Origin of the sequence: [Pantoea] beijingensis (assembly GCF_022647505.1) — a bacterium.
Taxonomy (GTDB): Bacteria; Pseudomonadota; Gammaproteobacteria; order Enterobacterales; family Enterobacteriaceae; genus Erwinia; species Erwinia beijingensis.
On sequence record NZ_CP071409.1, the window covers coordinates 1,956,730 to 2,014,400 of the forward strand.

Consider the following 57,671-nt stretch of genomic DNA (forward strand, 5'->3'; position numbering starts at 1 on the left):
TTCTATGCCGTAAACGTGAGCAGGCGTGCTGAAAGATATTTTACTGACGGCGCATCAACAGATTAGAGCGGTTTAAGGTAACCCGATAGATTCTCAGGCTGAGGTATTGCGGAAGTGCCAGCAAAGCGATGGAAGCGAGCGCAGGGATAATAATCAGCAGTAAAAGTGGGCGAGGCCATGTGAGCCCCGCCACAACGATTATTTCAGTTCCAGCTCGTTCATGGCTGCAATACTGAAACCGCCATCAACGTGCAGAACTTCACCCGTTACACCAGCGGATAGATCGGAACACAGGAAGGCGGCGGAGTTACCGACATCTTCAGTGGTCACGGTACGACGAATCGGCGTCACGGCTTCGCAATGCGACAGCATTTTGCGGAAATCTTTAATGCCGGATGCGGCGAGAGTACGGATTGGGCCTGCAGAGATCGCGTTGACACGAATGCTTTCCGGACCCATAGCGTTCGCCATATAGCGCACGTTCGCTTCGAGAGAAGCTTTTGCCAGACCCATGACATTATAGTTAGGGATGGCACGCTCGGCACCGAGGTAAGAGAGCGTCAGCAATGCGGAATTTGGATTCAGCATAGTGCGGCACGCTTTAGCCATCGCGACAAAGCTGTAGGCGCTGATGTCGTGCGCGATTTTAAAGCCTTCACGCGTCACTGCATTAACATAATCACCATCCAACTGGTCAGCCGGAGCGAAGCCGATGGAATGCACAAATCCATCAAATTTTGGCCAGGTTTTTGCCAGTTCAGTAAATAGCGCGGTGATGCTCTCATCTTCGGCGACGTCGCAAGGCAGGACAATATCGGAACCCAGTTCTTTGGCAAATTCCTCTACGCGACCTTTCAGTTTGTCGTTTTGGTAGGTGAATGCCAGTTCCGCGCCCTGTTTGTGCATCGCTTGCGCAATACCGTATGCGATAGAGAGTTTACTGGCAACGCCAGTTATCAGAATGCGCTTACCGGAAAGAAAACCCATAGCTGTAATCCTTATGGTCATTGTTGTTGGCGGCCGCTTCGTTTAAAAAGTGAGCGACCGACGTTAATCGACCCGGCGATTCTAGCACGAGTCGTGGGGAGGAGTAAGCAGACCTGTGATGTCAGCGGCCCGACGGCAAAAACACCGCGTTTGCCGAGGCGGAGTCAGAGGTCGCGCCGCCATGCATCTGCGGTTAATGCTTCACCAAAATGACTGGTGATAAGACGCCGGGTAAGCTCGTGTAGCGGAGATGCCAGCACATCGGCGGTACTGCCACGTTCGACCACTTCTCCCTGGTGCATCACCAGCACCTGATCGCTAATATGTTTCATCATGCCGAGATGCTGAGTCACATAAATATAGGCGATACCGTGTTTCTCCTGGAGTTCAAGCATCAGGTTAATCAATTGAGAGCGCATCGACATATCCAGCGAAGCAAGGGCTTCGTCAGCCACAATGACTTTGGGTTGCAGGATCAACGCTCGGGCAAGGCCAACACGCTGGAGCTGTCCCGGTGCCAGCATATGTGGATAGTGTGCTGCATGATCGCGTAACAAACCAACCTGGCGTAGCGTCGTGATAATTCGTTTCTCACGTGCTTTTGCATCAAGATCGGTATTGAGACGCAGCGGTAAATCAAGAATTTGGCTAATACGCTGACGTGGATTGAGTGAGGTAGAGGGATCCTGAAAAATCATGCGGATGCGTTGGCTGCGATAGCCATAGTCACCGTATTCCAGCGGATGATCGTCTATCATAATTTCACCGGCGGAAGGCGCGATCATACCGCTAAGCATTTTTGCCAGCGTCGATTTCCCCGAACCATTCTCGCCAATAATCGCCAGTGTCTGTTTTTCCCGCAGCGTAAAACTAATGGCCTTTACCGCTTCCACGTGCTGGCGGCGAAACAGACCGGTTCGGTAACGGTAGGTTTTGGTTAAATTTCGCACTTCAAGCAGCGTTTCGACCATCACTGACTCTCCATGTTAAGCGGGAAATGACAGGCAAAAAGGTGTGATTTTGTGCCAGATAATCGTGGCGTGTCGATACACTTCTTCTGGGCATAGGGGCAGCGCGGCCCCAGACGGCACCCAATAGGTAAATGTTCCAATGAAGGGATCGCGCCCGGTAAGGTATTCAGCCGGCTTTTATGCGGTAATGAACGCCCAAAATCCGGCATGGCGCGGATCAGCGCTTGGGTATAAGGGTGATGAGGCGCGGCAATCAGTTCCTCGCTTTCGGCGGTTTCTACCGTTTGTCCGCAATACATGACATTAATACGATCCGCCCATTGGCTCAGCATCTGCAAATCGTGGCTGATCAACAAAATCGTGGTGTTATTGTTCTGGTTAAGGCGCGACAGCAGACGGAATATCTGGGCTTGAGTCGTCGGTTCCATGGCGTTTGTCGGTTCGTCGGCGATCAGCAAACGCGGCTGATTGGCCAGCGCGATGGCGATCATGACTTTCTGGCACTCACCATCGGTTAATTCGTACGGAAAGCTGCGCATAATATCTTTATGGTCTTTGATGCCCACTCGATGTAACAACTCCATGGCGCGGCGTTGGCGCCAGCGAAAGCGCTGATACCAGCGTCCTTTATAGGTCCAGCCTGGGATAGCTTGTATAATCTGGCGGCCAATGCTTTCTGACGGGTCCAGACAAGACTGTGGCTCCTGAAAGATCATCGAGACGTTATGCCCAATAAGGCGACGTCGTTCACGTGGTGAAAGGTGCAACAAATCGATATCATCCAGCCGCATGCGGTCAGCCGTGATACGCCAGTTGTCTTTAGTCACACCACAAATCGCTTTGGCAATAAGGCTTTTGCCTGACCCCGATTCGCCGACCAGACCACGCACCTCTCCTGCGCTCAGGGTAATACTGATACGGTCAACGGCTTTGACCGGCCCGTCAGCGGTCATAAACTCAATCGTTAGATTGCGGATATCAAGTAACGGCATTATTCCACTCCCGCTTCAATGGCACGGCGGACACCATCGCCCAGCAGGTTAACAATCAACACGCTGACCATAATCGCCGCGCCGGGCAGCATCACCGTCCAGGGCGCAACATAAATTAATTCCAGTGAATCCCCTAACATCGCGCCCCATTCTGGTGAGGGGAGCTGGGCCCCTAAATCAAGGAATCCCAGTGCCGCAATATCGAGAATAGCCAGCGACAGCGCGCGGGTAAACTCGGTCACAAGTAACGACAAGATATTGGGGAGGATCGCGTGCCAGAGAATATTCAGGCTACTTGCCCCATCAAGTCGCACTGCCGTCACGTAATCTTTTTCCAATTCATCGTGTACCGCACCGTAAATAGCACGCACAAGGCGAGGGAGGATCGCCAGCCATACCGCCAGAAGAGCGTGTTCAAGACGTGGTCCAAGAAAGGCGACGACCACGATGGCCAGCAGCAGCGAAGGGATGGATAACAGCGTATCCAGGATGTGGTTCATTACTGCTGAACGCAGGCCGTGGGTGAGTCCGGCAAACACGCCCAACACCATCGCGCACAGTGCAGCAAAAATGGTGACCAGGATGGCTGAGCCGACGGTAGGTGCCGTGCCGCTGAGCAGACGGCTCAATACGTCCCGCCCGAGATCATCGGTCCCAAGGAAAAATGAGACATCTCCGTAACGTGACCATGAAGGCGGAAGTAATTGATAGCCAAGAAATTGTTGATCCAATCCATAAGGCGCAGCCAGGCCGCCAAAAATGCACAGTAACAGCAGCGCGGCAAAACCGTACAGGCCGATCATCGCCGTAGTATCGCGATAAAACAGCCGCCAGGTATGGCGAAACGGGCTGGGTAACCGCTTTTCAGCGTAAATGTTATCGGAGGGCATACCACTCCTTATGTTTCAGCGGATTCATGATGGCACCCAGGATATCAGACAGAACATTGACGGTGATCACCAGACCACCAACGAGCATGACACCCGCGGAGATAGCGGCATAATCCTGCTGGCGAATGGCATTAATCAACCAGCGGCCTAAACCTGGCCAGTTGAAAACCATTTCGGTAATCATCGCCAGCGTTAGCATGGTAGAGAACTGTAAGCCCAGACGTGGGATCACCGGCGGCAGGGCATTGTGTAAGACATGGCGACGAATAATCGTAAAACGGGAGAGGCCACGTGTCGCTGCCGCTTTAATATAGTTTTTATCGATCACATCACTGGTGCTCAGGCGTAGCAAACGAATCATTTCGGTAGTGGGTGCCACGGCCAACGCCGTAACAGGCAACACCATATGCGTCACTGCGCTCATCAGCATCTCATGGCGCCATGGCGAATCTGACAGCCAGGCATCAATCAGAGAAAATCCCGTGATGGTTTTCACCGGGTAAAGTAGATCGACACGACCGGAAACCGGCAGCCACCCGAGGTTTAACGAAAAAAATAGCGTCAGCAGTAGCGCCAGCCAGAAAATTGGCATTGAGAACCCCAGCAACGCGAATGCGCTAATGAGTTTGTCCTGCCATTTATTGCGCATCACACCCGCGATGATACCTAAAGGAATACCCGCTATAAGTGCCATGCTAAAGGCCAGAATACACAACTCCATGGTGGCGGGGAAAACCTCACGAAGTTGCAAATTAATCGACTGGCCGTTGATGCTTGAAACGCCAAAATCAAGTTGCAGAATCCCCTTAAACCAGAACAGCAAGGCATCCAACAGAGACGCCCCCTGTAGCGGGGCATGCGGGGTAAAATAACTCAGGCTAAAACCAACCAGCGTCAGCATAAAGAGTGTGATAATCAGTAACACCATTCGACGCAGCGTATAGATAATCATGGTTTCTCCTTTCCTGCATCGTTGCGATGCACGCCAGCAAAGGAGGCGTTACCGAACGGGCTGAGTACCAGACCCTGTATATCGTGGCGATAGGCCTGTAAACGTAGCGATGATGCCAGCGGCAACATAGGTAGTTCCTTCTCCAGAATGCGTTGCGCTTCGTTATAACGATCGATACGTGATGATAGCTGTGGCGTCAGCAACGCCTTGTGAAGGACCTCATCAAACGCCGGGTTGCACCAGTGCGCCAGGTTAGTCTGTGAATTAATTCCCGCACAGCTCAGCAGCGGGCGGAAGAAGCTGTCAGGATCGTTACTGTCAGTTGACCAGCCGCTTAGCGTCAGGTCATGGTTTGACTCCATCAACTGGGCTTCCTGAAACCGTCCTTCAACTTGCACAATGGTAACCTGCACGCCGATTTGCGCCATATCAGCCTGGATTAGCTCTGCTGTCTTCATTGGGCTTGGGTTCCAGGATTGCGAAGCAGAGGGCACCCATAGGTTAAAATGGAGCTCCCCAATGCCCAGTCTTTTTAACTCTTCCCTGGCCTTTTGCGGATTATAAGGTGTGACGTGCGCATTACTGTCATAGGCCCACGACGCACGTGGCAAAATGGATGCAGCGGTTTCTGCAGTACCATAATAAATCGATTCCATCAGACGTTCATTGTTGATCGCCAGCGCCAGCGCCTGGCGAACTTCAGCACGATCCAACGGTGGTTTGCGGGTATTAAAGGCGAGATAGGCGATATTCATGCCTGGACGTAGCGTTAAACGTAGGCGTGGGTCATCACGTAAAATGGAGAGCTGACTGGCTGCGGGGTAGGCCAGTACATCGCACTCACCGGTCAGCAGCTTGGATAAGCGGCCAATGCCACCCGCGCCCAGATCAATTACCACCTGGGGCATACCTGGCACGCCGCGCCAGTAGTCACCGTTACGGGCCAGCCGAATATATTGCCCGGAACGGTATTCGCTCAGCATAAAAGGGCCGGTGCCCACGGGTTGGCGATCTAACTCTTCCTGGCGATTAGTTTTACTGAGATTCGCGGCATATTCAGCAGACAGCACTGGCGCATAGTGAGTGGCAAGATGCCAAAGAAATGCGGCATCCGGACTGTTCAGGCGGATTTCTACCGTCGAGTTATCCAGTTTGGTCACGCTTTTGACCGAATCGGTAAATTGCAGACTATCGAAATAGGGATAGCTGCCGCCGTTGACGTTATGCCATGGATGATGACGATCGAACATGCGGGCAAAACTAAAGACTACATCGTCAGCGTTCATCGTACGTGTCGGCGTAAACCATTGAGTATGCTGGAAAGCGACATGACGCCGCAGATGGAAACGATAAGTTGCACCGTTGTCCAGTACTTCCCAACGCTCAGCCAGTTCAGGCATTAGGCGATAGGTATAAGGATCGACATCAAGCAGACGATCGTAAAGCTGAGCGGCAAGCGTATCGACCACCAGCCCACCACTTGCCAGTTGAGGATTAAAAGTGTTCATGAGGCCATTGACGCAATAAACAAAGCCGCTTTGGCGGATGTCTGTTGGTGCTGCGGACCACGCAGAAACACTTATCACGCTGAGTCCGAGGAGCAGAGTGGAGAATATTTTTCGCATTAGGCTACTGAGGTTCACGGGCAATGTGCTGAGTGTATCGTACTCTATGCGTTGCCCCAAAGTTTGATGAGATAACAGACGCGTTCCAGCTGATTTTATGCTCATTCTGATGATGACAACAGTTAGCAGGCAGAGAATAGTCCTGATAATATTGTGGAAATGAGAACTATTCTCAAAAAATGCTTTACAGATGATATTGAGAATGATTACTATTCATATGCGCTTCGACGGTGGCTCTACCGAAGAAGAGCACGACATTGCTCACATTGCTTCCAGTATTGTTTAGCCCGCCCTGCGCGGGCTTTTTTTTGCCTTCGGAGGGCTCATCGGGTACTGACCCGATTACCTCTCTTGCTGAGGTCGAACACCGTGTTTTTTCAACATGGCTCTGAACTGGTGGTAAGTGACCCCAAGAAGCTCGGCGGCACGGCGCTGGTTAAAGCGCGCTTGCTGCAGACTGTTCTCCAATAGTTTTTTTTCCTGTTGATTCTGCCAGTGACGTAAATCAATCGGCAGTTCGGGAGACGCGGGATCGCGCGATTCCGGCTCGGAGTACGGGGGGGGCCGGTGAAAAGGGTTAAGAATAATCGTATCCAGCGCTTCATCCGTGCTGCTGTGACGATATACCGAGCGCTCCACCACGTTTTTTAGTTCGCGCACATTACCAGGCCAGTGATAATCCAACAGCACCTGCTGTGCCGCAGGCGAGAAGCCAGGAAAAAGCGCCATGCCCAGTTCACGGCACATCTGAATCGCAAAATGCTCCGCCATCACTAAAATATCGCTACGCCGCTCGCGAAGCGGGGGAAGCTGGACCACATCAAACGCCAGCCTGTCGAGCAGATCTGCACGGAATCTTCCTCGGCGCGCAAGCTCAGGCAGATCATCATTTGTTGCGCACACCAGTCGAACACTGACCTGCAAAGGTTGGCTACCGCCAACACGCTCAAGCTGACCGTATTCAATGACACGCAGTAATTTCTCCTGCACCAGCATCGGTGCCGTTGCCAGTTCGTCAAGGAACAGCGTGCCGCCATCAGCGCGTTCAAAGCGCCCAAGATGGCGTTTTTGCGCGCCGGTAAAGGCGCCCGCTTCATGGCCGAAAAGTTCGGAGTCGAGCAAATTTTCATTCAGCGCTGCACAGTTGAGAGAAATAAAAGGACCCTGCCAGCGGTTGGATAGGTAGTGTAACCGGCTGGCAATCAGCTCCTTACCGGTACCGCGTTCGCCAGTGACCAGTACCGGTTTGTTAAGTGGAGCCAGGCGTGAAACTTGCTCAAGCACTTCAAGAAAGTTATTTGATTCACCTAAAAGGTTATCGCGGTGTTCTGACATGATGAATTTCACCAGGTGTTAGTGTTTAAAACTAAATTACGCGTTCAACAGCATCAAGTAAAGCTAATGAATGCTATAAAATCAATAAGATAAAAACTGGCACGCATTTTGTATTAAAAACAACAGCGCATGGCGCAACACAGACAATATGAATGAGGATGTTAATTATGGGTATTTTTTCTCGCTTTGCCGACATTGTGAACGCCAACATTAATTCGCTGTTGGAAAAAGCTGAAGATCCACAAAAGCTGGTACGCCTGATGATTCAGGAAATGGAAGACACGCTGGTTGAAGTGCGTTCAACCTCTGCACGTGCTTTGGCGGAAAAGAAACAGCTGGTTCGTCGTATTGAACAAGCGGAGGCCCAGCAGAACGAATGGCAGGAAAAAGCTGAGCTGGCTCTGCGTAAAGACAAAGATGATTTAGCACGCGCAGCACTGATTGAAAAACAGAAGCTGGCCGATTTGACAGGGTCACTGAAGCACGAAGTCGCGTTGGTGGAAGAGACGCTGGACCGTATGAAGGGTGAAATTGGTGAGTTAGAGAAAAAACTCTCTGAAACTCGTGCCCGTCAGCAGGCGCTGACGCTACGCCATCAGGCGGCATCCTCTTCACGCGATGTTCGTCGTCAGCTCGATACCGGTAAACTGGACCAGGCGATGGCGAGATTTGAATCTTTTGAACGACGTATCGATCACATGGAAGCGGAGGCAGAAAGCGTAGGTTTTGGCAAGCCTAAATCACTGGATCAGGAGTTTGCCGAACTGAAAGCTGACGATGCGATTAGCGAGCAGTTAAATGCATTAAAAGCCAAAATGAATAACCGCAGCGAATAATGCTGCAGGGATCGGGCATCTTCATCAGATGCCTGCCCGTGACCGGTTTCGGGTAGAAAAGATCAAGGAGAGGGAATGAGTGCATTATTTCTTGCCATACCGTTGACAATTTTTGTGCTGTTTGTGGCACCTGTCTGGTTATGGCTTCATTACAGCAATCGCCAAAATAACGGCGCTGAACTATCCCAAAGCGATATGCAGCGCCTGCAGCAACTGACGCATGATGCGAAACGCATGCGCGAACGTATTCAGGCGCTGGAAGAGATTCTGGATGCCGAACATCCTCGCTGGAGGCAACCATGACAGGATTTTCATTAAAAGGAAAAAGCCTCTGGCGCATTCCGCAACAGGGCAAGATTAAAGGTGTTTGCGCCGGTATTGCTCATTATCTCGATATCCCGGTGCGGTTGGTACGGGTAATGGTCGTGCTTTCAATGATTTTCGGTCTGTTTTTCTTCACGATCGTGACCTATTTTATTTTAAGTTTGGTGCTGGACCCGATGCCCTACGGCATGGAGCAGGAAGAACGTCAGCCTACGACGGGAGAATTACTGAACGATCTTAGCACTGAGCTGACATCAGGCGAACAACGCCTGCGTGAGGTTGAGCGTTATGTCACCTCGGAAACTTTTAGTGTCCGCAGCCGTTTCAGCCAACTGTAGCGTTGGTCTGACCGGTTTGACTGTTTTTCGTAAGGAGTTTGTTATGCGCCAGTGGCAACAACGTTTTCGCCAGCATGCCGCCCCTGCGTTGAAGTCAGTGGGTAAATTTATGTTGATTAATGCTATCTCGTATGGCCCGGCAGGTATCACTGGTTGGGCCGTTAAATCGGTGGCGCGGCGTCCTTTAAAAATCGCACTGGCCGTTGTGCTGGAACCATTACTTAAACGCGCGACCGCTAAAATAGTCCGGGCCGTAGCAAGACGAGCCGGTGGGGCGGCGTGATAATTACGCATGCATCACGTCGGGATAGGTGAAAATAGCACGATGCATGTTACGCTTCCGTCATCAATGACTCATTGCCATGCGCCGATGGGTCATCCTTCCCCTACGATCAGGACCTTCCGATGACGCTCAAAAATATCACCACGCGACTAGCCAGATTGCAGGATGCTGAAAACATTGCCGACTTACTGATTGCGAATTCTGCTGATAATGGCGGTGAGCTGTATGGCAACTATTCTGTAGAGGTCGTTGCCGAGTGGATCGAACGCGCGACACCGACGCTGGTCGCATTGGATGAGGGCAGAGTGATTGGGGTGCTTTTTACCGCTGAAAAAGCGCGGGTAAAAGCCAAGCCAGTCGTGGAGATGCTCAAAGTGTGGCCTGGTGATGCTGATGCGTATCTCTATGGTCCGGTATGTATTGATGTGGATGCACGAGGCCAAACGGACCAGCAGCAAAAACGTGTTTTCACCGAGCTATACCGTGAATTAAAACAGCAGTTTCCAACGCGAGAAGGCCTGCTGTTTATTAACACGGAAAATACACGATCGATTGCCGCCCACCAACGTCTTGGCATGACCCGAGTGGCGGATTTTACCTGCGAAGGTACACAATTTGTGGTGATGACCGTGTAGCGGTGATGAGCACAGGGCCAATAATAATGATGATGGGGTGCTAACACCTGAGATGAAACGACTGCAAAATGAATTGATGTCGCTTATGAACCGTGGCGTGGATCGCCATTTACGTCTTGCCGTCACCGGGCTGAGCCGAAGCGGCAAAACGGCTTTTATCACGTCGATGGTTAATCAGCTGCTTAATGTGCATGCAGGCGCTCGATTACCGATGCTGTCAGCGGCACGCGAAGCGCGATTGTTAGGTGTTAAACGCGTTCCACAGCGCGATATGGGCATACAGCGTTTCACTTATGATGAAGGGCTGGCGCAACTTTATGGCATGCCGCCTAACTGGCCAACGCCAACGCGCGGTGTCAGTGAAATGCGTCTGGCGTTGCGTTACCGTTCGCGGGAATCGCTATTGCGGCATTTTAAAGAGACATCCACGCTCTATCTGGAGATTGTTGATTATCCCGGTGAGTGGTTGTTGGATCTGCCGATGCTGGCGCAGGATTACCTGAGCTGGTCACGCCAGATGGCTGGGTTGTTACAAGGTGATCGTGCAAGTTGGGCCAAACCCTGGCGCGATCTTTGTGCATCGCTTGACCCACTGGCCCCGGCCGATGAAAATCGGTTGGCTGAGATTGCTCAAGCCTGGACCGATTATCTGCTACTGTGCAAGCAGCAGGGGCTGCACTTTATTCAGCCCGGTCGCTTTGTATTACCGGGAGAGATGGCGGGTGCGCCCGCCCTGCAATTTTTTCCCTGGCCTGACGTGGACGCAGACGGTGAATCAAAGCTGGCGCAGGCGGACAAGGGCAGCAATATTGCGACGCTACGCGCACGGTTTAACTACTATTGCCAGCATGTTGTGACTGCATTTTATAAGAACTATTTTTTACGTTTCGATCGGCAAATTGTACTGGTTGACTGTCTGCAACCGCTCAATAGTGGGCCACAGGCGTTTAATGATATGCGGCTGGCGCTGACGCAACTGATGCAAAGCTTTCACTATGGTCAGCGTACGCTTTTTCGCCGTCTTTTCTCGCCCGTTATTGATAAGCTGCTGTTTGCCGCCACGAAATCCGACCATGTAACCGCCGATCAGCACGCCAATCTTGTCTCTCTTTTACAACAGTTGGTACAGGATGCCTGGCAAAATGCGGCCTTTGAGGGCATCAATATGGATTGCGTCGGGCTGGCGGCTGTGCAGGCGACGCAAAGCGGCATCGTGGACCATCTCGGCGAAAAAATCCCGGCGTTACGCGGTCACCGCCTGGGTGATGATGCGCCTCTGACCTTTTATCCGGGAGAAGTGCCACCGCGCCTGCCAGGCAATGCATTCTGGCAGCAGCAGGGATTTCATTTTGAACAATTCCGGCCACAAAATCTCGATGTGGACCGTCCGTTGCCACATATTCGTATGGATTCTGCGCTGGAGTTTTTACTGGGAGACAAGCTGCGATGACTACACCAATTAAACCGCGCATTGATTTTGCAAAACCATTCGAGATGGAGTCAGCACGGCCCATTAAAGCTTCCCGGGCTTTTAGTGAGGCAGAGAAAACGCCTTTTATTGCGCTGCATGAAGACGCGAGTCTGGAACCGCTAAATGAAGGCGCAGGCGAACGCGCCGTTGATGCGGCGTTGCGGCCAAAGCGCAGCCTATGGCGCAAAATGGTGACCGCGGGATTGGGCGTATTTGGGATCAGTGTGATTGCTCAGAGCGCACAGTGGATACACCATGCCTGGCTGACACAGGATTGGATCGCTCTTGGTGCTGGTACCGCGGGAGGGTTGATTATCGCGGCTGGAGCAGGGGCGCTTGCCACGGAATGGCGACGGTTATACAAATTGCGTGAGCGGGCGGAAGAGCGCGATGTCGGGCGCCAGTTACTGGATAGTCATGGTATCGGACAGGGACGCGTCTTTTGCGAGAAGTTGGCGCGTCAGGCGGGGCTCGATCAGGGACATCCGGCCCTCCAGCGCTGGCAGGCCTCGCTGCATGAAACACACAACGATCGCGAAACTGTCGAGCTCTATGCGCAGCTGGTACAACCGGTGTTGGACCGACAGGCCCGACGTGAAATTAGCCGTTCTGCGGCGGAATCAGCATTAATGATAGCCGTTAGCCCTCTGGCACTGGTTGATATGGCATTTATCGCCTGGCGTAACCTGCGACTGGTCAACCGTATAGCGGCGCTCTACGGCATCGAGCTGGGCTATTTTAGCCGCATACGTTTGTTTCGCCTGGTATTGCTGAATATTGCCTTTGCAGGAGCTTCAGAGCTGGTGCGCGAAGTCGGGATGGATTGGGTGTCTCAGGATATTGCCGCCCGACTTTCCGCCCGTGCGGCACAAGGCATTGGAGCAGGATTACTAACCGCACGCTTGGGTATTAAAGCTATGGAGCTATGTCGTCCGCTCCCCTGGCTGGCAGGTGATAAGCCTCGACTGGGCGATTTTCGGCGGGAATTAATAGATCAGTTAAAAGATACGTTGCAAAAAGGCGGCAACAAAACAGAGAAATAAACTTTCGGGTGGCGTATTTTTCGCCATCCGCCATATAAATGTCCAGTTTTGCGTTAGCGTGCTGAAAAAATAGTATTAAGCATGATTAACCCTGACACCTCAGCTACTATTTTTTTGCCTCTTGCGGCAAACTGTCAACTTTTCATGACAGGCGCTTCTGACCTGCCGTATGATGGCATATTATTTGGAAATTTGTTTCTTATACATTGAATAAGGCCATCCCATGCGCTTGGAAGTCTTTTGCCAGGACCGAATCGGTCTGACGCGTGAACTGCTGGATTTGCTGGTCGAGCGGAGTATTGATCTTCGCGGCATTGAAATTGCCCCTATAGGGCGTATTTATCTGAACTTTTCCGCCATTGCCTTTGATCAGTTTAGCAATTTGATGGCTGAAATTCGTCGTATTTCCGGGGTGACCGATGTACGTACCGTGACATTTTTGCCCTCTGAGCGCGAGCATCGAGCGCTGAGTGCGTTGCTGGTTGCGCTACCGGATCCGGTATTTTCCATCGATCTGAAAAGTAAAGTTGAGCTGGCTAACCCTGCGGCGCAAATCTTATTTGATCTTGACGACCAAAAAATGCGCGGCCATAGCGCGGGTACGCTGATCCCCGGTTTCAATTTTATGCGCTGGCTTGAAAGTGAACGGGTTGAAGCTCAGGCACAACATGTGCTCATTCAGGGGCGAGATTTTCTGATGGAAGCACGGCCTATTTATCTGAATGACGTCAAGGAACAACCGGAAGGCCCGGTGGGCGCGGTAGTTATGTTGAAATCTACTGCGCGTATGGGGCAGCAGTTGCAGAATCTTGCGGTAAACGATGATTCTGAGTTTGAACACATCGTCGCGGTCAACCCGAAAATGCGTCAGGTTATCGATCAGGCACGCAAACTGGCTATGTTGGATGCGCCGTTGCTGATTGTAGGCGATACCGGCACGGGAAAAGATATGCTGGCGCGTGCCTGCCATTTGCGCAGTTCCCGGGGTAAAAAGCCGTTTCTTGCATTGAACTGTGCTTCTCTACCGGATGATGTCGCCGAAAGTGAACTGTTTGGTCATGCAGCAGGCGCTTACCCCAATGCGCTGGAAGGAAAGAAAGGGTTTTTTGAGCAGGCGAACGGCGGATCGGTATTACTGGATGAAATTGGCGAAATGTCGCCGCGTATGCAGACTAAATTACTGCGTTTTCTTAACGACGGCACCTTTCGTCGCGTAGGGGAAGAGCATGAAGTACATGTCGATGTGCGCGTGATTTGTGCGACCCAAAAAAACTTGACTGAATTGGTTCATCGAGGTGAGTTTAGGGAAGACCTTTTCTACCGGCTTAACGTATTGACGCTGCATTTGCCGCCGTTGCGTGAGCGACCGCAGGATATTTTGCCACTGACGGAAATGTTCGTTGCGCGCTTTGCCGATGAACAGGGCGTGACATGTCCGAGACTGTCATCGCAGTTGAACGGATTTTTAATGCGCTACAGCTGGCCCGGTAACGTACGTCAGCTCAAAAATGCGCTGTATCGTGCGTTAACGCAACTTGAAGGTTATGAACTACGGCCGCAGGATATTATTTTACCTGAATTGACGCTGGAGTTATCCCTGGGCGATGAAGCGATAGAAGGATCGCTTGATGAAATTACCAGCCGTTTTGAGCGTTCGGTGCTAACGCGACTTTATCTTTCCTACCCGAGTACGCGTAAGTTGGCGAAACGTCTGGGCGTGTCCCATACTGCGATTGCTAATAAGTTGCGTGAATATGGACTGAGCCAGAAAAAAACGTAGCGCCGAGCGATAACGGGTCAGCAAAGCCGACCCGTTATTTTATCGGCAGAGGCTTATTTTTTCAAAATGGCCAGTGCAGCATCGTAATCAGGTTCATTAGTGATTTCATTCACTAATTGGCTATATAACACCTGATCTTTATCATCCAGCACGACAACCGCGCGAGCAGTTAACCCTTTTAGTGGGCCATCCGCAATTGCGACGCCATAATCTTCTTTAAATTCGTCATTGCGCAGCGTAGATAAGGTCACGACGTTGCTTAAACCATCTGATCCGCAAAAGCGTGACTGTGCGAAGGGAAGGTCGGAAGAGATACACAATACAACGGTATTCTCTAATTCATTTGCCAGTTGGTTGAACTTACGCACTGAAGCAGCGCAGACACCGGTATCAATACTGGGGAAAATGTTCAGGACTTTACGCTTTCCGGCATAAGTGGAGAGCGTAACATCAGAAAGATCTTTTGCGACGAGAGTAAACGGCTTCGCCGCCTGACCAGGCGTTGGAATCTGACCGGCAACAGCAACAGGATTACCCTGAAACAGAACTGATTGAGACATACTGGTTCCTTATACATGTGTTTGACACGTCGGCCAGTGTAAGGCAATCCGGCGGGCTGAGACAGAGAAATTATGTCTGCCAGAGTTCAGGCAGCAGATTTTAGATTTCACTGCCTTTGCCCGCCTGCCATTATCCAACCGATGAGGGTGATGTTCATGGCGTACAGTGAGCTGTTAAGCGTGGCACAATTTTAATATTTTGCGCGGTACGAAATAGCAACAATGGTCATGATGCGCTAAAAAATCAACATCATTTAACCTAAGGATACATGGATGATTGCTGTAAAAATTTACCCTGAAGCCTGGCCATTACATTCACCGTTTGTTATCGCGCGCGGGGCCCGAAGCGAAGCGGGTGTGGTGGTGGTTGAGCTGGAAGATAACGGCATCAAGGGCATCGGTGAATGCACGCCTTACCCTCGCTATGGTGAAAGTGAGGCTTCGGTGTTGGCACAGATTTGTGCAATTTTGCCCTCGCTGGAACGAGGAATAACGCGGGCAGAGTTACAGGATATTTTGCCTGCTGGCGCTGCGCGCAATGCGATCGACAGCGCAATGTGGGATCTGGAAAGCCGCAAAGCGGGGCGTTCACTTTGGCAACTCACCGCAACGGCTATGCCTGATGAGGTGACAATGGCACAGACCGTCAGTATCGACGAACCTAACGTGATGGCCAGTAGCGCGCTGGCGTTATGGCAAAACGGTGCCCGCCTGCTCAAAATCAAACTTGATGATCACATGATTACCGAGCGGATGATGGCAATCCGCACAGCGGTTCCGGAAGCACAGTTAATTGTCGATGCGAACGAGTCATGGAAAAGCGAGGGGCTGGCGGCGCGCTGCCAGCTTCTCGCCGATCTCGGTGTCGTTATGCTGGAGCAACCGCTACCGGTGCATGAGGATACCGCGCTTGAAAATTTCATCCATCCTCTGCCGATTTGTGCTGATGAGAGCTGCCATACCCGCAACAGCCTGAATATGCTGCATAATCGCTATGAGATGATTAATATCAAGCTGGATAAAACCGGTGGTTTGACGGAAGCCCTCGCGCTGGCAGAGGCGGCCCGTGCGGCGGGATTTGGCATTATGCTTGGCTGTATGCTTTGCACATCCCGAGCGATCAATGCCGCGTTGCCATTGGCGCCGCTGGCGCGCTTTGTCGATCTTGATGGTCCGACCTGGCTGGCGGTTGACGTTGAGCCAGGGCTGCATTTCTCCAGCGGGAAAATTACTCTCAGGGTTGCCACGTAAGTAAATCAATCATCGCGTGCAGAAAGGTTTCGCTGGATTCATCAGCAGAGATCGCGGGGAGTTCGGCGGTGATACAGGGCAGGCTTAAATCGGCGCACCAACTGCCAAATGACCCCGGTGTTGCATAACCGACGCTAGTGACCAGCGGGAGCGTCATTTTTTTGGCCAGCCACTGGCCAAGCATACTGGTGTGAGGATCTTCAACGCAGCCCAGAGGCTCATGAAACGTAACGACCCATGCCGGTTTAAGTTGATGGATCAAATTACATAAAGCCTGCGTTTCTGGCTCAGAAGCGGGGGCATTTCCGGCAGATAAAATGACGTCCCGCTTTTCGGCTGCGCTGTTCCAGCGGTACACAGTATCGCCATGTTGCCAGTTAGCTGCGGGAAAATTGCGGTTGAGATCGACACCCTGCGCGTTTGCGCGTAGGCCCAGTTGGCACCCATCGGGATTCACCGCCAGGACTACATGATGACGCCGATGCGACGCTTGTAGGGTACGCATGGCGCAGGAGAGGGTCACAACGGCGGCTGTTTCATCACCGTGTGTGCCAGCCAGGATTAATCCGCTATCGTCATCGGCTTGGGGCGCAGGAAACCAAAGTAGTGGAGCACCCAACCGTGATGCACCGTAATTTTCCATCTGAGCATCAAGCTTACCGCGCCGCGTTCGCGGATGTAACAAAGACATAATGTAACCCCTGAACTTATCACCTACCCAATAAGATGTTCTACGCTAGCGGAAAGACGGGCTGGCGGCAATCACCCTCCGATACGAGGATCGTTTTCAGTGACGATCATCTGTTTTAAGACGCTTTATTGATGTCGGGTGCGCAGATTTTAATCAAACACGCCGCTGAACCAGGGGAAATATGTGAGCCCGATCGTTTCGCGTAAAATAGCTATTTATCGATCAATGATTTGCGCTAAAGTGCCAGACAATATGATTTATCCTGGACATTTAAGTAACAACAAACGGGATCTGTGTTGGCTGGCTATGCGCTGCTCAACATCGCGTAGGACGCACTAAAGTCAGTGAACAAATGTGGCCGGACCAGGTCTCTTCGGGATAATTTTTTTTATTTTCCTTCGACAGGCTAAGGGTAAGTAATGATGACACCTTTTCGCTTTACGTTAGGCGCACTGCTGGCCGCCTGCGCAACTTCCTCTGTTCTGGCGGCCACCGTGCCGACGGGAACCGCGTTGGCAGAGCGGCAGGAAATTGTTCGTCATATTAAGGACGAACCGGCATCGCTCGATCCGGTAAAGGCGGTAGGATTACCTGAAATTCAGGTTCTTCGCGATCTGTTTGAAGGCCTCACTAATCAGGACGCACAGGGAAATATCATCCCAGGAGTTGCGCAGAACTGGCAAAGTAATGACAGTAAAAGCTGGATTTTCACCTTACGTAAAGATGCAAAGTGGTCAAACGGCGATCCGGTAACGGCCAGTGATTTTGTCTACAGTTGGCGCCGGCTGGTCGATCCCGTGAACACATCGTCTTTTGCCTGGTTTGCCGAACTGGCCGGTATCTCTAATGCTGGCGCCATTACCAAAGGTGAAATGACGCCAGATAAACTTGGGGTGGTTGCACTCGATGCTTACCACCTAAAAGTCACGCTTGAAAAGCCGGTGCCTTATTTTGTTAGCCTGACAGCCAATGTCAGTCTCTTCCCTGTGCCGCAAAAAGTGGTTGATGCGCACGGGAGTGACTGGACTAAAACCAGTAACCTGGTTGGGAACGGAGCCTATAAACTTCAGGAACGGGTAGTAAATGAAAAGCTGGTATTGGTGCCTAATGAACACTATTGGGACAATGCGCATTCCGTTCTGACAAAAGTGACCTTTCTCCCCATCAATGAAGAATCCAGTGCCACCAAGCGTTATCGGGCTGGGGATATTGATATTACGGAGTCCTTCCCTAAAAACCTTTATGCGTTGCTGAAGAAACAGATTCCTGCTGAAGTTTATACTCCCGACCAACTGGGCACCTATTATTACGCCTTTAATACCCGGAAAGGGCCGACGGCTGATGTGCGAGTACGTAAAGCGCTCTCCTGGACCATCGATCGCAACATCATTGCGCAGAAGGTGTTAGGTACCGGGGAAAAACCCGCCTGGCACTTTACACCTGATGTCACATCGGGCTTCAGGCCAAAGCAGAGTATTCTGCAGCAGTACTCCCAGGAGGAGTTAAATGCTCAGGCAAAAGCGCTACTGGCAGCAGCGGGCTACGGCCCGACAAAACCGCTAAACCTGACGTTGCTGTATAACACGTCAGAAAATCACCAGAAAATTGCCATTGCAGTCGCATCAATGTGGAAAAAGAACCTGGGGATTAATGTGAAATTACAGAATCAGGAGTGGAAAACCTATATCGACAGCCGTAACAGCGGTAACTTTGACGTGATCCGCGCTTCATGGGTGGGGGACTATAATGAACCTTCAACCTTCCTGAGTCTGTTAGGCTCCCGACACAGCGGTAATATCGCGAAATTCAGTAACGCCGAGTACGACGCGGTATTAGATAAAGCAAGCCGGGAAAGTAATGCTGCTGCGCGTAATGATGATTACAACCAGGCGGAGCAACTCATCGCCGATCAGGCTCCTATTGCGCCGATTTATCAATATACTAATGGCCGCTTGATCAAGCCGTGGGTGAAAGGCTATCCGATCGAAAATCCTGAAGATGTGGCTTATAGCCATGAGTTGTACATCCTTAAGCACTAGGTAAAAAGAGCAATTGTAGATTGTTATCAAATGAGTTTGATGCGGAAATCGCCGCCTTCTACGGGGCATTAACATTTTGTGAAAAAGTGGCATATTGCATCTACCTGGTGTCAGGCTAGACTGTATCGTATTGATTATGTTGATGCCGGGGCATGATGTGGACGTTATTGAAGGTAAAGCGCTGCAGGTTTCTGATGCAATCATCTCTTGCCAGCTTGATGGAAAGGGCGGGCTGATCCCGATTGAAGATAAGGATGTGATCAATTGCGATCGCCCTTGCTGGCTTCACCTTAACTACACTCGCCGTGAAAGCGCGGACTGGTTGATGTCTACGCCGCTATTACCTGATTCGGTGCGGGCGGCTCTCTCTGGTGACAGTATGCGCCCGCGGGTCAGTAAGTTAAGCGATGGCTTCATGATCACGCTACGCAGTGTCAATTTAAACACGGAATCACGTCCCGATCAGTTGGTTGCTATCCGGGTATTTATCAATGAAAAACTCATTATTTCCACGCGGCGACGTAAAGTTTTTGCTATTGATGAGGTGTTATCCGATCTACAAAATGGCAACGGTCCTGTGGATGGGGGAAGCTGGCTGGTTGATGTCTGTGAAGCGCTGACCGATCACGCCAGTGAATTTATTGAGCAATTGCATGATAAAATCATTGAGCTGGAGGATGCTTTACTGGAGCAGCAGGTGCCGGCACGCGGTGAATTAGCGCTAATACGTAAACAGATCATTGTCATGCGACGTTACATGGCGCCACAGCGCGATGTCTATGCCCGCCTTGCCAGCGAGCGTTTGGCATGGATGGATGACAACGAACGACGGCGTATGCAGGAAATTTCCGACCGGTTGGGGAGGGGATTGGATGATCTGGATGCCAGCGTGGCACGTACAGCGGTATTAGCCGATGAAATTACGACCATTATGGCGGATGCGATGAATCGTCGAACCTATACTATGTCGCTACTGGCGATGGTGTTTCTGCCGACAACATTCCTTACCGGGCTGTTTGGCGTTAACCTTGGTGGTATTCCCGGTGGGGCATGGCGCTATGGTTTTAGTGTTTTTTGTCTGCTGCTGGTGCTACTGGTCCTGGGTGTTGCATGGTGGTTAAGAAGACGTAAATGGTTGTGATAAAACAAATAATTAATTGCGTAAAACAGAGAAAGCGGAAAAAAAAGTGATCGACATCAATAAAACCGCTACTGCTTTGGCGCAGAATCAGTTCCGCAGGTGAATGCAACGTCAAGCGATGGGCGTTGCGCTCCTTAATTGTCTTACTTCCATTTTCGAATTACTGCATAGCACTTTTAATTCGTACGACGCCGGCTTATTTGGCCGGCTTTTTTTATGGTTTGTCGGCTCGTCCTGTCGTTCCTATACTTACCTTTCTAGTTAATAGCCGCACGGCATCCCGTGATTACATTGGTCATGCGCCTATTATTCAGGAATACGAGAGGAGGAAGCATGTTTATGCTTAATAACGCTGAATGTTTACACATGTCAGATCCGGTTCCCACCGACCCTGTGCCCATACCTAATCCGATTCCACAACCCCAGCCGATACCTGAACCACCACCGACAGAGCCGGACCCCCACCCAATCATCGATCCACCGCCGTACGTCTGGTAATGATTGTTCAGCGGGCAGACCTCTTTTCCTTGCTGAAGAGAGGTCTGCGTCAGTATCATCTAATTTCTAAAATATCCAGTCGCTGGGCAGATGACATCTCATCGTCATCTTGCGGTTGCCATCCCGCAGGCTGGACCGGCAGGGGTTCACGATCGAAAGCCAGATCGCCTCCGTCAACCACCTCACTTCCATGTTGAATGCCTTTAAAATCAAATAGCGCAGTATCTGCCAGATGCGAAGGAACAACATTTTGCATTGCGCTAAACATCGTTTCAATACGCCCGGGATAACGCTTATCCCAGTCACGCAGCATATCGGCAATAACCTGACGCTGAAGGTTAGGTTGAGAGCCGCACAAATTGCACGGAATAATCGGATATTCGCGCGCAATCGCAAAACGTTCGATATCTTTTTCCCGGCAGTAAGCCAGTGGTCGAATAACAATGTGCTTGCCGTCATCACTCATTAACTTAGGCGGCATGCCTTTCATTTTTCCGCCATAGAACATATTCAGGAAAAGCGTTTGAAGAATATCATCCCGATGGTGGCCGAGGGCGATTTTAGTGGCACCTAACTCGCTGGCAGTACGATAAAGAATACCCCTGCGAAGACGAGAACACAGGGAACAAGTGGTTTTACCTTCCGGGATCTTATCTTTAACGATCGCGTAGGTGTTTTCTTCAACAATTTTGTATTCAACACCTAACGTTTCAAGGTATTGCGGCAGGATATGCTGAGGAAAACCTGGCTGTTTCTGATCCAGGTTAACGGCTACAAGTGAAAAGGAAATAGGGGCGCTTTTCTGCAGGCTGCTCAGCATTTCCAGCATGGTATAACTGTCCTTGCCGCCGGACAGACAAACCATAATGCGGTCACCATCTTCGATCATATTAAAATCAGCGATAGCCTCGCCAACATGACGGCGCAGGCGTTTCTGCAGTTTATTCAGATTGTACTGCTCTTTTTTTGTGGTTTCTTGATTTTGTTGCATAATTTAACGACTCATTGCAATGTGGGGCATGAAAGCTGTTGTTCCAGCTTAGCGTTAAGTATAGAAATTGTTTCGTTACTCATTTCTTTCGCCCGGACTCCGTATACGTCATATATCGCTCACCCTCTGGTTAGTGATAAAAGAGGAGCCCGCGCCAGCTGACAAAAGCCTGCAGGTAAAAGTCTGTCGCGTATGGTACGGATTACGACGCCGAATGCCAACGCGTTTTATCAATGCTTTCCGGTGTGCCCCCTGCAATTGCTGATACAGTCAGATGCACCGGTCATCCCCCCCGAAACATCGCCTCGCAAACAGATGGCAAAGGAAGCTGTTAGGATGGGCTTGGGTGCTTAATGACAAAGATTGCTATCTGATTAATTGACTACTGATTTCATCACTCCGCCGAATGGTGCAGGTAAACGGGACTTTTCTGGTAAACTGCGCGCCACGATCCCCCGATTTTATGTAGAGAGTTTTCCGTGACCGCTTTTTCAACCCTGACGACACTGCCCGCCAGCCAGCTTGCCAATCTCGAAGAGATGGGTTACCAAACCATGACACCGATTCAGGCAGCGGCGCTTCCGGCCATACTGGCCGGACATGATGTCCGTGCGCAGGCCAAAACGGGGAGCGGAAAAACCGCTGTTTTTGGTCTTGGCATTCTCCAGACCATTGATGCTTCAAGTTTTGTCACCCAGTCGCTGGTGTTGTGTCCAACGCGTGAACTGGCGGACCAGGTGACCAAAGAGCTGCGTCGACTGGCGCGTTTTACCCAAAACATCAAAATTCTGACGCTGTGCGGTGGCCAGCCAGTGGGAGCACAGCGTGACTCTTTAGTTCACGCGCCGCACATTGTGGTAGGTACACCGGGCCGTATCATCGATCATCTCAAACGTGAAACCCTGAAACTGAATAGTCTGAAAAGTCTGGTGCTGGATGAAGCCGACCGCATGCTGGAGATGGGATTTCGTGAGGATATCGACGACATCATCAGCTTTGCGCCGTCTACTCGGCAAACGTTACTGTTTTCCGCTACCTGGCCGCAGAGCATTGCGCAGATTAGTCAACGCATCCAGCGTGATCCGCTAACCATTGAAACCGGGGACGTATCCGAGCTGCCAACGATTGAGCAAACATTCTATGAAGCCGGGAATCGAGAAAAAGTAGCGCTGCTGGCGGGCCTGTTGAGTACGCAGCAACCTAAATCCTGTGTAGTATTTTGTAATACTAAACGTGAATGTGACGATATTGCTGAAGCGCTGGAAGGTCATAATATTAGCGCGCTGGCATTGCACGGCGATCTTGAACAGCGCGATCGCGATCGGGTATTGATCCAGTTTGCCAATGGTAGCTGTCGGGTGCTGGTTGCGACCGATGTGGCTGCGCGCGGCCTGGACATTAAAGAACTGGCGCTGGTGGTTAACTACCAGCTTGCTTTTGATCCTGAGGTACACGTTCACCGTATTGGCCGTACCGCGCGTGCGGGGCAGCATGGTGAAGCGGTGAGTTTTGTAGCGGCGGATGAGATGGTAAGAGCGCATGCGCTGGAAGATTATCTGCAGATGACACTGAACTGGCAACCGAATGCGGCGTTGAAGTCAGCGCCCATCGTGGCGCTACCGGCTGAAATGTCGACTTTATGCATCGAAGGTGGACGGAAAGCTAAAATTCGTCCGGGTGATATTCTGGGTGCGCTAACCGGCGAGGCTGGATTGAACGCAGAGGTCGTGGGTAAGATCGCTATCACCACCACCCATGCTTATGTTGCCATTCGGCAAGATGCGGCCCGCCAGGCGATGAAACAGCTTCAGCAAGTGAAAATCAAAGGTAAAAGCTGTCGCGTTCAGTTACTAAAGTAACTGACTCGTAGCAATCGGGGCTATGTTCATAGCCCCGACGCGAAAAGCGAGCCTTGCCTGCCTCAGCACGTTTATGCCGGAAGCAGGGCGCAGCTGCAAAATTTAAAAAACGTTGACTTCAGCAGGCTGCTTAAGCAGAGATTCTGTATCAACAATGACCTTTTGGAGATGAGGCTGCTGGTTATGATGGTCAAGCGCTGCCTGATCCTTCCAGGTCTCATGGAATAAGAAAACGTTTCCATCTTCAATGCTGCGATACAGATCGTAATGAATACAGCCTTCTTCGGCGCGGCTTGGGGCAAGAACGTTAGTTAATACTTTTTTTAGCGCATCGGCCTTGCCCGGTTGTGCCACAAACTTTGCGATTACTAATTTCGTATTGTTGCTCATGTTCATCCTCTATATTTATTGAACCAGACTCTGCTGGCAAAGGGCGCATTACCCGTCAATTTTATCGCTTTTACCAGCCATTTGCGCGAGTAACGCATAACGGCGTTTTACATCTTCTGCCGCATCATGCCATAGCTGTTTAGCCACTTCAGGCTGTTGCGTGTTTAATCTTCTGAAACGTTGCTCATTCATCAGCGCATCATCCAGTTCACTAGAAGGTGGACGGGAATCAAGGGAAAGCGGCAACTTGCCTTCATCAGCACGTCGCGGATCAAAACGATAAAGTGGCCAGAAGCCGGACGCAGTAAGCTGACGCATTTGATCGTGGCTCAGCGCCAAATCATAGCCATGCTCTTCACATGGGCTGTAGGCAATAATCAGCGAAGGGCCAGGCCATGACTCCGCTTCCTGAATGGCTTTCACTGTTTGATTCAACTGTGCGCCGAGTGAAATCTGTGCGACATAAACATGGCCGTACATCATCATACTTACGCCTAAGTCTTTACGTGATTTGCGTTTTCCATGTTCGCCAAATTTGGTCACAGCCCCCAGCGGGGTGGCCTTAGAGGCTTGACCGCCGGTGTTGGAATAGCATTGGGTATCAAGTACCAAAATATTGACGTTCTCCGTCAGACTAAGGACATGATCAAGCCCACCAAAGCCAATATCGTAAGCCCAACCATCCCCCCCAATCAACCAAATCGATTTATCAACCAGCGCATCAGCATCGGTAATTAATTGCCGGGCAGCAGGCTCATCTACGTGACTTAGCAGCGCACGTAGTTCCGCGATCTGCTGACGGCGCTGTTCTGTCGTGACGCTGTCACTTTTTAATGCTTCCAGCAATGTCTCTGGCAGGCGGTCGGCATAACTCTCCAGCAGACGAGTAACGCGGTGACGGTGTTGATCGACGGTTAGACGAAAACCTAAGCCAAACTCAGCATTGTCTTCAAAAAGCGAGTTAGCCCACGCGGGGCCTCGACCGTCGGCGTTAGTGGTGTAAGGTGTAGAAGGAAGGTTGCCACCATAAATTGATGAGCAACCGGTGGCGTTAGCAATCAATAGTCTATCGCCATACAGTTGGGTCAGTAACTTGATGTAAGGTGTTTCACCGCAGCCGGAACAGGCGCCGGAATATTCAAATAATGGTGAGATCAACTGTGATGTACGAATATCAATACGCTCGAGCTGAGCGGCATCGATTTCAGGTAGATTGAGGAAGAAATCATAGTTCTCTTTTTCTTCTTCAACGTGGTCAAGGCGCGACATCATATTGATGGCTTTAATTGACGGATCCTGCCGATCTTTTGCCGGACAAACTTCTACGCACAGGTTGCATCCAGTGCAATCTTCCGGTGCGACCTGCAGCACATATTTTTGCCCGCGCATATCGCGTGCTTTTACATCAAGAGATTGCAACTGGTCCGGTGCATCTGCCAGTGCTTGCGGCTGTACAACTTTGGCGCGAATAGCCGAATGGGGGCAAGCTGCAACGCAGTGGTTGCATTGGGTGCACAGTTCGGGCTTCCAGATTGGCACTTCTTCCGCAATATTCCGTTTTTCCCATTGCGTGGTTCCTGTCGGCCAGGTGCCGTCCGGCGGTAGTGCAGATACCGGGAGGGCATCGCCCAATCCTGCCAGCATGGCTGCGGTAACGGTTTTAACAAAATCAGGGGCGGCATCGGAAACCACAGGCGGGCGCACCGGGCTAGTGCTATCAACGGGCTCAAGTGGCACAGGCTGTATGGCCTCCTGTGCAGTTGCAAGCGCCTGCCAGTTGCGTTCAACCAGTTCCTGGCCTTTACTGCTGTAACTGTTAGCAATGGCATTTTGCAGCGCGGCCAGCGCCGTCTCACCGGGTAGAATCTGGGTTAACTGGAAGAATGCCATCTGCATAACGGTGTTAATACGTGCGCCGAGCTGGCAGTCACGGGCGATTCTCGCCGCGTTGATCACGTAGAATCGCGCCTGTTTCTGATTCAGTACCGCCTGTACTTCCTGGGGCAGGCGTGACCAGACCTCGTGGGCTGCATATGGCGTATTAAGCAGAAAAATACCACCGGGTTTTAGCTGCTCCGCCATTTGATATTTATCGATAAATTGCAGTTGGTGGCAGCCAACAAAATCGGCGCTATTAATCAGATATGCAGAGTGGATTGGCCGATCGCTTACTCGCAGATGAGAAACGGTTAACCCGCCCGCTTTTTTTGAATCATAGACAAAATAGCCCTGCACATTGAGCGGCGTCGCATTACCAATAATTTTGATGTTATTTTTGGTGGCGGAGACACTGCCATCGCTGCCCAGTCCGTAGAATAGTGCTTCCAGCTTCGCATGGTTTGGTAACGCATGTTCGGGTAGAGGAAGCGATAGATGTGTCACATCGTCATAAATGCCGACGGTAAAGCGCGCTGGGGGATGATCACCGGCCAGAGCATGAAATACCGCCAGGACGCACTCGGGACCGAATTCTTTTGAGGATAGGCCATAACGTCCGCCGATGATGCGCGGCATGCTGCGACGCTCTCCACGGCTGAAGGCTTCAGCCACTGCGGTCATCACATCAAGATAGAGGGGTTCCGCCAGTGCGCCGGGTTCTTTTGTGCGGTCGAGTACCGCGATACTTTTCACGCTTGTCGGTATAACTTGCAGTAAATGTTGCGCTGAAAAGGGGCGATAAAGGCGGATTTTCACCACGCCGACCTTGTCACCCTGCTGTAGCAATTCATCAATGACTTCTTCGCATGTACCAATGGCTGATCCCATTAGCACGATTACGCGCTCTGCTTGTGGATGACCATAGTATTCAAAAGGATAATAGCGGCGTCCTGTTTCTCCTTCGAACGCCTCCATCGCCTGTTCGACATGTGCGAACGTGGCGTTGTACCAGGGATTAGTGGCTTCGCGTGACTGAAAATAGGTATCGGGATTGGCTGAAGTACCGCGTATCACAGGATTATCAGGCGACAGAGCACGTTGACGATGTGCATCAATTGCTGATTGCGGCATCAGCGTGCGCAGTGTGTCATCGGAGAGTGGCGCAATTTTGTTAATTTCATGCGAAGTACGGAAACCATCAAAAAAGTGAATGAAAGGGATGCGACTGTTCAGCGAGGCTATTTGCGCTATCAATGCAAAATCCTGCGCCTCCTGCACGTTGCTGGCACACAGTAGTGCACATCCTGTCTGTCGTACCGCCATCACGTCAGAGTGATCGCCAAAAATTGACAGTGCGTGAGTTGCTATGGTGCGTGCGGCTACATGCAGTACAAATGGCGTCAACTGACCTGCCAGTTTGTACAGCGTGGGGATCATCAGCAGCAAGCCCTGCGAGGAGGTAAAGGACGTGGAGAGGGCGCCGGTTTGTAAAGCGCCATGTACGGTAGCGATCGCACCAGCCTCGGACTGCATTTCGACGACGCGCGGCACATCGCCCCAGATATTTTTCCGGCCATCACCCGCCCAGGAATCTGACAGCTCGGCCATAGTTGAACTGGGAGTAATAGGATAAATAGCGATCACTTCGCTGGTGCGAAAGGCCACAGAAGCAGCCGCGCCATTACCATCAATGGTTATCATAAAAAGCCCTTAAACTAGAATACCGGGTCATCTGCCGAGTACGACTGATGCGAATATGCTAAGTCTAGCAAAGACGCTTTGAGGGAATTTTGACTTTTATGATAAAACGCTGGTAATAGCACCAGAGATCAAATGGGTATAATTTTAATGCATCTCCAGTGACTCTACGCCTTTAACCTCTAACAAACTTTCATACAGCATGCTGGTCGGTATTTTTCGTGACAGTGTCACGTCAATCATCAGCTCACACACCCCGGATTCTTTATCACGATTAACCACTGTGATCTGACCGTAGCGCACTCGCTCTCTTTGTAATGCTTCCAATACGCCGGGCACGCTCTTCGGTTTAAGCTGAAAAATAAACGTATGGTGATGGCCAACAATCCAGTGGCTGATGCGACGAAACGTTTCCAGCACAACTAAAGCCATCAGCGTACCGTAAATACCGATCTCATACATGCCGCTACCGATGACTAACCCGATCGCGGCGGTTACCCATAAACCTGCTGCCGTCGTCAGGCCTTTGACGATCTGCTTCTGGATAATGATGGTGCCTGCGCCAAGAAAACCCATACCGCTGACCACTTGCGCGGCGATACGACTGGGGTCCAGGCCTATATGCGTTTGCGAGAGAATGTCGTCAAAACCATATTTCGAAACGATCATAAACATCGCACTGCCAATGCCCACTAAAATATGTGTACGCAAGCCAGCTTCTTTAGCACGTAGCTGACGCTCCAGTCCTATCAGACCGCCTAGCGCGCCTGCCAGGGCAATACGTAATAACAAATCCATTAGCATAGTTTTTCCTCTTTCTCATAGTGACATCCGTTATCCTTGACGCAGCCCCGTGTTGATCACATCGGTACGTGCTTCAGAGGTGTTAGCGCTTTACTGCCATGCTGGTAAAAAAACAGAGTAAACAGGAATTTTACGATTGCTATTTTCATAATTTTTTTTTGGTAAAAAGTTATGTTGCATATCGACCTGACACAAAACGTGGCTTATGCTGGCAACGTCTTTTTTTTATACTCTTTTGGAGCCTGACAGATGAAAGTCACGACCTTTCTGCTTGTCGGCGCTGCCTTCGTGCTTTCAGCATGCAGCAGTGCAGACAATGAGCCGCCACAACAAGCCACCGCCGCCCATGTGCCACCTAAAGTCGTGATGTCCGAGCTGGCGGCAAGTAGTTGTGCCAGTGCCGGAGGGGCGCTTGCCTTATCACGTCAACTGGATGGTTCATCCGTGGGAATGTGCCAGTTGGCAAACGGACGCCGCTGCGGGGAAAGCGCGTTACTTAATGGCTCCTGCGCGCGTTACTAACCTGCAGCCATGATATCAGCGGTAATGGCTTCCAGAGTACCTGCGTGTCAGGTTGTTAGCATATTGCTGCAGGCGATACCCGTATCCAGTTGCCTGATATTTTCTAAGGTCGTTTCCGAAATACTGATTAGCGCTTCAGCAGTTAAGAAAGCCTGATGGCCAGTGAACAGGACGTTATGGCAGGCAGAAAGCCTGCGGAAAACATCGTCCTGAATAACATCATTCGACTTATCTTCAAAGAATAAATCGCGTTCGTTTTCATAGACATCCATTCCAAGAGCACCAATTTTTTGCTGTTTCAGTGCGTCGATCGCGGCTTGCGAATCGATCAAGCCTCCACGACTGGTATTAATAATCATCACACCCTCTTTCATCTGGCTAAATGCTTGTGTGTTCAGCAGATGATGGTTTTCATCCGTTAGCGGACAGTGGAGGGTGATAACGTCCGCGTGGCTGAATAGGGTGTTGATATCCACATATTCAGCACCAAGTTCCAGCGCTTGTGGATTGGGCCAGGGATCGAATGCGAGAAGACGCATGCCAAATCCTTTAAGGATACGCAGCGTGGCAACGCCAATTTTCCCGGTACCGACGACGCCCGCCGTACGCCTATGCATATTGAAACCAATTAAGCCTTCCAGCGAAAAATTAGCATCCCGGGTGCGCTGATAGGCACGGTGGATATGGCGGTTTAAAGCCATCATCATACCAACAGCATGTTCTGCAACGGCTTCAGGGGAATAGGCGGGAACCCGAACGACTTTAAGGCCGAGCGCGTTTGCCGCATCAAGATCGACATTATCAAAACCGGCGCAACGAAGAGCAATATACTTAACGCCTTCAGCGGCGAGCGCTTCAAGTACGCCCCGACTTCCCTCGTCATTCACAAACATGCAGACGGCATCACAGCCCGCGGCGTTGACCGCAGTTTTCTCGGTTAACAAAAAGTCAAAAAACTCCAGCTCAAAACCGTAATGCGCGTTAACGTGTTCAAGGTACTTTCGGTCATATTGTTTTGTACTGTATACCGCAAGTTTCATATTGCCTCCTGCTATCCGATTATGGCGCGCAACCAGTACTGTTGGTATCACTTCGCACCTGAGACGTCTCATTTGCCGTGTAAGAGGCCGGCCCTCAATAATTAATCTGTTTATCTTGTGCTGTTACTTAAAAGTGCGCTTTTACGTGGAAAATGCCGCCGGTAGTTCTATCGTCATTATCGGAGGAGTCTGTTGATTCGTCGATAAAAACTTCACCAGTGAGCCGTTACGTGCCATCATTTATACTAAGGATCTATGAACATAATGGATATTCAGTGCCATGACTCGGGGCTTTAAAGTTTTCTGTACGGCGACGTTGGCGCTGGCTCTCCTGATACTGGGCTTACTGCTAAGCGTAAGCCAGTGGTTACCTCGCCTTGCGGGGATCTGGCTGCCGCAGGATACTCGTATCATACTGGACGGCAATCCACGCTGGCGCAACGGCGGCATCTGGTTACCGGGTATTCGTTATGCTGTCGGAGATTGTGAGATAGCCGCCGTGCAGGCGGCGACCCTGACCAGACATGCCGGTCGCTGGCAGGCGGTGGCCGAAAAGGTGGCGCTTAATAGCCACTGCCTGGGTAACCTGCCTGCCAGTAATACGCCAACCACGCCCCGTTCTGTTGCAGAGTGGCAAGCGCTGTTACCCGGAGCCGATATTACGATCCGGCAGTTTGTCATTTCTCCCTATGAAACCTATGCTGGCGAGTTGCAGTTGGCGTTGGATGCACAGCATCAAAAACTGCGCTACAGCGGTGAGAACCTTGAATTGGAGCTAAACCTCACAGGCCAACAACTGGCGATCCAGCGCCTGAAATTCAATTATCCAGCGCTAAAAGCGCCCGTAATGTTGAGCGGTAAAATCCGGTTGCCTGCGTATCCTGAGGGGATGCCACAGGTGGGGGCGTTACAGGGTAACGTTATACTGGACACTTTCCCTCAACCGCTGACGTTGGCCATGAACTGGCGGCAGAAACAGGGGCAATTCACGGTTTACCAACAGGATGATAAGCAGCCGTTGCTTATCTTTCCCTGGCGAGTTTCGGGTGAAACTATTGCGATTCAACAGGGACAGTGGCGTTGGCCCTATGCCATACAACCACTTTCTGGCGGTGTGAATCTAACGCTAAGTCAATGGCGGCAGGGATTACAGGCAATGGAGATCCGCGCGCGTCTGAACATGGTCACTCAAGGGCGCGGTGGCAAAGGTAATATTGTGTTGAGCCTTGGACCGGGCCGCCTCGATCCGAACAATAGTCAATTACCCTTCCAACTAACCGGGGAGAGTAAACTGGCAAATCTGCAATTTTATACATCAATGCCAGGAATGCTGGCAGGATCTGTCCTTAATCCTTACGTCACGCTACAGCCGGGCGCACTGCTGCGTATGCGTGGCCGACTGCTGTCAACGCTGGAAGTGGATGAAGCCCGCTGGCCGCTGGCTGGCGTAAAAGTTTCATCATCGGGGATTGATGGTCGCTTACAAGCGATCCTCAACGCACATGATCCACAAATGGGACGCTTTGACCTGCATCTGGATGGCCGAGCCAGTGATTTCTGGCCAGATAAGGGGCGCTGGGTCTGGCGCTATTGGGGTAAAGGTGAGATGGCACCGTTGGCGGCGAAATGGGATGTTGGTGGTACCGGCAGCTGGCAGGATACAATGATTGAACTCAACACACTGTCGACGGGGTTCGATCGACTGAGTTATGGAATGGTTGACGTCAAATCACCGCGCCTGACGTTAAATGCCCCTGTTCGCTGGGAGCGTTCCGCAGAAACCCCCTCATTTAATGGCGAATTACAACTTGCTGCGCGTGAAACTCGCTTTTCCTCTGGCGGTTATTTACCGCCATCCACGCTGAATATGGTGGTAAAAGGTCGTGATCCGTCGGACTTTATCTATAACGGAGCGCTGGAGGCGGGAGCGATTGGTCCGGTACGGGTTAATGGCCGCTGGGACGGTGATCGCCTGCGTGGTCAGGCATGGTGGCCACAGCAATCACTGACGGTTTTCCAGCCGTTGCTGAGCCCGGACAGCAAAATGAAAATTCAGTCGGGTACGCTGAACGCTCAGGTTGCCTTTTCTGCAGCCAGCGAGCAGGGCTTTGAAGCCGGCGGTCACTGGGTAGTGAAGGACGGTAGCGTTTGGATGCCGGATAATGAAATCAATGGTATCGATTTTTCGCTACCGTTCCGTCTGAAAACGCATCAGTGGTACTTCGGGACGCGGGGACCGGTTTCACTGCGCATTCACGAGATAAAGAATCAGTTTGCCATGCGTAACTTTACGGCGGATTTGCAGGGCTGGTATCCATGGAATGATAAACAGCCGCTGGATTTGATGAATGTAAATGTTGATATTTTGGGCGGGCAACTGAGCATGGCGCAACTGGGGTTGCCGCAGCGTGCAGCTGCGCTGCTGCGCTTGCACAATATCAGTCTCAGTGAGCTGATCACCGCCCTTAAACCCAAGCAGATTGCTATGTCCGGACGTATTAATGGTGAGTTGCCGTTGTGGTTGAACCACCCCCAGTGGTTAATCAAAGATGGCTGGATCGCCAATAGCGGGAATCTTACACTGCGCCTTGATGATGACATGGCCAATACCATTTCCAACGATAACATTGCTGCCGGCCTGGCGATTGACTGGTTACGCTATATGGAAATTTCTCGTTCATGGGCGACCCTTAATCTTGATAATTTAGGTAATGTCATCATGAAAGCAGAAGTGGATGGCAGCAGCCGTTTTCATGGGCAAACCCAGCGCGTAACCCTCAATTACAGTCATCATGAAAATCTATTTCAACTCTGGCGCAGCCTGCGCTTTGGCGATAACTTGCAATCCTGGGTGGAACAGAACGCCACCTTGCCGTCGCAAAAGGAAAATAACCCATGACATTCGTCAGGAACGCACTGGTGCTGCTACCTGTGCTGATGCTGCTTAGCGGCTGTGTGCCGCGCATTGAACTTGCTGCTCCCAAAGAGCCGATAACCATTAATATGAACGTTAAGATAGAACATGAAATTCATATTAAAGTGGATAAAGACGTTGAGGCGATGCTGAAAAACCAAAGCGATTTGTTTTAACGGAGACGGTGATGAAAAAGTGGCTGTGGATAATAATATGCGGTGCGATGGCCTCGCCTGCTGCCCTGGCACTCACGCTGGATGAGGCTCGGCAGCAAGGGCGGGTTGGCGAAACACTCAGCGGTTATATTGCACCGGTAAAACAAGATAGCGAAACGCTGAAACTGGTTAGCCAAATCAATCAGGGGCGGGAAGAACACTACCAGCGTGTCGCGCAAAACAATAATTTATCAACGGCGGAAGTGGCGAGAATCGCCGGTGAAAAATTGGTGCAGCGCGCCGCGCCTGGAAGCTTTGTGCGGGGTATTAATGGACAGTGGTTGCGTAAAAATGCCCAATAAGAAAAGCCGGGGCTAAGCCCGGCGATATCTCTTATTGACTGCAATCTCAGGCAGTAATGAGCTGTCGGATGGCTTCTTTGGCGTCGTTAGTCGCTTTAGTCGCCACTTCGGGACCATAAGCAATGCCTTCAGCAAACACGAAGTTGACGTCAGTGATGCCAATAAACCCGAGGAAAAGTTTCACATAAGGTGTCAGTAAATCGGCCGGCGTATCTTTATGAATTCCCCCGCGGCTTGACAGAATGATAGCGCGTTTACCCGTCACCAACCCTTCCGGACCGGCTTCGGTATAACGGAAGGTGACACCGGCTCGTGCTACAAGGTCAAAATAGTTTTTAAGCTGTGTAGGAATATTGAAGTTGTACATAGGTGCTGCAATAACAATGGTATCGTGGCTTTTCAGTTCTTCAACCAGCGAGTCTGACAGAGCCAACGCCTCTTGCTGGCGCGGCGTTAGCTCAGTGCCTGAGGGACGCAATGCTCCCACCAGTTCACCGTCCAGTACAGGGATAGGATTAGCCGCCAGATCGCGTACGGTTATCTGTGTGTTGCCTGACGCGCGAGCTTGTTCAATATAGAAGTCGGCCAGTTGGCTGGATTGTGAATAATCTGCAAGGATGCTGGATTTAAGGACTAATACTTTGCTCATGATCTGTTCCTGTTCCTCTTACGCGGAAGGCTGTCCGCTCAATGGATGACACTTTATGGGTAATTTCCACGGAGTGAAAGCGTAATATTTCGAGCGCTATCTTCGAAAATATTGAATGATTACCCGGACGGATAAACGCGTCATATGGGGTGTTGTGCTAAAATGCGCGGCAATCACTGCTGTTTTTGATAACACTCTCGCGGCAACGACGCTGAGAACTAGTCGCTACGCGTAACGGGTCTATGAAATATGTCGATAAATACGGATTCTTCGCCGCTGATGGCACTCATTCCACGACTGGACGCGCTTATGCTGCGCGACCGTCAGCGCATCCAGCGTCGTTTGCAGGACGCGAAGCGGGTCAAAAGCCCCGATGCACAGCAAAATATTGCACAAGAATTGTATAAAGAAATTGAAGCTGCAGAATCACGCGTGGCTCAGCGTAGGGCGGCAACGCCGGTTATCACCTTTCCTGAAAATTTGCCAGTAAGCCAGAAAAAGCAGCTTATCGCGGAGGCTATTCGCGATCATCAGGTGGTGATTGTTGCCGGTGAAACCGGTTCGGGTAAAACCACGCAGTTACCCAAAATATGTATGGAGCTGGGACGTGGAATTAAAGGCGTTATTGGGCATACACAGCCGCGGCGCCTGGCTGCGCGAACCGTGGCTAACCGTATTGCGGAAGAGTTAGATACCACACCAGGCGGCTGTGTTGGTTACAAAGTTCGCTTTAACGATCGGGTGAGCGATACCACGCAGGTCAAGCTGATGACGGACGGGATCCTGCTGGCGGAAATCCAGCAGGACCGCCTGCTGATGCAGTACGACACCATCATTATCGATGAAGCGCATGAGCGCAGTCTGAACATCGATTTTCTCCTGGGATATCTGCGTGAGCTATTACCACGTCGCCCGGATCTGAAAATTATTATTACTTCCGCGACCATCGACCCGCAGCGTTTCTCTCGTCATTTTAATCATGCGCCCGTTATTGAAGTATCCGGGCGTACTTATCCGGTAGAGGTTCGTTATCGCCCGGTATCTGAAAACATTGATGAAGGCGATCGCGATCAGCTAGAGGCTATCTTCGACGCCGTAGACGAGTTGGGGGCTGAGGGACGGGGTGATATTCTTATTTTTATGAGCGGGGAGCGGGAGATCCGTGATACCGCCGATGCGCTGACCAAACGTGATTTGCCGCATACCGAGATTCTACCGCTCTATGCGCGACTGTCGAACGCCGAACAAAATCGCGTTTTTCAGCCACACAGTGGGCGGCGTATTGTCTTGGCGACCAATGTTGCGGAAACGTCGCTGACGGTGCCCGGCATCAAATATGTCATTGATCCGGGTACGGCGCGAATTAGTCGCTACAGTTACAGGACAAAAGTCCAGAGGCTGCCCATTGAGCCTATTTCTCAGGCTTCGGCTAATCAGCGAAAAGGGCGCTGCGGACGCGTTTCTGAAGGGATCTGTATCCGACTGTATGCCGAAGAGGATTTTCTGAATCGCCCGGCCTTTACGGATCCTGAGATTTTACGTACTAACCTGGCCTCCGTTATTTTGCAGATGACCGCGTTGGGCCTCGGCGATATCAGCGCTTTCCCGTTTGTCGAAGCCCCCGACAAACGCAATATCCAGGATGGCGTTAAACTGCTGGAAGAACTTGGCGCAATTACGCAGACTGATGGTCAACGCTATAAATTAACGCCGTCAGGGCGTCAGTTGGCTCAGTTGCCGGTTGACCCAAGGCTGGCACGCATGGTATTGGCCGCACAAAAATATGGCTGCGTACGCGAAGTGATGATCATCACGGCGGCGCTATCGATTCAGGACCCGCGCGAACGACCGGTGGAAAAACAGCAGGCGTCGGATGAGAAACATCGGCGGTTTGCTGATAAAGATTCAGATTTCCTCGCCTTTGTGAATCTGTGGGACTACCTCAAAGAGCAACAAACGATCTTATCCTCCAGCCAGTTTCGTCGGCAGTGCAAGATTGATTACCTCAACTATTTGCGTGTACGGGAGTGGCAGGATATCTACACCCAGTTGCGGCAGGTTGTGCGCGAGTTGGGGCTCCCGGTAAATAGTGAACCGGCAGCATTTCGTGAGGTTCATCTCGCGTTGTTAACTGGCCTGTTGTCACATATTGGTCAAAAAGATGCGGATAAACAGGAGTTTACCGGCGCTCGCAATGCCCGGTTCGCTATTTTCCCCGGCTCGGGACTGTTTAAGAAACCCCCAAAATGGGCAATGGTGGCTGAACTGGTTGAAACCAGCCGTCTTTGGGGACGTATAGCCGCCCGTATTGAACCCGATTGGATCGAGCCGATTGCACAGCATCTGATTAAGCGCAGCTACAGCGAACCACACTGGGAAAAGGCGCAGGGCGCGGTGATGGCAACGGAGAAAGTTACGCTGTATGGACTCCCGATCGTCGCGGCGCGTAAAGTGAATTACGGCCAGATCGATCCGACACTGTCACGCGAGCTGTTTATTCGACATGCGCTGGTGGAGGGGGATTGGCAGACGCGGCATGCATTTTTTAACGCTAATCTTAAATTGCGTGGCGAAATTGAAGAACTTGAACATAAGTCACGTCGGCGCGATATTTTAGTCGATGATGAAACCTTGTTTGCTTTCTATGATCAACACATCGGACATGAGGTCGTTTCCGCGCGTCATTTTGACCGTTGGTGGAAAGGTGTCAGCCGCGAAACCCCCGAACTGCTCAACTTTGCCAAAGAGATGCTCATCAAAGAAGGTGCGGAGAAGGTGAGCAAGCTGGATTATCCCAATTTCTGGCATCAGGGAAACCTGAAACTACGCTTGAGCTATCAATTTGAACCAGGTACCGATGCCGATGGCGTAACGGTACACATTCCCTTACCGCTGTTGAATCAGGTTGAAGAAGTCGGATTTGAATGGCAAATTCCCGGTGTGCGCCGAGAACTGATCATTGCGCTGATTAAATCGCTACCGAAGCCAATACGGCGTAACTTTGTGCCTGCGCCCAACTATGCGGACGCTTTTTTAGGGCGAGTGGCACCGCTGGAAATGCCGCTACTGGATGCATTAGAAAGGGAGTTTCGCCGAATGTCTGGCGTGACCATTGAACGTGAGGCCTGGCAGTGGGATCAGGTGCCCGATCATCTTAAAATGTCGTTCCGCATACTGGATGAACATAACCGCAAACTAAAAGAGGGTAAAGACCTCGGTATTTTACGTACGCAGCTCAAAGATAAAGTCCAGGAGACGTTGTCGAAGGTTGCCGATGATGGTTTGGAGCAACGTGGATTACATCTTTGGAGCTTTGGCGATTTACCTGATCACTTCGAGCAAAAGCGAGGTAATTACAGCGTAAAAGCCTGGCCTGCATTAGTGGATGAAAAAGACAGTGTCGCAATCCGTCTTTTTGATAGTGAAGATGAGCAGCGTAAAATGATGTGGCGCGGTCAGCGACGTCTGCTGCTGCTGAATATTCCATCACCAATTAAATACCTGCATGAGAAGTTGCCGAATAAGGCCAAACTTGGGCTTTATTTCAATCCATATGGCAAAGTGCTGGACCTTATCGATGACTGTATCGCTTGTGGCGTGGACAAGCTGATCGCTGAATTTGGCGGGCCCACCTGGCAGGAAGCCGAATTCAGTAAATTGCACGATAAAGTAAGGGCCGAGCTTAATGAGACAGTGGTACAGATTGCCAAATGGGTGGAGCAAATACTCACCGCAGTATTCAGCATCAATAAGCGCCTTAAAGGCCGCGTTGACATGACTATGGCTTTAGCCTTATCCGATATTAAAGCCCAGATGGGCGGGTTAGTTTATCGAGGATTTGTTACGCAAAACGGCTGGAAACGGTTGCCAGATACTTTGCGCTATCTGAATGCTATTGAGCGTCGGCTGGAAAAATTGCCAGTGGATCCCAACAGTGACCGGGCGCGTATGCTGAAAGTTGAACAAGTGCAGCAGGCATGGCATACATGGTTGAATAAGCTGCCGCAAAGTCGACGTGACGACGATGCGGTGCAGGATATTCGCTGGATGATTGAAGAGCTACGCGTCAGTTATTTTGCCCAGCAGTTGGGGACGCCTTTTCCGATATCAGATAAGCGAATCTTGCAGACAATGGAACAAATATCGCTGTAAGCAGGCGATAACGCTGGGCGGAGTAACATCCCCCCAGCGTATTACAGTGCTAACGCTTTCAATCCGTCGCGAAAGGCGGTTACGGCAATGGCGCGGTTATCCGCGCGATAGCGATCTTTGGGCGCTGGAGCTGAGCTCTGTACGGCGATAAGCTGCCAGTTATTATCGACCTTCAATAACAGCGGCGAACCGCTGTCTCCCGGTAATGTATCACACTGATGCGATAGCACATTACGCTGCGCCCAGCCGGTGACCATACAATCGGTATGCGAATAGAGCGTCTCAAGATGGTCTGCAGGATAGCCTGCCTGCGACACTTTGCGTCCGCTAGCTTTTAGCGCGGCGGTTAACTCACTGCGTGACCCCTCAAACAGCGGGATCGGTGTAATACCCGATGGCGGGTTACGCAGCACGATCAACGCGTAATCATAAGGTGCAGCAGCGGCTGGGACGATCCAACCCTCACCATCGGCTTTGAGTTTCCCCCCCAATTGCGGATCGACCCGTGCCTCAATATCGTGTATTTCATAGCGCCAGCCGCCGTCATTGGCAATAAATCTGAGTGCGACGGGTTTATCCAGCCGTCCTGGCGGCGCCAGCAGACAATGACCTGCAGTCAGGGCCAGATGCTCAGAGATAAGCGTGGCGCTACAAAGATTACCGCTTTCTGTCTCGAGCTGGCCGATTGCTTCCCATGGAACGCTGGCAGCCTCATCAACCGGTTTACGATCGTCTTTACCAAAAAACAGCGTTAGCGTGTCGTTTTCGCTTAGCGAATCATCGTCAGCATGGATATAGAAAGAGAAGGATAACAATCCTACTAATAACACAGCCTTTATGCGCATATCACTCTCAGGAAGGGTGAAAATTATTCTTAACTTCATCTGGACTGCTGTAGTAAACCAAGGGTGACCCACATTGCTGACGCAAGCCAGTGATTCGTTCGGGGAGCACCGTTACGCTCAGGACGAAGGACAGAGATGATTTGTCTTTGTCATGCGCGCAGCATAACTATAGACGTTGAAGAACAAAAAAGGGAGTTTAATTCGTAATATCAGCACACTACGGCATTTAAAGATAGAAGCTGGTGGTAATGATTCCACAGATGATCATCACAATCAGGATGATTTCGAATAAATAGCGCCGCACCATTTTTCGCTACTCCGATAAAGAAACACCCGGAATAACCGGGTGTTTGCCATTAACAGTTACATGCTCAGGAGCGTACCCGGTAATTAGTTTGCAGCTGGCGCTTGCTTCACCGCTTTTTTATGGTGTTTTTTAGCTGCTTGCGCTTTCTGAGCAACGGGTTTTGTCACTTTTTTATGGTGTTTTTTAGCCGCCTGGGCTTTTTGTTCTACTGGCTTCGCGACTTTTTTGTGGTGCTTTTTCGCAGCTTGCGCTTTCTGTACTGCTGCTTTTTTGTGTTTTTTATGGTGTTTAGTTTTATGAGCGGCTGGCGCTGCAGCTGGTGTTGATGCTGCAGTTTCGCTAGCGGTGGTGGTTACTGGTGCCGCTGTAGTATCAGCAGCGAAAGCAACGGAAGACAGACCCATAGCAGCGGCTACAACCAGAGTAACTAATTTTTTCATCGTAAAACCCTCGAATGCTTCTTCATGTATTAGCCCACTGCGGGGCCGGTGAAAGAACTATAAGCAAAGCGCTGAGGGGCTTCCGTGAGTGATTGGTATCGGCGTGTAACCGAATGTACAACGTACCGTACTACGGTGATATGGGAGCTGGGGCAGGAAGATGTTTCTCCCGCCCTGAGTTATAATTATCTATTGATTTAAATAACGTTTTTCAAGATGCTGGCGGAAAAATACGGGATTGAGATCCTCACCTGTTGCATGGGTAATTAATTGCTGTGTACTGAAACGACAGCCGTGCTGCCAGATGTTTTGCTGCAGCCAGTCGAAAATCGGCTGTAAATTGCCTTCACGGATCTGGCTTTCGATATTTGGAAGGGCGCGTTTGACGGCCTGGAACAGCTGTGCTGCATACATTGCACCCAGCGTATACGTGGGGAAATAACCGAAGGCACCATCGGTCCAATGGATGTCCTGCATGCAGCCATCACGGTAATTTCCGCGGGTATCGATCCCCAGGTAATCCTGCATTTTTTCCTGCCAGATAGTCGGAATGTCATCAACTTCTATATCGCCGCTAATCAGCGCTCGTTCGATTTCATAACGCAGAATGACATGGGCAGGATAACTTACCTCATCCGCATCAACACGGATAAACCCGGGTTTTACCTGCTGGTTCAGTCGTATAAAATTGTCCAGATTCAGCGCGGGTTGTGCACCAAATTGAGCAACCACCTGCGGTAGGATCAATTGCAAAAAATCTGCGCTACGAGCCAACTGCATTTCGAAAAACAGACTTTGGGATTCATGGATAGCCGTCGAACGTGCCAGTGAAACGGGTTGGCCCAACCATTGTTTCGGTAAATTTTGTTCATATCGTGCGTGCCCCGTCTCGTGAATAACACCCATCATCGCGCTAAGAAACTCATTGTTATTGTAGCGCGTAGTAATCCTGACATCTTCAGGAACACCGCCGCAGAAAGGATGAGCACTGACATCAAGGCGGCCCGCGTTAAAATCAAACCCCAGCTGTTTCATGATGCTGAGGCCGAGCTGACGTTGGGACTCAACAGCGAAGGGGCCAACAGGGCGCTCAATATGGCCCTGGGCCTGGTGTGCGGCAACACGCTGCAGCAGGTCAGGCAGCCAGTGTTTTAAATCGCCAAAGGTCCGATCCAGTTTAGCGCTGGTCATGCCAGGCTCAAAAATATCGAGCAGCGCATCGTAACGAGAACAACCGTTAGCCTGAGCACGAATTTCTGCCTCCTGGCGACTTAGTTTCACGACCTCTTTCAAGTTAGCGGAAAACCCTTTCCAGTCATTCGCCGGACGTTGCTTACGCCATGCATGTTCACAGCGGGATCCGGCAATTGATTTAGCCTCAACGAGTGAGGCAGGCAGCAGTGATGCCTGTTGCCAGGAGCGGCGCATTTCGAAGAGGTTGGCGCACTCAACATCATTTAGCGTCTCCTGCTCCGCCTCATTCAGCCAACTGCTGACGTCGGCAGAGGTCAGAATCTGATGCTGGAGAACACTGAGTTCCGCCAGGGCCTCACCGCGTGCGCGGCTACCCGCAGAAGGCATCATGGTTTGCATATCCCAACCGGCAATAGCGGAGAGGTGACTAAAACGCGCCAGACGTTGAAAGGTTGTTGTCAAATGTTGATAAGCAGATGTCACGCAATGTCTCCATATTAACGGTCCCGGGCTAAACGGTGCCCGATCGTAAGGTTAATCAGCTAATGCGGCTGTCCCGCAAGGGTAAATCAACCGGCCAGCAAATGCGAACGCTGGCTCCGCCTAACGGGCTGCTGTCGATCATCACATAGCCTCCAAGGGCTTGGGCAATTGAATGAACGATGGCCAGGCCCAGGCCGCAGCCACCGGTTGCACGATCGCGACTGGGATCGAGGCGAACAAAAGGTTCAAATACCCGTTCACGTTCTGCAAATGGGATACCCGGCCCATCATCCTCCACCTGTAGACAGGCGGTACCGCCGTCAAACCATAATCCCACACGCAGACGCTGACTGGCGTAACGCAGCGCGTTATTTACCAGATTATCCAACACGCGCTCCATGAGGCGTGTATCAGTGATACCCATATTCTCGCGCTGCGGCGTATCCAGGATAATGTGATAGTCCGGGTGAACAGACTGAATGTCATCCAGCCGCTCCTTGAGCCAGACGGCCAAATCCAGTCGCTGCAAATTGAGATCGACGCGGGGCCGGTCGAGACGCGCGTAAATCAGCAACTCCTCAATCAGCGATTCAAGCTGGCCGATATCACGGTTTAATGCACTGGACTCAGCCTCGCTTAAATTGTCACTCATCTCCAGACGGTAGCGAAGCCGGACCAGAGGCGTCCGTAATTCATGTGCAATCCCGTCGATCAGCATTTTTTTACTGGCCACCAGCGTATTAATATTGTCAGCCATTTGGTTAAACGCCACCCCAAGGCGAATAAGGCTGGATGCACTGTCAAAATTGGCCCGTTCATCCAGATGGCCCTGCCCGAAGCGTTGTGCTGCTGCTTCCAGCTTCAGCATATCCTTCCAGTGCGGCCGCATCCAGATAAAGACCGGCAATGCCAGCGACATCCCGATAAATGCCAGTAGCGCAATATCCAGAATGCGCATTTCGTGCAGGTAAAAAAGATAAGGGATGGGCCCCACGGCCAGAACATAATGGCTACGTGGGATATGCTGTAGAAACGTGTATTCATTGTCGAGCGCAACAATTTCACCAGCGCGTAAACGCCTCATGCTACCGGCATCAAGTTTATATTTACTTAATGGCTCGATATGCAGTTTAAACGACAGATTAAGGTCAAGATTATTGATGGTTTTATTCCAGTTGCGCGGGGGGATTTCTCGCAGTTCACTGCGCATCAGATAGAGCGAGCTTTTCATCAGATCGTCCATCGACTGGCGGCCCGCTCGCTCGGCGGTAAATTTGTAGACCAGCCCGACGAGCATTGTCATGACCAGGAAGCAGATGAATAACAGCAGGTAGAATTGAATAAAAAGCTTTCTCATTCTGAATCATTTTCCCAGGCATGAGGCGCAAACAGATAACCCTTGTTACGGATAGTTTTAATACGGTAGGGTTCTATCGCACTGTCATGTAGCTTTTTACGCAGGCGTGAAATTGCGACATCGATACTGCGGTCAAGACCGTCATAACTTACGCCACGCAATGTTTTTAACAGTGCATCACGGTTTAACGTTTTCCCGGCATGCGTCGCCAGTTCCCAGAGCAGATCGAAATCTGCGGTGGAGAGGGCGATATTCTCATCAAACAATGCCACCTGACGATTCATCGGATCGATAAACAGTGAGCCAAAGCGCAGCGCCTTAGGACCAGCAAGCGAGGGCGCAATTTCTTCATTGTTACCGTTAACGCTGGCCTGGCGGAGATGAAGCCGCAATCGCGCCAGTAGCACCGCCGGGGGAGTGGTTTTCAGAATATAATCATTAGCCCCCATCTCCAGTGACAGAATATGGTTCATGTCGCTATCCAGTGAGGTCAACAGTACGATAGGGCCGGGCCAGTTTGCCCGCAGATCACGACATAAAGTCATCCCATCCTTGCCGGGTAACATAATATCCAGGATGACTAAATCGGGTTTCACTTCGGCGATAAGCGTTTCCGCACGGTCGCCGCGTCCTTCAACAATGACATCAATTCCATGACGTCCCAGATAAGCTGCGATAAGTTCGCCTACATCCTGGTCATCTTCAACAAATACAATTTTATTCATAGTGTCGTGCACATAGCTGCAGAGATCAGCAGCATATCCTTTCCTGAATTGAACCACTATCTACAGGTGCTAAATAACTCAAGATGTATAGTATATGAAGCCTATAATATGCCATTATATTTGCAGGGTTGTTGGTATGAATGTGTGACCGGGGCATGCGGACGCAGCCAACAAAATGGCAGCTTGAAAGATGATGGGTAGATAACTTATGCCGTCAGGAGGAGAGCGCGGGTGTCTGAAAAGCAACGGGTGTTAGCCGGATACGGCGATCGCATCTGCTTAAATTATATTGATTTTCTCTCTGCTTCTTGCAAAAAACGCTGGCGTTTTGTTGATGCCATCTATGGTGTCCTGCCTATATTCGGCATGGTTACACGAACGCCATCCAATCGACAGCGTCCCGTGGCGGATCAGCTTAAAGAGTTAGCCTTGCAAATCATTTCAACGCAGGTCAGTGATGAGATCAATATTGCCCGACTTATCACGCTTGCCGACCAGCAGCACATTTCGCAGCTGGATATTATCTTGCCTTATCCTTTATCTGGTCAGCAACTTGACTTGATTAAACACGAATATCGGAAACCAGTCGCGCTATCCCAACAGGGAGAACGGTTGAATATTCAGTTTCCTGGCTTCCCGCATTAGGGTAAATGAGGCAGTGCGGTGCTGCCTCAGGACATTGCGTTATTTCAGTAACACCCACATTGCAGGCAAAGCACCTGCTACCAGCGCAACGATCGCGCTGCGTTCCAGCATGCTCAACGATTGTGCGGCGCGACCACCTCGACGAGCATAGAGAAACAGCAATATTCCCGGCGCATACAGCACCACTGACAGCAGCAGATGTAATGGTCCTGACGCATATAATAGCCATATACCATAAATACTGGCGCCGAGCGCAACGGTAGTGATCAACGGCTTATTCAGTGGCCTTGCCACTTTATATAAATAAGCACCAACCAGGAAATAGGGCACCAGAATCATTTCAGATGCAATGGTCAGTAGCGTATTGTAATCGGAATGTGTGAGCCAGATAAGTATCAGGCAGATTTGCACGCTGCCATTGGTTAACCACAATGAGGCTGACGGTGCGCTGCGTGCATTTTGTTGGCTGAGTATGCGAGGAAACGCGCCGTGCTGAGCCGCAAGAAATGGAACTTCCGCTGCCATAATCGTCCAGCTCAAATAGGCTCCGCATACGGAAACAATGAGTCCAACTACGATGATAAGGTTGCCCCAGTAGCCGATAAGCTGTGTCATCAACCCTGCCATAGAGGGATTACGCATCCCGGCTAGCTCGGCACGCGGTATGACCCCCAGCGATAGCAATGTGACCAGCAGATAAATACACAGGGCTGCCGTCACGGCCAGCAGCGTGGCATGTCCAACATCCCGTTTATTACGTGCACGTGCCGAAACGACCACCGCACCCTCAACACCGATGAATACCCAGAGGGTAATCAGCATGGTTTCTTTGACCTGCTGCCAAACCGGCTTATCCAAAGCGAATCCGGTAAAGTCCAGCGTAAAACGATCGATATTAAAGGCAGCGATGGCGAGCAGAATAAAGAGACCAAGCGGTAGCAGCTTGCCAAGAGTTGCCACCAGATTAATACTCGCCGCAGTTTGTACGCCACGTAATACCAGACCGTGCACCAGCCATAGTAATAAAGAGGCACCGACAATAGCCTGCCAGGTATTCCCCGCGCCAAAAATCACTCGATCCGCCGAGTCCGTGAAGAAGCTCAAAGCCGAGAAAACGATAACAAGGTAGGAAACGTTAGCGATAACGGCACATAACCAGTATCCCCATGCGGAACAGAAGCCAACAAGGTCACCGAAGCCTGCACGCGCATAGGTGAAGATGCCACCATCAAGCTCGGGTTTCAGCCGTGTTAGCAGCAGTAACGCCAGTGCCAAAAAAATAATCCCGATGCCGGTGATGAACCAGCCAACGATCAATGCTGCGGGGCTTGCGACGGCAGCCATATTTTGTGGCAGGCTAAACACACCGGCTCCCAGCATGGAACTCAGAACCAGTGCGGTAAGAGCCGTGAGTCCTAATTTTTTATCCAAGAATAATTCCTGACTGGCATAAATCCCCATCATATGCAGGTTGCGGCTACCCATCTCCGTCCCATAATTTCCGACGTTACCGAAATTTACAGGTTTACCGCGGCTCTGCAATGCTGTTATTCAGAGGATAAATAACGGGTAAAAGCGCTAACGATCGAATGTTATACAGAAAATATCGGATTCAATGACCGAAAACGCGGGAACAGGCTGCGGATTTTACGGAGAGCAGGAAGCGAGTGCAATGACTGAATATGCAAAAAGATAAGGGCAGTGATTCACTGCCCTTATTAATATTTATTTGAACAAATCGGCGGAGACGGTGAGGTTACCCCCGCTTTGGTTCTGCCACTGGCGGGTTACGTGATAGTACTTCGCTCCCTTACCTGAAGCGCGGCGAGCCACTTCTTCAGAAATCTCGGTAGGTGTGCTGAAGTGGCCAGTAAAGGTAATCGAGTCAAACGGCTGCATCTGCGCCGCAGTGATATTATTCACTTCCTGAATGGAACTGCCGTCTTTCATTTTTATGGTATAGCGCTGACCGGAGGAGGATTGTGTTTCATAGAAACGACCTACCGCACGGCTTGGTGACTCAGATGAGGCAACGCCCGGGATCTCAACGTTTTTCGCCGCTGCGCCACCTTCTGCCAGTGCAGCTTTACCGGCTTCTGAATCGGCTGGAATGGCGTTCGGGCTTTGAACCTTGCGCTTCGGTGCATCGGCTTTATAGATGTATGCGGTGATGTACTGGTTGCCACCGCTGTTGGCATCAATTTGGCGCACGATAAAGAAGGCATCCGCACCTTTTTGTTTAGCTGCTTTGGCAATCGCCTCATTGACATCTGGCTGACTGCTATAGAAACCGCTAATTGAAACGGTATCGTAAGGTTCCAGCAAAAATGCTTCACCTTTTGGCAGTTCTTTCACGCCGTAAAACTGGCGATATTCCGCGGCTTTTTCAGCAGCAGGTGCATCGGCATGGTAAAGATCTGCCGTGACGCGCCAGTTTCCACCATTGCCGTTATTGTCGTTGATACCCTGAATATAGTAAGAGGCGGCACCCATTTCATCGGCGCGCTTAGAAACAGCAGCGCTGGCATCGTTAATCGCGTTAAAGCGGCCATTGATATCAATGCGCTCAAATGGTTTTAACGTGGCGGCTTTTTCGGGAGACAGTTCCTGCGCCGCATGTGCGGATAATGTAGTGAGAGACAGCAGGGCTGACGCCAGAATGGTATTCTTCAGCTTCATAAAAATTAATCCTTCGCCTTACGCAAAAAATGAGTACGAAAACGTGCTGGACTCTTGATGTGTAACAGATTAGCGCCCGATTATTGCATGTAATAATGGCTGCTGTCTCAGCCTATTTATGGCATTTTCGTGCGGAAGTCTGCGGAACCACACGGAAGAATGTAATAACACGCAAAATCGACTAACGCGGTATCTGCTTATCACTTATACAAGTTATTGATATCGATGAAATCGTTAAATATTTGTTAATTAATGTCTTTTAAAGACAGTGCTGATTCCTTGATGCTGCTTTCTCCTGCATATTATTTGTAACGAACAGACGAAATTAGCTAAAAAATAGAGGGCTGGGCACGTTCGGTGAATTATCACGTTAAAGTCCTGGCTAATGTCTCTGTCAGCAGACCGGAAGATATCTTTTCAGTAGGTTACAAACAGTTTGAAACACCCGTGTTCCAGTGCATAAACACCGGAACCATGAAATGACAAGCCATTCTATTTTGACCCAATGCTATTGACGCATAAGTAACGTTGCTTATGCGTCAATGACAGAGGATATATACCCTGAATAATAAGTGTTGCAGCAACGTGACAAGATGTCTGCAATCTGAAGTATGACGGGGCTAATCGATAAAAGGGAATACTATGTTAATTGGAGTACCCAAAGAGCGGTTGTCCAATGAGGCACGAGTCGCGGCTACCCCCAAAACGGTAGAGCAATTGCTGAAACTCGGCTTCACTGTAGCAATAGAAAGTGGTGCCGGTAAGCTGGCCAGTTTTGATGATGCCGCCTTTACCGAGGCTGGTGCCACCATTGCCGGTAGTACGGATGTCTGGCAAGCCGATATTATACTGAAGGTGAATGCCCCAACCGAAGATGAAATAGCGCTGATCCGTGAAGGTAGCACGCTGGTGAGCTTTATCTGGCCGGCGCAAAATCCCACGTTGTTGGAAAAACTGGCTGAACGCAAAGTGACGGTTATGTCGATGGATGCGGTACCGCGTATTTCCCGTGCCCAGTCGCTGGATGCGCTAAGCTCGATGGCAAACATAGCCGGCTATCGTGCCATTGTTGAAGCCGCTCATGAGTTCGGGCGCTTCTTCACAGGCCAAATCACGGCAGCGGGCAAAGTGCCGCCAGCAAAAGTGATGGTGATTGGCGCGGGTGTGGCAGGATTGGCGGCTATCGGTGCGGCAAACAGCTTAGGCGCCATTGTTCGTGCCTTTGACACCCGTCCTGAAGTGAAGGAACAGGTGCAGAGTATGGGAGCCGAGTTCCTCGAGCTGGATTTTGAAGAGGAAGCCGGTAGCGGTGATGGCTACGCAAAAGTGATGTCTGATGCTTTTATTAAAGCAGAGATGGCGCTGTTTGCAGCACAAGCGCAAGAAGTAGACATTATTGTCACGACTGCGCTAATACCCGGGCGGCCTGCACCAAAGCTGATCACTCGCGAAATGGTGGAAAGCATGAAGCCGGGGAGCGTCATTGTCGATCTGGCGGCACAAACCGGTGGTAACTGTGAATTGACGGTTGCTGATACTGTAACTACCACCGCTAACGGTGTGAAAATTATCGGTTACACTGATTTACCGAGCCGCCTGCCGACGCAGTCTTCCCAGCTCTACGGCACAAATCTGGTTAATCTGCTGAAGCTATTGTGCAAAGAGAAAAATGGCGAGATTAACGTCGACTTTGAGGATGTTGTCATCCGAGGTGTCACCGTAATTCGCGAGGGTGAAGTGACTTGGCCAGCCCCGCCAATCCAGGTATCTGCAGCACCGAAAGCAGCCCAGCCCGAAACTAAACTTGCCACTCCAGAACCGGTAAAACCCGCCTCTCCGTTACGCAAGTATATTCTGATTGCATTAGCGATTGTGCTTTTTGCCTGTCTGGCTAATGTTGCACCCGCGGAGTTCCTGTCGCATTTCACCGTGTTCGCACTTTCGTGTGTTGTGGGCTACTACGTGGTGTGGAACGTCAGTCATGCACTGCATACGCCTCTGATGTCGGTAACCAATGCGATTTCCGGCATTATCGTGGTGGGTGCCGTACTACAAATTGGCCATGGTGGTTGGGTGACGTTTTTTGCTTTTGTCGCGGTGCTGATTGCCAGCATCAATATCTTCGGTGGTTTCACCGTGACTCAGCGCATGCTGAAAATGTTTCGTAAGAACTGAGGGGTAATAAATGTCTGGCGGATTAGTGACTGCAGCATACATTGTTGCCGCAATTCTTTTTATTTTCAGCCTCGCGGGTCTGTCAAAGCATGAGAGCTCAAAGCAGGGCAACATCTTTGGTATCAGCGGGATGGCTATCGCGCTCATTGCCACTATCTTCGGTCCGGAAACCAGTAACGTAGTCTGGATTTTGGTCGCGATGGTGATCGGTGGCGCGATTGGGGTGCGTTTGGCGAAGAAAGTCGAAATGACTGAAATGCCGGAGCTGGTAGCGGTACTGCATAGTTTTGTCGGTCTGGCTGCCGTACTGGTTGGTTTCAACAGTTATCTCGATCATGCGCCGGGCCTAATGCCGGTGATGGAAAATATCCATCTGACGGAGGTTTTCCTGGGGATATTTATCGGTGCGGTGACCTTTACAGGGTCTATTGTCGCTTTCGGTAAGCTACGAGGTAAAATTTCTTCGCGTCCTCTGATGTTGCCACATCGGCATAAGCTGAATTTGCTGGCTCTGGTGGTTTCTTTCGTATTGCTGTTTACATTTGTACGGACGGAAAGCGTGGGAATGCAGGTCTTTTCCCTGCTGATCATGACCATTATCGCGCTTGCGTTTGGCTGGCATCTGGTAGCGTCAATCGGCGGTGCTGATATGCCGGTTGTGGTATCAATGCTGAATTCCTACTCAGGTTGGGCGGCGGCCGCTGCTGGCTTTATGCTTGGAAATGATTTGCTGATCGTGACCGGTGCACTGGTGGGCTCTTCCGGTGCCATTCTTTCTTATATTATGTGTAAGGCAATGAATCGGTCGTTTATCAGCGTCATTGCCGGTGGGTTTGGTACCGACAGTAGCTCAACCGGTGAAACGGAAGCCGTTGGGGAATATCGTGAAATTACGGCAGAAGAGACAGCAGAGCTGTTGAAAAACTCGTCGTCGGTAATCATCACTCCGGGCTACGGTATGGCCGTTGCCCAAGCGCAATATCCGGTGGCTGACCTTACCGAACGGTTACGTGCACGCGGTATTAAAGTCCGTTTTGGCATTCATCCGGTCGCGGGACGCTTGCCTGGCCATATGAACGTATTACTGGCAGAAGCCCGCGTTCCTTATGACGTGGTGCTGGAAATGGATGAGATTAACGACGATTTCGCAGAGACTGATACCGTATTGGTTATTGGTGCGAATGATACTGTTAATCCGGCTGCGCAAGAGGACCCTCGCAGCCCTATTGCCGGCATGCCGGTACTGGAAGTCTGGAAAGCGCAAAACGTGGTAGTGTTTAAACGCTCGATGAACACTGGTTATGCAGGCGTACAAAATCCTTTGTTCTTTAAAGATAATTCACAGATGTTGTTCGGTGACGCAAAAGCAAGCGTAGAAGCGATTCTGAAAGCGCTTTAATAAAATAAAGGGCAGAGTGATCTGCCCTTTTACTGTGTCGAATAACAACGCAACATACCCACATACTCTGCGTCATCACTTTTCTGAACCTGGTATCAATCGTCTTCATCATCATCTAACTCAACCTGGGTTTCAAACCCGTCAGGTTTGATGACTAACAGGTCACATCGCAAATGATCGATAACCTGCTCGGCGGTATTTCCTAAAAATGCTGCTGAAATTCCGGTGCGACCGATGGTGCCCAGCACCACAATACCGGCATCAAGGTGCTCAGCAAGCTCAGGAATCACTTCTTCAGGTAGCCCTTTTTTCACATGGGTAAACTTCTCGTCCATACTGAATTTTTGCCGCAGCGCTTTCATTGCTACCAGGTGTTGGCCCCGGATAGCATCGTTATAGATGCTGGGATCAAAATCAGGTAACTCTATGGCAATATTAATCGGCGTAACAGGATAGGCACCCACCAGATGAACTTCTGTATGGTTCACCATATCCGCGAGTTCGATGGTTTCTTTTATCAATTTTTGATTGAGAGAATCATGGTGAGGTTCTTCGCTGGCGAGGTTAACCGCAACGACGGCTTTACCGCCTTCCGGCCAGGGTTGATCTTTGACCATCCACACCGGGCAAGGGCATTTCCGTAACAGATGCCAATCAGTTGGCGTGAAAATCACCGCTTCGAGCCGATCATGCTGATGCGCCATTTTCAAGACCAGATCGTGTCCGCCTGTTAACACTTCCTGGATAATGGCTTCAAAAGGCCGATTATGCCAGACGACTTTGATATCAATATCCACTCCCGCTTCTAAGTATGCATTGGCCTGTTCGCGGATCCATTCGGTACGCTGGCTAATTACACCTTTGCGCATATTGGTGCGCTCATCCGGCGAGAGTAGGGTGGTCATTTCATAGGAGAAATCATAAATCGGCAGGAATGCTTTGATTTTTCCGCCAATTCGCTGATTGAGGTACACCGCACGGCGCAGTGCGGGCTGGTCATCCTGCTGAGGGTCGATGGCAACGAGTATATTTTGATACTTAACCATAACGGCTTCTCCTTACACCTGAGCGTGTCAGGTTAAAGATAGCCCAATACAGGGAAAGGAAAAAGAGAAAAAGTTGTTGCCGGATCAATAAAATAACAATTATTTCTCCGGCATTCTTTCAGGCGATTAATGGCTCTGACCAGCCAGTTCAGCCAGAATCTGATGATCTTCAATAGTGATATACTTGCCTTGTACCGCCAGCATGCCACTTTTCTGGAAGCGACCGAGTAAACGGCTAATGGTTTCTACCGTCAGTCCGAGGTAGTTACCAATATCACCGCGAGTCATGGTCAGACGAAATTCACGCTGCGAAAAACCACGCTGGCCAAAGCGGCGGGAGAGGTTCCATATAAAAGCAGCCAGGCGCTCTTCTGCATTTTTCTTCGACAGCAGCAGGATCATATCCTGATCGCCTTTAATTTCCCCACTCATCAAACGCATCATTTGCTGACGTAGACTGGGCATTTTGCCGGAAAGATCGTCCAGGGTTTCAAACGGTATCTCGCACACCATTGCTGTTTCCAGCGCCTGGGCAAAGCTGGGATGATGGGCGGCACTTATGGCATCAAATCCGACCAGGTCACCGGCCAGATGAAAGCCCGTAATTTGCTCATCACCCTGTTCTGTGATGGTGTAACTTTTGATAGTCCCGGACCGTATAGCATAAAGCGATTTCAGTTCATCACCCGCTTTAAACAGCGTCTGGCCTTTTTGAATTGGTTTTTTACGCTCAATGATATTATCCAACTGGTCCAGTTCATGCTCATTCAGAGTGAAGGGAATACACAGCTGGCTGATGCTACAATCCTGGCAGTGGATGGCGCAACCACCAGATTGGATACGTCGAATAGTTGTTCGCTTTTCCGGGATCATAATTTTACACTCAGGCATGAATTGACTAAGGTCAATTTTAACATTTTTTAGCTATAAAAATAAACTTGTCAGATGAGTTTTAGGCACATAAAGGTTAAGGATGCCTTTTTTTGATGATATCCTTTTGATTCTTATGAAAAACATAGCCATTCCTGAGGTGGAGAAGTGCGATAATACACTATCGTTATCGGTTTTTTAGTTGCCTGCAGGATGTTTCACTTTAGATGATAAAAGTCAAAACGCCCATGTATGTCAGGCGTGCGACACCAGTGATAAAGCGATGCTGCGGTAAAAAATTATATCAACAGATAACCTTCATGTTTTAACAGCCACTCTTTACGTTTTACCCCGCCTGCATAGCCGGTGAGGGTACCATTGGCACCAATAACGCGATGACAGGGTACCACGACGCTGATGGGGTTAGCGCCATTCGCGGCACCTACCGCGCGAGCAGCACCAGGCCTGCCTAATTTAGTCGCCATTTCGCCATAGCGCATAACACTGCCGCAGGGTATCTCTCGCAACATTTTCCATACTTCACGCTGGAAGTCCGTTCCATTCGTTGCAACGGGAAGCTGTTGAATAACAGCCAAATCCCCCTCAAAATAGCGTGATAATTGCGCGCTCAATCCACCAGCATTCTTTAACCGCCGTAAGCGAAAGCCTTGTGCGGCATAGTGAATATGAAGTAAACGCATGATGCGTTCGTGGTATTCATCCCATTCGACGGCACGCAGATGTTGCTGTTCATCGCTAATAATCACTAATTTACCCAGAGGAGTTTCGATACTGTCTTCGAGTAATGTCATCGCCATCATGTGCGCAGTCCTTTTCGTCAGAATAGTAGTCATGCCAGAATTTCAGGGTTATGGTAGCGACGCCACCGGATTTGTCACATTGCGCCATTTTTTAATAAAGGTCGGTAGAAACAACTGACATGCGCTACGCTGTCAAATTATCACCCAGAGTGGACCATAGAATGAAAAATGAAAAAGAAATCTCAATCAATGAATTTACTGATAACGAAAAAATTCTTATTGAACAGCAGGTTCAACTGTTGGTAACCAAATTGGGGAAACAGCCGGATGCAAAGCAGCTTAAAGAATTGACGAAAGAAGCAAAACGTCTGGTTATGAAGGAGAGACTGGCAAAAGAGAAGGCTAATCCCCCCAAGGTTCCACGTAAGCCAAAAGCGAAAAAAATACCCGCCAGCGACGTTAAAGATTTTAGTTGGTCAAACTCAATTAAGCAGGCCGCTCCGCGGCGTAAGTAGCGATAAATTGGGTATATTTAGATTATCGATCCCATATTTATCGCTGACAATGCTTCAATTCCGATAAGGTAATGCGGATTTTTGCTTTTTCATTTTCAGAGGGACGATTAGGCATCCTGATGCTGAAAAAGTCGATTTTTAACGTTTTTGTTCGCTTTGGCATCGGTATTACGGTGCGGTAGACTTGCCTGATTGCATTACATTCATTGATCTACACGTTTCAGTTAAGAGGTGCTTATGAACCTTGGTGATCTTGATGATAAAGATCTGTTCCGTGACGCCATGGGCGATGTCAAGCCGTTGGAAGAGTGTGCCAGCGTACACTGGCTAAAATCGCCTTCACTGGTGGTTAGCAGCGTAAAAACGCCACAGGATCAAACTGAAAACTTTCTTGTCGAAGGTTTCCTCGATGTGCTGCCGCTAAGCGAGCCGCTTGAATTTAAAGCTGAGGGGATCCAGCAGGGCGTTTTGGACAAGTTGCGTCTGGGCAAATATGAGCTGGATGCCAGTCTCAACCTGCTGAGACAACCTATCAAAAACTGTCGTCAGTTACTGTTTACTTTTATGCTTCAGGCAAGGAAAGATAATCTTCGCAACCTTCTGATTATTCATGGAAAAGGGCTCCACGATAAATCACATGCCAACATTATCCGTAGCCATCTTAACCGCTGGCTAAGGCAGTTTGATGATGTACAAACGTTTTGTATCGCTCAATCCTGGCATGGTGGCAGCGGCGCGATTTATGTAGGAATGCGCAAAACGGAGCAGGCAAGACAGGATAACCGTGAACGTCACGCCAAACGTAGTCGTTAAAACGCCTGCTTTTGGGGGCGTAAATAGTCTCCACGGCTTATGTTCCGCCCTGAGTCATCCGGACGCGGAACATAAGGCTGTGTCGTCATTTCATCCGGAATGACATTTACGTATCGTCGCGAGCAAAATCTCCGTGCTCAGACAATGTTGGGTGCCTGAACGGGTTACAATTCCGACAGGTTCTCCCGGCCCATGTGAGGCGATAGGTAAGGCGACCAGTGAATTATGCAAGAGGTCTTCTTTGATCGCGCCCGACGGTACAAACCAGACATAATCATAGCGCTGCGCGAGTTGACGTGCCAGCGACGTAGACGAGGTTTCAATACAGTTCGCGGGCAACGAACAGCCCTGTGCATCCATCATGGATTGTGCAATTCGCCGTGGAGCAGTGCCTTCAGGTGAGATTACAACGGGCCATTGCAATGCCCGTGATAAGGTGACGTTGTCACTTAATAATGGATGATTAGGACGTACTACCAGCCTGAGCGATTCAAGGAACAGGAGCTCATAAGTTAGTCCCGCCATCATGTCGGTATCCCCCATCCGACCAATGCCGACGTCAAACTCGCCGGCTTTCAAGCCTGCCAGCAGAACGTTGTTATGTAAGGTCGCAACTTGCACGGTAGCCTGCGGTTGCAGCTGATGAAAACGATCGAGGATAGAAGGCAGCATTCCCATCGCTGCGGTGGTTAGGGCCCCCACACGCAAAATAACCGGGCGGTCGCCGATAGGACTACTGAACGACTGGCCGGCATGGTTGAGCGCATCAAGCACTTTTACTGCGTGCGTTAAGAATTGTTCGCCCATCGTGGTCAGTTGCGCTCCTAAGCGCCCACGTTCAAACAGGCGGGCACCCGTCAATTCCTCCAGTTCATTTAGCGTCTTTGATAACGCAGGTTGACTAAGGCTTAGCGTCTCTGCCGCGCGACCCAGCGTACCTTGCTGTGCAACTGCGACAAAGGTATGAAGATGGCGCAATCGAATGCGCTGATTAAAAACGTAATTTTTATTCATACTTTAGGTTAGTGAGGTCTGAAGAGGCGAAGCAAGAGGCAGTTATTGAATTTGTTAACCTTATTGCAAATTTTTGTTAACATTCTCGCGGATTGTATAAAATATCCCCAATAATGAAACTGTTAGTGGGGTTAAAAAACTTATGGTTGATGCCGCGATCACAAATTTAACAAAATATTTCCCAGATAACTGACAATACCTTACATTTGCAGCAACCCGTAAAGTGAGTAAAGGCGATCAAAATGAGTGAACAAAACAGGAAGTGGGTCCATGCAGATGACATTCGCGAACGTTTTTCGCAGGCAATGTCGACCATGTATCAGCAAGAAGTGCCGCAGTACGGTGTATTATTATCGTTAGTTGCTGAGGTTAACCAGCAGATATTGGAAAGCGATCCTCTACTGGCCACCCGTCTGAATCAGGCTGGCGATCTGGCGCGCCTTAGTGTTGAACGTCATGGCGCTATCCGAGTCGGTACCGCCGAGGAACTCAGCACATTACGCCAGTTGTTCGCCATTATGGGCATGCATCCTGTGGGGTATTATGATTTGTCACAAGCTGGTGTACCCGTACATTCAACGGCATTTCGTCCAACAACGCCAGCGGCCTTAAAACGTAACCCGTTTCGTCTATTCACCTCATTGCTGCGGCTGGATCTGATCGAAGATGACACATTACGTCAGCGTGCTGCAGACATCCTCTCCGCAAGAGATATTTTTACGCCACGTTGCCGTGAGTTGATAAAATTACATCAACTGCAGGGTGGGCTCGATGCCGCGCAGGTGGAAGAATTTGTTACGCAATCGCTGGAAACCTTTCGCTGGCACCAACAAACGACGGTGGACAGCGAAACCTATCAGGCGTTGCACCAACAACATCGTCTGATTGCAGATGTTGTCTGTTTTCCCGGATGCCATATTAACCACCTTACGCCACGTACGCTGGACATCGATCGTGTTCAGGCATTAATGCCGCAGTATGGCATCACGCCCAAAGCCATTATTGAAGGACCACCGCGCCGGACAGTTCCCGTTTTGCTGCGGCAAACCAGCTTTAAGGCGCTGGATGAACCTGTCAGATTTAGCGATGACCATCCCGGGACGCATACCGCACGCTTTGGGGAAATTGAACAGCGCGGCGTCGCACTAACGCATAAAGGCCGCGAACTTTACGACCGTCTGCTAGCCGCCGCAGGGAGCGGAAAGGAGAATCAGCAGCACCAAGACCATTTGTCCAGCGTTTTTACTGAATTTCCCGATGATGATGTGACATTACGTCAGCAACAACTGGCATGGTATGAATATGCGCTGACAGAAAAAGGGAAAAGCAGGGGGATAGCGGTGGGTGAAGATGTGGAAGTTTTAATTGCCGAGGGATATCTGGTCGCCAATCCACTGGTGTATGAGGATTTCCTACCCGTCAGCGCGGCGGGTATTTTCCAGTCAAATCTGGGGGATAATCAGGCATCCTCACAGGGACGCGCCAGCCGTGAGGAGTTTGAAGCTGCACTTGGCGCTGTGGTACAGGATGAAATTGCGCTGTATGCCGCGCACGAGTATGCCAGTAAACAAAGCTGTGGATTAGTATAGACGAACGGGCGGGTAGCGATACCCGCCCGTTCAGCATTTAGAGATGCTACTGCCAGCGAGGATTGCGTATTAACGTATATCTACCGGCCCCCAGCAGCATGATGGCCACGCTACCGAAGAAATAGAGAGCTTCTGTTTCTAACGCCCAGGCACCCACGTTAGTACGTGACCAGAAAGCGCCAGTCTGCACCAGCAAAGTGGCTATTGCGATATTGACCGCAATGACAAAAGCTGCCGGACGGGTTAACAGACCGATGATAATCATCACGGGTGCAACAATTTCTCCGATGTAAGCGCCGTAGGCAATAAATGCAGGCAGTTCATGAGCGGCTAATAACTTGGCAATCCAGCCGACGCCATTCTGTATCTTGGCTTCGCCATGAAAAATCAGCAAAATACCAAACGTTAACCGTAAAAATAACTTGCCCAAATTGGGATGATCAAACAGACGCGAAAATCCGTTATTTACCGCACTAAACATCGTAATTCCTTCAATCTCAGATTGGCATTCGGCTGCATTATGTAAATTCTTATGGCTTTTTTATACTCAATTTCTTTGATGAAGTCGTTCAGTATATTTATGAACTACATAATCACGCGACGCGCTTGGGGAGAAGAGGCGGAACATCCTTAATGTTCGATATTGCAATCGCTAAAGTTCAACAGGACATCACGGTTACATCGCTGGCGAAGAAATTCTTTGCGCAAATTGATGCAGCGTGAAGTCAGAGTCAAAGACATTAATGTGATGGCAGCCC

At 50.4% G+C, this 57,671-nt stretch carries 52 protein-coding genes; 24 read left to right on the plus strand and 28 right to left on the minus strand.

What is annotated here, in order from left to right; genetic code table 11:
- Positions 1-198: 198 nt before the first annotated feature.
- From fabI to pspF, 7 genes are all read right to left on the minus strand, one after another.
- Positions 199-987 (minus strand): enoyl-ACP reductase FabI, encoded by a 789-nt coding sequence (gene fabI / locus J1C60_RS08805; RefSeq protein WP_128174592.1) that lies wholly within the window; start codon positions 985-987, stop codon positions 199-201.
- A 164-nt stretch (positions 988-1,151) separates the two neighbouring features.
- Complete coding sequence (gene sapF, locus J1C60_RS08810) at positions 1,152-1,958, minus strand: putrescine export ABC transporter ATP-binding protein SapF (protein WP_128175051.1); 807 nt, start codon at positions 1,956-1,958, stop codon at positions 1,152-1,154.
- Entirely contained in the window at positions 1,958-2,950 is a 993-nt protein-coding gene (gene sapD / locus J1C60_RS08815; protein ID WP_128174590.1) for a putrescine export ABC transporter ATP-binding protein SapD, read from the minus strand. The genes sapF and sapD overlap by 1 nt, the downstream gene beginning before the upstream one ends.
- Complete coding sequence (gene sapC, locus J1C60_RS08820) at positions 2,950-3,840, minus strand: putrescine export ABC transporter permease SapC (RefSeq protein WP_128174588.1); 891 nt, start codon at positions 3,838-3,840, stop codon at positions 2,950-2,952. The genes sapD and sapC overlap by 1 nt, the downstream gene beginning before the upstream one ends.
- Positions 3,827-4,792: a putrescine export ABC transporter permease SapB gene (gene sapB / locus J1C60_RS08825; protein ID WP_128174587.1), complete on the minus strand. Its 966-nt coding sequence runs from the start codon at positions 4,790-4,792 to the stop codon at positions 3,827-3,829. The genes sapC and sapB overlap by 14 nt, the downstream gene beginning before the upstream one ends.
- Positions 4,789-6,417 carry an ABC transporter substrate-binding protein SapA gene (gene sapA, locus J1C60_RS08830; RefSeq protein ID WP_128174585.1) on the minus strand — a complete coding sequence of 543 codons (1,629 nt, stop codon included), beginning with the start codon at positions 6,415-6,417 and terminating at the stop codon, positions 4,789-4,791. Before sapA ends, sapB begins: the two co-directional genes overlap by 4 nt.
- 342 nt (positions 6,418-6,759) lie before the next feature.
- Positions 6,760-7,752: a phage shock protein operon transcriptional activator gene (pspF, locus tag J1C60_RS08835; RefSeq protein WP_182611401.1), complete on the minus strand. Its 993-nt coding sequence runs from the start codon at positions 7,750-7,752 to the stop codon at positions 6,760-6,762.
- A 167-nt stretch (positions 7,753-7,919) separates the two neighbouring features.
- Between pspF and pspA the strand changes: the two genes are divergently transcribed.
- The 8 genes from pspA to tyrR all read left to right on the plus strand — a co-directional run bounded on the left by pspA (position 7,920) and on the right by tyrR (position 14,462).
- The gene (pspA, locus tag J1C60_RS08840; protein ID WP_128174584.1) at positions 7,920-8,588 is read left to right on the plus strand and encodes a phage shock protein PspA; all 669 of its coding nucleotides are present in this window, start codon (positions 7,920-7,922) and stop codon (positions 8,586-8,588) included.
- A gap of 75 nt (positions 8,589-8,663) precedes the next feature.
- Complete coding sequence (gene pspB / locus J1C60_RS08845) at positions 8,664-8,891, plus strand: envelope stress response membrane protein PspB (RefSeq protein WP_128174582.1); 228 nt, start codon at positions 8,664-8,666, stop codon at positions 8,889-8,891.
- The gene (gene pspC, locus J1C60_RS08850; RefSeq protein ID WP_128174581.1) at positions 8,888-9,250 is read left to right on the plus strand and encodes an envelope stress response membrane protein PspC; all 363 of its coding nucleotides are present in this window, start codon (positions 8,888-8,890) and stop codon (positions 9,248-9,250) included. Before pspB ends, pspC begins: the two co-directional genes overlap by 4 nt.
- Positions 9,251-9,293: 43 nt before the next feature.
- Positions 9,294-9,533, plus strand: a complete 240-nt coding sequence (gene pspD, locus J1C60_RS08855) for a phage shock protein PspD (RefSeq protein WP_128174579.1) — start codon at positions 9,294-9,296, stop codon at positions 9,531-9,533.
- A gap of 122 nt (positions 9,534-9,655) precedes the next feature.
- Positions 9,656-10,168: a GNAT family N-acetyltransferase gene (locus J1C60_RS08860; protein WP_128174577.1), complete on the plus strand. Its 513-nt coding sequence runs from the start codon at positions 9,656-9,658 to the stop codon at positions 10,166-10,168.
- Between the two features lie 52 nt (positions 10,169-10,220).
- The gene (locus J1C60_RS08865) at positions 10,221-11,618 is read left to right on the plus strand and encodes a YcjX family GTP-binding protein (protein WP_128174575.1); all 1,398 of its coding nucleotides are present in this window, start codon (positions 10,221-10,223) and stop codon (positions 11,616-11,618) included.
- Complete coding sequence (locus tag J1C60_RS08870; RefSeq protein ID WP_128174573.1) at positions 11,615-12,682, plus strand: YcjF family protein; 1,068 nt, start codon at positions 11,615-11,617, stop codon at positions 12,680-12,682. Before J1C60_RS08865 ends, J1C60_RS08870 begins: the two co-directional genes overlap by 4 nt.
- Positions 12,683-12,905: 223 nt before the next feature.
- Positions 12,906-14,462, plus strand: a complete 1,557-nt coding sequence (gene tyrR, locus J1C60_RS08875; RefSeq protein ID WP_128174571.1) for a transcriptional regulator TyrR — start codon at positions 12,906-12,908, stop codon at positions 14,460-14,462.
- Between the two features lie 53 nt (positions 14,463-14,515).
- On the opposite strand, the gene tpx is transcribed toward tyrR, so the two are convergent.
- Positions 14,516-15,022, minus strand: a complete 507-nt coding sequence (tpx, locus tag J1C60_RS08880; protein ID WP_128174569.1) for a thiol peroxidase — start codon at positions 15,020-15,022, stop codon at positions 14,516-14,518.
- A 273-nt stretch (positions 15,023-15,295) separates the two neighbouring features.
- Between tpx and ycjG the strand changes: the two genes are divergently transcribed.
- Positions 15,296-16,273 (plus strand): L-Ala-D/L-Glu epimerase, encoded by a 978-nt coding sequence (gene ycjG / locus J1C60_RS08885; RefSeq protein ID WP_128174568.1) that lies wholly within the window; start codon positions 15,296-15,298, stop codon positions 16,271-16,273.
- Here ycjG and mpaA read toward each other — a convergent pair.
- A complete protein-coding gene (mpaA, locus tag J1C60_RS08890; RefSeq protein WP_128174566.1) occupies positions 16,257-16,964 on the minus strand; it encodes a murein tripeptide amidase MpaA in 708 nt (235 codons plus the stop codon). The genes ycjG and mpaA overlap by 17 nt on opposite strands.
- A 419-nt stretch (positions 16,965-17,383) precedes the next feature.
- Between mpaA and J1C60_RS08895 the strand changes: the two genes are divergently transcribed.
- The 3 genes from J1C60_RS08895 to ynaL all read left to right on the plus strand — a co-directional run bounded on the left by J1C60_RS08895 (position 17,384) and on the right by ynaL (position 20,642).
- A complete protein-coding gene (locus J1C60_RS08895) occupies positions 17,384-19,003 on the plus strand; it encodes a peptide ABC transporter substrate-binding protein (RefSeq protein WP_128174564.1) in 1,620 nt (539 codons plus the stop codon).
- A 157-nt stretch (positions 19,004-19,160) separates the two neighbouring features.
- Positions 19,161-20,144, plus strand: coding sequence for a zinc transporter ZntB (gene zntB, locus J1C60_RS08900; RefSeq protein ID WP_128174562.1), 984 nt, complete (start codon positions 19,161-19,163; stop codon positions 20,142-20,144).
- A gap of 339 nt (positions 20,145-20,483) precedes the next feature.
- Complete coding sequence (ynaL, locus tag J1C60_RS18755) at positions 20,484-20,642, plus strand: proline-rich small protein YnaL (RefSeq protein ID WP_479688385.1); 159 nt, start codon at positions 20,484-20,486, stop codon at positions 20,640-20,642.
- A 55-nt stretch (positions 20,643-20,697) separates the two neighbouring features.
- Here ynaL and ttcA read toward each other — a convergent pair whose 3' ends face one another.
- Complete coding sequence (gene ttcA, locus J1C60_RS08905; protein WP_128174560.1) at positions 20,698-21,633, minus strand: tRNA 2-thiocytidine(32) synthetase TtcA; 936 nt, start codon at positions 21,631-21,633, stop codon at positions 20,698-20,700.
- 479 nt (positions 21,634-22,112) lie between these two features.
- Here ttcA and dbpA point away from each other — a divergent pair, with 479 nt between their 5' ends.
- Entirely contained in the window at positions 22,113-23,492 is a 1,380-nt protein-coding gene (dbpA, locus tag J1C60_RS08910; protein WP_128174558.1) for an ATP-dependent RNA helicase DbpA, read from the plus strand.
- 102 nt (positions 23,493-23,594) lie between these two features.
- On the opposite strand, the gene J1C60_RS08915 is transcribed toward dbpA, so the two are convergent.
- From J1C60_RS08915 to J1C60_RS08925, 3 genes are all read right to left on the minus strand, one after another.
- Positions 23,595-23,882, minus strand: coding sequence for a putative quinol monooxygenase (locus J1C60_RS08915; RefSeq protein ID WP_128174557.1), 288 nt, complete (start codon positions 23,880-23,882; stop codon positions 23,595-23,597).
- Between the two features lie 48 nt (positions 23,883-23,930).
- A complete protein-coding gene (nifJ, locus tag J1C60_RS08920; RefSeq protein WP_128174555.1) occupies positions 23,931-27,461 on the minus strand; it encodes a pyruvate:ferredoxin (flavodoxin) oxidoreductase in 3,531 nt (1,176 codons plus the stop codon).
- Positions 27,462-27,605: 144 nt separating this feature from the next.
- On the minus strand, positions 27,606-28,262 hold the full coding sequence (locus tag J1C60_RS08925; protein ID WP_128174553.1) for an MgtC/SapB family protein: 657 nt from the start codon (positions 28,260-28,262) through the stop codon (positions 27,606-27,608).
- Positions 28,263-28,511: 249 nt separating this feature from the next.
- On the opposite strand from J1C60_RS08925, the gene J1C60_RS08930 reads away from it, so the two are divergent.
- On the plus strand, positions 28,512-28,784 hold the full coding sequence (locus J1C60_RS08930) for a putative hemolysin (protein WP_128174551.1): 273 nt from the start codon (positions 28,512-28,514) through the stop codon (positions 28,782-28,784).
- 47 nt (positions 28,785-28,831) lie between these two features.
- Here the strand turns inward: J1C60_RS08930 and J1C60_RS08935 are convergent, their stop codons facing one another.
- Positions 28,832-29,824, minus strand: coding sequence for a 2-hydroxyacid dehydrogenase (locus J1C60_RS08935; protein ID WP_128174550.1), 993 nt, complete (start codon positions 29,822-29,824; stop codon positions 28,832-28,834).
- A 280-nt stretch (positions 29,825-30,104) separates the two neighbouring features.
- Between J1C60_RS08935 and J1C60_RS08940 the strand changes: the two genes are divergently transcribed.
- From J1C60_RS08940 to J1C60_RS08950, 3 genes are read left to right on the plus strand one after another with little or no spacing between them, the layout of a single operon-like run.
- Positions 30,105-32,723: a YdbH family protein gene (locus J1C60_RS08940; RefSeq protein WP_128174548.1), complete on the plus strand. Its 2,619-nt coding sequence runs from the start codon at positions 30,105-30,107 to the stop codon at positions 32,721-32,723.
- Positions 32,720-32,914: a YnbE family lipoprotein gene (locus J1C60_RS08945; RefSeq protein WP_128174546.1), complete on the plus strand. Its 195-nt coding sequence runs from the start codon at positions 32,720-32,722 to the stop codon at positions 32,912-32,914. The genes J1C60_RS08940 and J1C60_RS08945 overlap by 4 nt, the downstream gene beginning before the upstream one ends.
- A gap of 11 nt (positions 32,915-32,925) precedes the next feature.
- On the plus strand, positions 32,926-33,255 hold the full coding sequence (locus J1C60_RS08950) for a YdbL family probable chaperone protein (protein ID WP_128174544.1): 330 nt from the start codon (positions 32,926-32,928) through the stop codon (positions 33,253-33,255).
- A gap of 46 nt (positions 33,256-33,301) precedes the next feature.
- On the opposite strand, the gene J1C60_RS08955 is transcribed toward J1C60_RS08950, so the two are convergent.
- Positions 33,302-33,904 carry an FMN-dependent NADH-azoreductase gene (locus tag J1C60_RS08955; protein WP_128174542.1) on the minus strand — a complete coding sequence of 201 codons (603 nt, stop codon included), beginning with the start codon at positions 33,902-33,904 and terminating at the stop codon, positions 33,302-33,304.
- A 249-nt stretch (positions 33,905-34,153) separates the two neighbouring features.
- On the opposite strand from J1C60_RS08955, the gene hrpA reads away from it, so the two are divergent.
- Complete coding sequence (gene hrpA, locus J1C60_RS08960) at positions 34,154-38,056, plus strand: ATP-dependent RNA helicase HrpA (RefSeq protein WP_128174540.1); 3,903 nt, start codon at positions 34,154-34,156, stop codon at positions 38,054-38,056.
- Between the two features lie 41 nt (positions 38,057-38,097).
- Here hrpA and J1C60_RS08965 read toward each other — a convergent pair whose 3' ends face one another.
- The 6 genes from J1C60_RS08965 to rstA form a co-directional block, all read right to left on the minus strand.
- Positions 38,098-38,901, minus strand: a complete 804-nt coding sequence (locus J1C60_RS08965) for a trypsin-like serine peptidase (RefSeq protein ID WP_128175047.1) — start codon at positions 38,899-38,901, stop codon at positions 38,098-38,100.
- 226 nt (positions 38,902-39,127) lie between these two features.
- Positions 39,128-39,208, minus strand: coding sequence for a small membrane protein YdgU (gene ydgU / locus J1C60_RS18760; protein ID WP_459565626.1), 81 nt, complete (start codon positions 39,206-39,208; stop codon positions 39,128-39,130).
- Between the two features lie 83 nt (positions 39,209-39,291).
- Positions 39,292-39,648, minus strand: coding sequence for an acid resistance repetitive basic protein Asr (asr, locus tag J1C60_RS08970; RefSeq protein ID WP_128174538.1), 357 nt, complete (start codon positions 39,646-39,648; stop codon positions 39,292-39,294).
- Between the two features lie 189 nt (positions 39,649-39,837).
- Positions 39,838-41,325 carry a carboxypeptidase M32 gene (locus J1C60_RS08975; RefSeq protein ID WP_128174537.1) on the minus strand — a complete coding sequence of 496 codons (1,488 nt, stop codon included), beginning with the start codon at positions 41,323-41,325 and terminating at the stop codon, positions 39,838-39,840.
- A 55-nt stretch (positions 41,326-41,380) separates the two neighbouring features.
- The gene (rstB, locus tag J1C60_RS08980; RefSeq protein ID WP_128174535.1) at positions 41,381-42,682 is read right to left on the minus strand and encodes a two-component system sensor histidine kinase RstB; all 1,302 of its coding nucleotides are present in this window, start codon (positions 42,680-42,682) and stop codon (positions 41,381-41,383) included.
- Positions 42,679-43,407, minus strand: coding sequence for a two-component system response regulator RstA (gene rstA / locus J1C60_RS08985; RefSeq protein WP_128174533.1), 729 nt, complete (start codon positions 43,405-43,407; stop codon positions 42,679-42,681). The genes rstB and rstA overlap by 4 nt, the downstream gene beginning before the upstream one ends.
- Positions 43,408-43,638: 231 nt before the next feature.
- On the opposite strand from rstA, the gene J1C60_RS08990 reads away from it, so the two are divergent.
- Positions 43,639-44,052: a hypothetical protein gene (locus J1C60_RS08990; protein WP_128174532.1), complete on the plus strand. Its 414-nt coding sequence runs from the start codon at positions 43,639-43,641 to the stop codon at positions 44,050-44,052.
- Between the two features lie 39 nt (positions 44,053-44,091).
- Here J1C60_RS08990 and J1C60_RS08995 read toward each other — a convergent pair whose 3' ends face one another.
- Positions 44,092-45,483 carry an amino acid permease gene (locus J1C60_RS08995; RefSeq protein WP_128174530.1) on the minus strand — a complete coding sequence of 464 codons (1,392 nt, stop codon included), beginning with the start codon at positions 45,481-45,483 and terminating at the stop codon, positions 44,092-44,094.
- Between the two features lie 294 nt (positions 45,484-45,777).
- Positions 45,778-46,731, minus strand: coding sequence for a DUF1471 family protein YdgH (ydgH, locus tag J1C60_RS09000; RefSeq protein WP_128174528.1), 954 nt, complete (start codon positions 46,729-46,731; stop codon positions 45,778-45,780).
- A 642-nt stretch (positions 46,732-47,373) separates the two neighbouring features.
- Here ydgH and pntA point away from each other — a divergent pair.
- Both pntA and pntB read left to right on the plus strand, forming a co-directional pair.
- Positions 47,374-48,906: a Re/Si-specific NAD(P)(+) transhydrogenase subunit alpha gene (gene pntA / locus J1C60_RS09005; RefSeq protein ID WP_128174526.1), complete on the plus strand. Its 1,533-nt coding sequence runs from the start codon at positions 47,374-47,376 to the stop codon at positions 48,904-48,906.
- 10 nt (positions 48,907-48,916) lie between these two features.
- Positions 48,917-50,305 (plus strand): Re/Si-specific NAD(P)(+) transhydrogenase subunit beta, encoded by a 1,389-nt coding sequence (gene pntB, locus J1C60_RS09010; protein ID WP_128174524.1) that lies wholly within the window; start codon positions 48,917-48,919, stop codon positions 50,303-50,305.
- Positions 50,306-50,400: 95 nt separating this feature from the next.
- Here pntB and uspE read toward each other — a convergent pair whose 3' ends face one another.
- The 3 genes from uspE to ogt form a co-directional block, all read right to left on the minus strand.
- A complete protein-coding gene (gene uspE / locus J1C60_RS09015; RefSeq protein ID WP_128174523.1) occupies positions 50,401-51,351 on the minus strand; it encodes a universal stress protein UspE in 951 nt (316 codons plus the stop codon).
- Positions 51,352-51,477: 126 nt separating this feature from the next.
- Entirely contained in the window at positions 51,478-52,224 is a 747-nt protein-coding gene (locus J1C60_RS09020; RefSeq protein WP_128174521.1) for an FNR family transcription factor, read from the minus strand.
- A 296-nt stretch (positions 52,225-52,520) separates the two neighbouring features.
- Positions 52,521-53,033, minus strand: a complete 513-nt coding sequence (gene ogt / locus J1C60_RS09025) for a methylated-DNA--[protein]-cysteine S-methyltransferase (protein WP_128175046.1) — start codon at positions 53,031-53,033, stop codon at positions 52,521-52,523.
- Positions 53,034-53,203: 170 nt separating this feature from the next.
- Here ogt and J1C60_RS09030 point away from each other — a divergent pair, with 170 nt between their 5' ends.
- Together J1C60_RS09030 and smrA are read left to right on the plus strand one after the other, a co-directional pair.
- Positions 53,204-53,497: a hypothetical protein gene (locus tag J1C60_RS09030; RefSeq protein ID WP_128174519.1), complete on the plus strand. Its 294-nt coding sequence runs from the start codon at positions 53,204-53,206 to the stop codon at positions 53,495-53,497.
- A 237-nt stretch (positions 53,498-53,734) separates the two neighbouring features.
- Positions 53,735-54,310, plus strand: coding sequence for a DNA endonuclease SmrA (gene smrA, locus J1C60_RS09035; protein WP_128174517.1), 576 nt, complete (start codon positions 53,735-53,737; stop codon positions 54,308-54,310).
- A gap of 90 nt (positions 54,311-54,400) precedes the next feature.
- On the opposite strand, the gene J1C60_RS09040 is transcribed toward smrA, so the two are convergent.
- Positions 54,401-55,324: a LysR substrate-binding domain-containing protein gene (locus J1C60_RS09040; protein ID WP_128174515.1), complete on the minus strand. Its 924-nt coding sequence runs from the start codon at positions 55,322-55,324 to the stop codon at positions 54,401-54,403.
- 242 nt (positions 55,325-55,566) lie between these two features.
- Here J1C60_RS09040 and hglS point away from each other — a divergent pair, with 242 nt between their 5' ends.
- Entirely contained in the window at positions 55,567-56,913 is a 1,347-nt protein-coding gene (hglS, locus tag J1C60_RS09045) for a 2-oxoadipate dioxygenase/decarboxylase HglS (RefSeq protein ID WP_128174513.1), read from the plus strand.
- A 46-nt stretch (positions 56,914-56,959) separates the two neighbouring features.
- Here hglS and J1C60_RS09050 read toward each other — a convergent pair whose 3' ends face one another.
- On the minus strand, positions 56,960-57,394 hold the full coding sequence (locus tag J1C60_RS09050; RefSeq protein WP_128174511.1) for a DoxX family protein: 435 nt from the start codon (positions 57,392-57,394) through the stop codon (positions 56,960-56,962).
- Positions 57,395-57,671 lie beyond the last annotated feature (277 nt).

Coding starts and splice junctions, on each gene's coding strand:
- fabI (WP_128174592.1), bottom strand. CDS start 987: ATGGGTTTTCTTTCCGGTAAGCGCATTCTGATAACTGGCGTTGCCAGT.
- sapF (WP_128175051.1), bottom strand. CDS start 1,958: ATGGTCGAAACGCTGCTTGAAGTGCGAAATTTAACCAAAACCTACCGT.
- sapD (WP_128174590.1), bottom strand. CDS start 2,950: ATGCCGTTACTTGATATCCGCAATCTAACGATTGAGTTTATGACCGCT.
- sapC (WP_128174588.1), bottom strand. CDS start 3,840: ATGCCCTCCGATAACATTTACGCTGAAAAGCGGTTACCCAGCCCGTTT.
- sapB (WP_128174587.1), bottom strand. CDS start 4,792: ATGATTATCTATACGCTGCGTCGAATGGTGTTACTGATTATCACACTC.
- sapA (WP_128174585.1), bottom strand. CDS start 6,417: ATGCGAAAAATATTCTCCACTCTGCTCCTCGGACTCAGCGTGATAAGT.
- pspF (WP_182611401.1), bottom strand. CDS start 7,752: ATGTCAGAACACCGCGATAACCTTTTAGGTGAATCAAATAACTTTCTT.
- pspA (WP_128174584.1), top strand. CDS start 7,920: ATGGGTATTTTTTCTCGCTTTGCCGACATTGTGAACGCCAACATTAAT.
- pspB (WP_128174582.1), top strand. CDS start 8,664: ATGAGTGCATTATTTCTTGCCATACCGTTGACAATTTTTGTGCTGTTT.
- pspC (WP_128174581.1), top strand. CDS start 8,888: ATGACAGGATTTTCATTAAAAGGAAAAAGCCTCTGGCGCATTCCGCAA.
- pspD (WP_128174579.1), top strand. CDS start 9,294: ATGCGCCAGTGGCAACAACGTTTTCGCCAGCATGCCGCCCCTGCGTTG.
- J1C60_RS08860 (WP_128174577.1), top strand. CDS start 9,656: ATGACGCTCAAAAATATCACCACGCGACTAGCCAGATTGCAGGATGCT.
- J1C60_RS08865 (WP_128174575.1), top strand. CDS start 10,221: ATGAAACGACTGCAAAATGAATTGATGTCGCTTATGAACCGTGGCGTG.
- J1C60_RS08870 (WP_128174573.1), top strand. CDS start 11,615: ATGACTACACCAATTAAACCGCGCATTGATTTTGCAAAACCATTCGAG.
- tyrR (WP_128174571.1), top strand. CDS start 12,906: ATGCGCTTGGAAGTCTTTTGCCAGGACCGAATCGGTCTGACGCGTGAA.
- tpx (WP_128174569.1), bottom strand. CDS start 15,022: ATGTCTCAATCAGTTCTGTTTCAGGGTAATCCTGTTGCTGTTGCCGGT.
- ycjG (WP_128174568.1), top strand. CDS start 15,296: ATGATTGCTGTAAAAATTTACCCTGAAGCCTGGCCATTACATTCACCG.
- mpaA (WP_128174566.1), bottom strand. CDS start 16,964: ATGTCTTTGTTACATCCGCGAACGCGGCGCGGTAAGCTTGATGCTCAG.
- J1C60_RS08895 (WP_128174564.1), top strand. CDS start 17,384: ATGATGACACCTTTTCGCTTTACGTTAGGCGCACTGCTGGCCGCCTGC.
- ynaL (WP_479688385.1), top strand. CDS start 20,484: ATGCTTAATAACGCTGAATGTTTACACATGTCAGATCCGGTTCCCACC.
- ttcA (WP_128174560.1), bottom strand. CDS start 21,633: ATGCAACAAAATCAAGAAACCACAAAAAAAGAGCAGTACAATCTGAAT.
- J1C60_RS08915 (WP_128174557.1), bottom strand. CDS start 23,882: ATGAGCAACAATACGAAATTAGTAATCGCAAAGTTTGTGGCACAACCG.
- nifJ (WP_128174555.1), bottom strand. CDS start 27,461: ATGATAACCATTGATGGTAATGGCGCGGCTGCTTCTGTGGCCTTTCGC.
- J1C60_RS08925 (WP_128174553.1), bottom strand. CDS start 28,262: ATGCTAATGGATTTGTTATTACGTATTGCCCTGGCAGGCGCGCTAGGC.
- J1C60_RS08930 (WP_128174551.1), top strand. CDS start 28,512: ATGAAAGTCACGACCTTTCTGCTTGTCGGCGCTGCCTTCGTGCTTTCA.
- J1C60_RS08935 (WP_128174550.1), bottom strand. CDS start 29,824: ATGAAACTTGCGGTATACAGTACAAAACAATATGACCGAAAGTACCTT.
- J1C60_RS08940 (WP_128174548.1), top strand. CDS start 30,105: ATGACTCGGGGCTTTAAAGTTTTCTGTACGGCGACGTTGGCGCTGGCT.
- J1C60_RS08945 (WP_128174546.1), top strand. CDS start 32,720: ATGACATTCGTCAGGAACGCACTGGTGCTGCTACCTGTGCTGATGCTG.
- J1C60_RS08950 (WP_128174544.1), top strand. CDS start 32,926: ATGAAAAAGTGGCTGTGGATAATAATATGCGGTGCGATGGCCTCGCCT.
- J1C60_RS08955 (WP_128174542.1), bottom strand. CDS start 33,904: ATGAGCAAAGTATTAGTCCTTAAATCCAGCATCCTTGCAGATTATTCA.
- hrpA (WP_128174540.1), top strand. CDS start 34,154: ATGTCGATAAATACGGATTCTTCGCCGCTGATGGCACTCATTCCACGA.
- J1C60_RS08965 (WP_128175047.1), bottom strand. CDS start 38,901: ATGCGCATAAAGGCTGTGTTATTAGTAGGATTGTTATCCTTCTCTTTC.
- ydgU (WP_459565626.1), bottom strand. CDS start 39,208: ATGGTGCGGCGCTATTTATTCGAAATCATCCTGATTGTGATGATCATC.
- asr (WP_128174538.1), bottom strand. CDS start 39,648: ATGAAAAAATTAGTTACTCTGGTTGTAGCCGCTGCTATGGGTCTGTCT.
- rstB (WP_128174535.1), bottom strand. CDS start 42,682: ATGAGAAAGCTTTTTATTCAATTCTACCTGCTGTTATTCATCTGCTTC.
- rstA (WP_128174533.1), bottom strand. CDS start 43,407: ATGAATAAAATTGTATTTGTTGAAGATGACCAGGATGTAGGCGAACTT.
- ydgH (WP_128174528.1), bottom strand. CDS start 46,731: ATGAAGCTGAAGAATACCATTCTGGCGTCAGCCCTGCTGTCTCTCACT.
- pntA (WP_128174526.1), top strand. CDS start 47,374: ATGTTAATTGGAGTACCCAAAGAGCGGTTGTCCAATGAGGCACGAGTC.
- pntB (WP_128174524.1), top strand. CDS start 48,917: ATGTCTGGCGGATTAGTGACTGCAGCATACATTGTTGCCGCAATTCTT.
- uspE (WP_128174523.1), bottom strand. CDS start 51,351: ATGGTTAAGTATCAAAATATACTCGTTGCCATCGACCCTCAGCAGGAT.
- J1C60_RS09020 (WP_128174521.1), bottom strand. CDS start 52,224: ATGATCCCGGAAAAGCGAACAACTATTCGACGTATCCAATCTGGTGGT.
- ogt (WP_128175046.1), bottom strand. CDS start 53,033: ATGACATTACTCGAAGACAGTATCGAAACTCCTCTGGGTAAATTAGTG.
- J1C60_RS09030 (WP_128174519.1), top strand. CDS start 53,204: ATGAAAAATGAAAAAGAAATCTCAATCAATGAATTTACTGATAACGAA.
- smrA (WP_128174517.1), top strand. CDS start 53,735: ATGAACCTTGGTGATCTTGATGATAAAGATCTGTTCCGTGACGCCATG.
- J1C60_RS09040 (WP_128174515.1), bottom strand. CDS start 55,324: ATGAATAAAAATTACGTTTTTAATCAGCGCATTCGATTGCGCCATCTT.
- hglS (WP_128174513.1), top strand. CDS start 55,567: ATGAGTGAACAAAACAGGAAGTGGGTCCATGCAGATGACATTCGCGAA.
- J1C60_RS09050 (WP_128174511.1), bottom strand. CDS start 57,394: ATGTTTAGTGCGGTAAATAACGGATTTTCGCGTCTGTTTGATCATCCC.